Origin of the sequence: Paraclostridium sp. AKS73 (genome assembly GCF_025671395.1) — a bacterium.
In the GTDB taxonomy this organism is placed as follows: Bacteria; Bacillota; Clostridia; order Peptostreptococcales; family Peptostreptococcaceae; genus Paraclostridium; species Paraclostridium benzoelyticum.
On the sequence record NZ_JAIXHU010000002.1, the window covers coordinates 1 to 57,199 of the forward strand.

Below are 57,199 nucleotides of genomic sequence, written 5' to 3' on the forward strand. Positions count from 1 at the left end.
ATATATTTGCTGATATTATTATTTTAAGTATTATAGGCTTATTGACTATTGGATGTATCAGCCTATATGATACGATACATAACTATAAGCTTTATAGTATAATACAGTTCTTTTCTTTATTTAATACAGTGGTGAGTTTTACTATTGCTGCATTAGATATTTTTTCTATGTTTTAAACTTAGGATTTATATAGATTAAACATTTGATTATTCTATATAAATCCTATTTTTATTGTATTTATTTTTAACGAGGTTTTTTATCTAACTTATGTTTTCTTTAGCTTCTTCTAATTTGTTAATTAAACTTGTCAACTCCTCTGGTTTTAATGAATCTCTTAATATCCTAGCTAGAGTTGAATACATTCTATCTTGAAATTCCTCTATGTTTTCTTGTTGAGGTAAATGCAATACAACTTTCATACTAAGCTCCCCCTAAACAAATACTTATACTTAAATGTATGAGTATCTTGTTTTGTCCTATTCACTAGGTTATTAGCTCAGTATGTAATCTTCTTCTATAACTTTTAAAAAGTGTAGCTGTCCTTTCCCTGTTATAAGAGGTGTTACACTTAGCTTATTTCCACTTTCTGTTTGAACTACTCTTTCTATAACTTTAAATAATCCTCTATCTATGTATTTTTGTTTAGGTGTATTTTTTCTTTTCCCTTTTTTATTAAATATCCATTTTCTCTAAACCAAAAGTAAAGTCTATTTCTTCCTATAGGTATGTTGTTGTTATTTAATAATTTTGCAAAAGATCCTATGCTAATTGCTCCATCTACTTCGCTTATTGTTTTAGAAAATTCAACATAAGGCTTATTAACTACTATACTTTCTTTTAATAATCCAACTTTTCTTTCAGCTTCACATCTTTTAGATTTTTCATCTATCAATTTTTCCATCAATCTATTTAAAAAGTTTGGATTGTCTAAAACTTCTTCTAATACATTATCAGTCATATAAGCTCCATGACTTCTTATACTTGGTAAGACTGTTTCAAATACCCACTTTTCAAATTTTCTAGCACTTTTAAGTTTCGACCTAATAATTAATCTATATAAATTAGCTTCATCTATGAATTTCTTATTTACAAACTGTATTGCATCTTCCCCATTTCTCTTTTTACCTGTAATTACCCCTACGTCATGAAACACGACACCCTCTTTATTACAATGTCTTATCACTGCATCTCTAGGATTTGCATACCCTAAGATTTTAGCACTTTCAATTGCATCGAAATATTCTTTATTATCAACTACTATTACCCCTACTTCTCCAAACTCTTCATTTCTAAAAATCTCCATTTCTACTCCCCCTTTTACTACTTATTACCCTTTTGGTAACCCTCATTTAAAAAAATATATTCTACCCCTAATCCTAATACTTCTGCTATTTTTTTAGCTTCTTTTATGTTAAAGAAAGTTTCCTCATTTTCTTTTTTAATGTAAGTTGATTTTGGCATGTTTATGAGTCTAGCTAAACTTTCTTGTGTTAAACCTTTACTAACTCTAATTCCCTTTAAGTTATTTTTATAAATCAAATATTCTCCCCCTCCTTATTATTACCTAAATGGTAACTTTCTATGATTAAATTGTATTACCATTAGGTAACTAGTCAATACTATTTAATATTATTTTTATTATATTTGGTTACTTTTGTTTACTTTTAGGTAACTTTTATTATAATTATAAATAAACGAGGTGAACAAATGGAAACTTTAGCTTTTAGATTGAGAGAATTGAGAAAAGAAAAAGGTCTTACTTTAGAGCAAATGGCAAACGATTTGAATACCACTAAGGTAACATTATCTAGATATGAAAATGGAACTCGAGAGCCAAAGAGTGAAATGCTTAGTCAGTTATCGGATTACTTTAATGTTTCAATTGATTACTTATTTGGGAAAACAGATGAAAAGAACCCTTTATCTAAAAAGGGTCAATCTGATGTAAAGAAAGCTTTAGAAGATATTAAAGCCCAACTTGAAAATAGTGACGCCTTAATGTTTGATGGGGAATATTTAAATACAGATGCAGTAGAAAGTTTACTTTCAGCCATGGAAATTGGTATAGCTATGGCAAAGAAAAAGCAAGAAGAAAAACTAAGGGAAAAAAAATAAATTAATAAAGTTAATAGTTCTTTATATTTAGGGGAGATTTTAATGAACATAAAATATGAGGCAAGAAATCTAATTAATAAATATAAGACTAATAATCCATTTGATTTAATAGATTATTTAGCCATAATATTAGTTGAGAAACCATTAAGGGGTGGTTTAAACGGATGTTATCAAGAAATATTTGGAGAAAAAATTATTTATATAAATAGTGATCTCCCTTACGAGCATAGACTTATAGTAGCAGCTCATGAATTGGGTCATGCAGTTTTACATGAGGGAGAAAATATTTTGTTTTTAAGTAATAATACTTTAGCAGTTAAGGAAAGATATGAACATCAGGCAAATTTATTCGCTGCTGAACTTTTGCTTGATGACTATATATTTAAAAAGTACCAAGGATGCACTTTAGAACATATATCTAAGTGCTCGTGTATTCCATATAATCTTGTACGTTACAAGGCAAAGAATCTAGATGATGATACTCTTTAACAAAGTTGGAGGTGTTTTAATTGAAAATAGCAATTTACTCAAGAAAGTCGGTTTTTACTGGTAAAGGTGAATCTATAGAAAACCAAATACAACTTTGTAGCGATTATGCTAAAAGTCATTTTGGTGCTAGTCAAAGTGATATTTTTGTTTATGAGGATGAAGGTTTTAGTGGTAAGAACTTAGATAGACCTGAGTTTCAAAAACTCTTACATGACGCAAAAAATAAGAAATTTGATATTTTAATTTGTTATAGACTTGATAGAGTTTCAAGAAATATAGCAGACTTCTCTTCTCTTATAGAAGATTTACAAAAGTATAATATATCTTTTGTATCCATTAGAGAACAATTTGATACTTCTACTCCAATGGGTAGAGCTATGATGTTTATCGCTTCAGTGTTTGCTCAATTAGAAAGAGAAACTATTGCAGAACGTGTTCGAGATAACATGCTTGAACTTGCTAAAAGTGGTCGATGGCTTGGTGGTACTGCTCCACTTGGATTTAACTCAGAAAATATATCCTATATTGATGATGAACTTAAAGAAAGAAAAATGAGCAAACTAATTCCAAATAAAGAAGAACTTGAGATTATACGATTAATTTATAGAAAGTATCTTGAATTAGGTTCTATTACTCAAGTTGTAGCGTTTATGTATACTACAAATTTTACTGGTAAAAGAAATAAAGAATTTTCAGCTTCAACTATAAGTAAAATTCTTAGAAATCCTATCTATGTTAAAAGTGATGAGTCAGTTTTAAATTATCTAAAAAATAAAGGTATCAATGTGTCTGGAGATCCCAATGGATGTGGGATACTTACTTATAATAAAAAATCCAAAGGTGTTAAACAAGATAAAAGTGAATGGATAGCAGCGGTTTGTAACTCAAAAGGAATTATAAATGGTAATGATTGGTTACTCGTGCAACAGCTTCTTGATAAGAATAAGGATAATACCAAGAGTTTAAGGCTTGGAACATCTAAGAAGGGTCTTTTAACAGGTATTATTAGGTGTAGTAAGTGTGGTTCTCCTATGAGAGTTACTTATGGTCGTAACTACCACTATTATACTTGTACTAAAAAGGTCAATTCAAAAGGAGTTGCATGTGATAATAAAAATGTAAAAGGTCCTGATATTGAAAAAGTTATTATTGAAAGTATTATGGATATCGATACTGATATGCTTTTATCCAATTTAAATGATGGTGAAAGTTCTACATCTTCTAGAGAGAAAGATATTACAGATATACAAGCTAAGATTAAATCTAAAAAATTCAGTTAAATAGTTTATTTGAAAGAATGGTTGATTTTGATGATGAGCTTTCTGATTTATTCAAAGAAAAGATTAATGAGCTCGGTAAAGAAATTAAAGAACTAAATAAGAAGTATAGTGATTTAGTTAATGAAGTTGATAGTAATAAAAGAGATTTTAGAAATGTTGAGTTAGTTATAAATGCGGTTAATGAATTTAAAAGTTATTTCGATTGTATCGAGGATTTTAATAAGAAGAAATTTATGCTCGGTGTGATTGTTGATAAGATAAATTGGGATGGGGAAAAACAAGAGGTTGATATTGAATTTTGGGGGAGTAAAAAAATAGAAGACTCCCTTCCTTTTATTGGTAAAGTGTCGCAATACATACAATCATGCATGACCTGTATCTATTAGAATTAAATTCTTAGCAAACTCAGGTAGTGAGTACTGTTGACAAACTTTTATATCAAGTTTTTCTGTATTTATAAGTTCTTCTGGTAAAGGTATTACAGCACAACCTTTTTCATTTAAATCTTTTTGAATTTCTTCACTTAAACTTTCTTTTAATAACTTCATAGAACCACTAAAAGCCCCTAACTCCCCTGTGTTTCTTCTTCCATACATATCTTCTATTCCACACTTGCTAGTTATACTAACTCTTCCTCCAAATGAAGGACATCTTAAAACACACATAGCACACCCATTACCATACTTAGTGCAATTTCCCATAGGTCCTGAAGATCCTGTTGTTTCTACAAATGAGTCTCCACTTATAATCTCCCCATCTTCTAAAACAACAGCTTTTATTTTCTTACCATCTAATTTTACATCTATAACTCTAGAGAAAAATCTTACTTCTATGCCCATACTTAATATTTTTTCTCTTACAGGTTTTTCAATTTCTGTTACATTGTATATAGTTGAATGTTTATGACCTGGAAAATCCATGTCTTTGTGTGTACTATACTTATCAGTTAATTCAAATAACTCACTTGCTCCTAGGGCTATAGCTTCTTCTGTTGCAGTATATCTTCCATTGTTTCTCATTATTCCTCCAACATTCCCAAGCCCTAGTAAAAGATCTGTTCTTTCTAAGATAGTAACCTCTGCTCCTGCTTTTCTTGCAGATATTGCAGCTGCACAACCAGCCCATCCGCCGCCTATAACTACTACTTTTGCCACTTTAAATTCCCCCTTAAACCTAAAACGAATTTATTTTAAACTTTTTAAATACTCTCTTCCATTAATTTGAGCTTTACAAGATTTCGTTCTTTTCCCATTAATTACAACCGTACATCCTCCACATATTCCTTCCCCACATACAATTAAATTATTATTTGCTATTGAGAATCTAATATTTTCGTCAACACTATCAACCAGTTTCATGATTTCCTTATTAAAAGAATTAAATCCGCCACTATACACAAGCTCTACATTATTTCTTCTTATATAGTCTTTAATTAACTCTTCATCTTCTTTTATATTTATGAAGTGGATATTAACATTTAACTCTTTTATTTTATCTATAACTTCATCTAAAATAGTTCTTCTAGTGTCTACAAATACTTCTACATGATTATTGTTTTTTAAGATATACTTAATTATTTTAGGTGCATTTACTTGAGATAACCCACTTAATATTACCGCTACATTACTATTTGTTGTAAGTTTAAACTCCTTAAGTCCTAATACCCCATTTAAGTATGGACCTCTTACCCATACTTTATCAAAACTTAATAACGATTTAGTCTTATGTCCAACCTCTTTAATTATTACTTTTAAAATTTCATTTTCAACATCTATATCCATAACAGATATAGGTACATTGTATCTTGAGTCAATTTGGTCTTTGCATCTTAATAATATATAAGAACCGGGATTTAATAGTTCTTCTAATAGAATTTTAGGCGTTCTTATCTCTAGTAAATATATATCCTCTTTTAATTCTTTTTTTGTTACAACATCACATAAAACATCTTTTTTTTCGTTGCAAGCTGCATTTCGATTATGCTGCAATTCATTGTATACGCAAACCCCCTGCCAAATACAATCACAAGTTTTACTGCCTTGTATTAAACTACATTGAATACAATCTCCTGAATATGCTAAATGACACGGACAGTATTTGCTTCCACAATCAGCACATGGTTGTATGCTTATTCTTTTCAAAAGACCACTTCCTTTAGATGATTTTTAAATGTCTAATTTTTAACTGCTATAGTATTAATTTATTATCTAATTTTTATTTTGTTACAATTAAATATTTATATAAATTTTAAAAAACTATATATCATAACTACTACTTTGGAATATAATGTATAAAAGGACATGATTACATATTTAAACTTGCTTATAAATAGTTAGGGGGGAGTTTATGAATTCTAATTTTGTTTTTTCTAATGAACATCTAATAATTCTACTTTGTGTAGCTATCTTCTTATTCTTATTGCCTAAGCTAACTAAAAATTTACTTCCATACAGCTATTTAGTAGAAAAAATTATATGCCTATCATTTGTATTCATAATTATACTAGAACAAATATGTTTAATTTCTTTAGGAAGTTATAATGTTTTTTACACACTTCCGATAAACATAACAAGCATAACAATATATTTGTGTATCGCTATTTTTCTTTTTAAAAAATATCATTTATTTAATGTATTTTTCTCATGGAGTATAGTTTGTTCTATAGGCGACTTAATATTTTTTAAAGATTTATATTTTGAGTTTCCACATATTCTTTATTTCTTTTATATAGCATCCAGATTATTACTTTTATATTCTTTAGTTTATTTAGTTGGAGTCAGAAAGTTTTATGTAAATTCTAGATGTATAGTAGATAATATAAAAGCATGTTCTTTATTTTTCTTATTTACTTTTTTATTAAATCAATTCACTAATGCTAATTATGATTATAGTTTTTCAAATGCTAATTTTTATAGCATATTATTATTCACATTTATTACATCTTTAATTTATTTACCTACATTAATTAAAGATAATAATAGTATTGATTTTAAATTTAAACGAAAAAATAAGTTATAAGAGTATTAAATAGTACTCTTATAACTTATTTTTTTATCTATATTATTTTTACTTTTTTTAACTATATAAGAACTTATAAAACATACCTATGAAATTAATCCTATGAAACCATACTAATTTTTCCATTTTCTAATATTTTATTTTTCCATATAAAAATTGGAATTATTAAAATCAATGCACTAGTGTTATATAAAATTTTATATTAAGTGGTTCTTCTTCTAAACCATACTTTTCTGATCTATAAAGCTTCAGGTATGTTAATAATATTGAAATAAAAAAGCACCAACCAATATATATACAAAATATTTGCTAACTAATGGTTTGTCTAAAACCAAGTCACAAAATAACGCCATTATTGCTATTACTAGTGAAAGTTTTTGATAGTCTCTAAATACACAGCATAAATAGGTGTATTCATTATATAATCTTTGCATATAGTATCACAAAACTCCTTAGGGTTAACTATATATTTCTCTAAGCTAGTATTTTTATTGCTTAAATTTATATACAAGTTATAAACCTTTTGACTTATGTCTCTTTTATGACTTTCAAGCATCTTTAAATTTCTTATATACTTTACCATACCAGTGTAAATAATAAAATTTTCATCTTTAAAACTTTTCTTACTATCCCCCATAAATTCACCCCACTGAATTTAAAATATTTATATATATTAATTATATCACATATAAACTATCTTTTTTCTTAATTTTCAGATTAATAAGCAAAAAACTTGATTTCTACATTTGTCAAAAAAAAACTCGCCACTAGGCGAGTAAACATATACTTTAGTATGTAAGAAGAAAATTTAAAATCTTAGGTTAATTTAATTATACCACAATTTACCTAGATTGTATCAACTTAAGAAAAATTAAGAAATCTTTTAAACTAGTTTTGCTAAATTATATAAAGTTCTTGCTCCTTCTCCAGTAGCCCCTTTAGATTTGTATCCACTGTCCTTAGAACTAACACTAGTTCCTGCTATATCCATATGAATCCAAGGAGTATCTCCTACAAATTCTCCTATAAATAATCCAGCAGTTATACAACCACCATCTCTACCAGGACTATTGTTTAAATCAGCTTGCTTACCTTTTAAAACTTTTTTATATTCATCAAATACTGGCATTCTCCATATTTTTTCACCTGATGTTTTTGCTGCTTCATATAATAAAGTATAGAATTCTTCATTATTAGTTAATACAGGTGTTGCAACATCTCCAAGGGCTACTACAGCGGCTCCTGTTAATGTAGCTATGTCTACAACTTTATTAACCTTTTCTTTGTTTATAGCGTAATAAACAGCATCTATCAAAGTTAATCTACCTTCTGCATCTGTATTTAAAATTTCTATTGTCTTTTTGCCCATTGAATTTATTATATCTCCTGGCTTATATGCATTTCCAGAAATTAAATTCTCACAAGCAGCTACTACAGCTATAACATTTTTATTAAGTTTAGCTTTTGCAATACCACACATAGCTCCAATTACAGCGCCTGCTCCACCCATGTCTGTTTTCATATCAACCATAGAGTTTGTAGGTTTTATAGAGTATCCCCCTGAATCATATGTTAATCCTTTTCCAACTAAGCCTAATACATCTTCACTATTTTTATCTCCAAAGTATCTCATAACTATAAGTTTAGGCTCTTTATCAGAACCTTTAGCTACTGATAAGAATGCATCCATTCCTAAATTTTCAATGTCTTGCTTACCATATATTTCGGTTTCAAAGCCAAACGTTTTACCTAATTCTATAACTTCATAAGCTAGAGTTGCTGGGTATATAACATTTGCTGGTTCATTCACTAAGCTTCTTGATACTAATGTCATTTGTGCAAGTAATTCACCTTCATTTATACTCTCTATGAAGTTTTCATTTAAGCCTAAATTTATTATTATTTCTTTATCAGTTTCATTACTTGTAATATACTTATTAAAATCATATGCCCCTAATTCAAGACCTTCTACTAAAGCTTTTACATGATCTTTATTTAAGTACTCTTCTATATTTAAAAAACTTACCTTTTTAGATTTCATTTTTTTCAATTTTCTTGATATGTCTCCACCAATATTTCTTATTTCATCCATAGATAAGTTTTCATCATTTCCTAATCCAACAAACATTACGTTTAAAAATTTATCTTCTGTATATACTTTATTTAATTCTATATTACAACAAGTAGGTTCAAATTCTTCTTTTAAAGCTTCTAAAGCCTTTTCTTTAAATTCAACTTTTTTATTACTGTCTATAAAAAATATACTTAAATCATTTTCTTGTATCAATTTTTTTTCATTTGCAATCTTTATACTCATAATATACCTCCAAATAAATTTATAATAGATACTTACCCACTTTGTAAATATCTACACTATAAATTTATTCTACATAAGCTATATTATTTCTTTCATTATATTAATAGTTTTTTGTAAACTTCCTTCAAGTTCTTTTTTCTTTTCTAAATCTAACTTATCTATTTTATCATTTACTATCTGCATAAACTTTTCTATTTCTGTATTAACTACAACTTCACCTTCTTCTGTTATACCATAGAAAGTGTTTCTTCTATCTTTAGAATCTTCTTCTCTATAAACATATCCTAACTCTACTAGCTTGTTTAAAAGTATACATAAGCTAGATGTTGAGACATATAACTCTTTACTTAAATTCTTTAACTCTATTTTTTCACGCTTTTGAATTTCAACCAAAGTAAAAAATTGTTTCTTTGTTAATACTTTACCTTTTTTATATCTATCAGTATTTGTTGCTTTAATCAAATTTTGATAATTATTCATACTTTGTATCAATAATTTTGATATTTCTTTATTTTCCATATGCTCACCTCTCCTATAATTTAAAACCCTGACAGTTTAATTTAACCCTAAAAATTAACTTGTCTTATATGTATTATACTATTGTTTTTCTAATTTTTTAAGTAACAAATGATTAAATTATAAAATATTTTTAAAACAATAAAAGCTATAGAAATTAATTAACCTTTTTCTATAGCTTTTATCCTTTATTTTAACATTCTTTTTATCCTTGTTTTCACAATCATTATTTTTAGTTTTTGAATTTTTTCTAGTATTTTAGGTGTAACACTTAATATATTATCAACCATATTTATATTATGATCTAAACTCATAAGTCTTGTTTCTCCATTTTCAACTACTACAAATGCTACTGGTTGAAGTGATATCGCACCTGCACTTCCTCCTGCAAAGTTTGAATCATCTGTGTTTTGTACTTCTTTTTTTCACCTTGTCTTTCACATTGTCCTCTTGAATACTCGCCTCCACCTATACCAAATCCTATTGTAACCTTAGATATAGGAACTACTACTGTTGTTTCTGTTCTAATTGGATCTCCAATAATAGTATTTGCATCAATAGTTGTCCTAATTGAATCAAGAGTTGTATCCATTATACTCTTTATTGAACTTGCCGATCTCATCCACTTCACACTCCTCATTATATTTTACTTTTTTATATACTTTTATATCAATATATATTTTATAAACTCCCTTAATTAAAACTACTATATCCTTCATGGTAGGTCTTATATGTAAAACACCTTTATACTTTATGAAGTTTTGAGTATAGCAGGGTGTTACTTTTAAATACATTTTTTCTGAATCAAAATAATTACTTACATTTCCATATAAAATATTTATTAAGACGTATATAAAAGAAGTAAAATTTATATTTTCACTTCCATATGATAAATTAGAATATACTTCGCTTATTTGAACTTTCTTAACAGTTCGGTATAAAGCTCGCAAATTTTCTAATTGGATCATTTGTAATTTTATTTTTTAGATTTACTTTTACTCTCCTTATTTTTTATTTTTCTTTTCTTCTTTTGGCTTACTTATAGGATAAACAGTTTTTGTTATATGGATTAAATTAAAAAAGTATCTAAGTGATACCCTTATCTCTGTATTTTTATTATCTATATCAGCTGTTACGATTACATGAATCCTACTATTTAAAATAAAAAATAGAATTGGTATTCCTACTACAATAGAAATAAATAAAATACTCATTAAATCTTTATAGTTCATATTTATATTATTTTCCATTTTTTCAAAAGTATGCAAAAATAGTAGATGATAAATAAATATTTTATATCATCTACTATTTTAAAATTTATTCGTTTTCATATTTTTCTATAGATGGCAAATCCTCTAGTTTTTCTATATTTAATAATTTTAAAAACTCATTAGTAGTTTTATAAATTATAGGTTTACCAATTCTATCTAATCTTCCCGCTTCATATATAAGGTCATTTTCAAGAAGTGTTTGTACAACCTTATCACTTTTGACCCCTCTTATTTCTTCTATTTCAACCTTTGTTATAGGTTGCTTATATGCGATAATTGTTAAAGTTTCTAAAGTTGCTTGACTTAAAGTTTTCTTTCTTTTTGGTTCTAATATATTTTTTACAAACTCTGCGTAATCTTTATTTGTACACATTTGATATTTATCTTGTAATTTAATAATTTGAATACCCCTGTTGTTTTCTTTATAATCTTCAATTAAGCTGTTTAACATTATCTCAATTTCTTTAGAAGAAAGTTCTTCGTTTATAGCATTATTCAAATCTTTTATACTTATAGGTTCGCTATATGCAAACATTATAGCTTCTATAATATTTTTTATTTCATCACGTCTCATATTAACTCTCCATATTCCTCTTTATTAAGATATCTTCAAAGAATAAGTCTTGAACAACCATTATTTCATTTGTTTTTATAAGTTCTAAAACCGATAAAAAAGTTGCTATTATTTCATCTTTTTCATATGTATCTATAAGGTTTGTAAATCTTATATTTTCTTTTCTTTCATGATATCTCTAACATAGTGCATCTTTTCTTCTACAGATATAATACGAGTTCTAACAATCTTGTTTAACTTTTCATCTTTTACTTCTTCTAATTCATCTTTTTTTACTTTTAATATATGAGGAAGTATTTTTACTATAGAATCTAGAGATATTGTTTCTAAGTCTAAATTTTCTTCAACTACTACCTCTTCTTTCTTTCTATAAAATACATCTTCTATGTAAGTAACATTACTTTTTAAATCTTCTGTAGCATTTTTAAACTTTTTATACTCCACAAGCTTTTCCATAAGTTCAAGTCTAGGATCTTCCTCTTCTTCATCATTTCTTTGCTTGTATAGTAAGTATTTAGATTTTATTTGTAAAAGCTTCGATGCCATTATTATAAATTCACTTGCTATTTCTAAATCAAATTCTTCAAGCATATCTAAGTATGCTAAATATTGTTTAGTTATCTCTATTATAGATATATCCTTTATATCTATTTTATGCTTTGCTATAAGATCATATAAAAGATCTAGAGGTCCTTCATATACCTTAAGTTGTACACTATATTTCATAAATTACCTCGGTTTTTAGTATAAATTTACCATTTAAATTATAAATGTAGCCACTATACTATATAATACATTTACTATAGGATTTAATATTATTAAATGGAAATTAGTTAATATTAAAAGTATAAATATAAATGTACTCATACTTTCATACTTATAAGCAACATCATAATATTTAAGTGGTATAAATGTAGATATTATTCCCCATCCATCAAGTGGTGGCAATGGTAATAGGTTAAATGCTGCAAATCCTATACAATACGAAACTATAGCATTAAATATAATTAATATTGCTTCAATATTAGCAAATCTCATAAGGTTTGCAAATATTATAGCAGTCAACAGGTTAAATGCTGGCCCTGCTAAAGAAACTATTAAATTCCCAACCTTATAATTTTTAAAATTATTTGGATTTACAGGAACTGGCTTTGCCCACCCGAATCTTGCAATTATAAGCATTATAAGTCCTAATGGATCCAGATGTTTTAATGGATCTAACGTCATTCTTCCGCTCATTTTTGCAGTATCATCTCCTAGAAGATGAGCTACATATGCATGTCCAAATTCATGAACAGATATAGCAACTGCTATTCCTACTGCAGTTACCAAAAACTGACTTAACATATTCATTCAATTTTCTCCTATTTTTTAAGTTTTAATATTATTATAACAATATCTATGTTTATAATCAAATTATCATTGATAAAAATCTTATACTTAAAGATTTTACTTAGATTATTTTAGTAAGCGAAAAAAAGACCTAGTTTATCTAGGCCTTTTAAAACATGTTATCTATTACTCTTTCAAACATTCTAAAGTAACTTGCTTTATTTATATCTTTTTCATTTACAAGATCAACTTTACCTACTTGATTGTTTCCTTTATAAATGTTTATAGTTCCTAATTTAGTACCTTTTTTAACTGGCATTTTTATATTTTCACAAACTTGTATCTTTTTAGTAAAATCTTTGCTTTCACCTTTTTTGATAAGAGCTGTTAAATCTTCTTTTGCAACTAAGTTAACTTTATTTTCTTCAGCTTTATCTAATTTTAGTGTAGCTATAGCATCTCCTCTAGAGCATAGTTTAACACTTTCATAGTTCGCAAATCCATAACTTAAAAGAGATGATGCATCTTTAAATCTTTCTTGCGTTGTAGGTGCACCTAAAGTTGCTGCTACTAAATGTGTCTCTCCTCTTTTAGCTGATGCAGATAAACAATATTTTGCTTCTTGAGTAAACCCTGTTTTTACACCAGTTGCTCCTTGATAGTGTTTAATCATTTTATTAGTATTAGCAAGACCTATAGATACTTGTTTTTTACCAACTACTATTTTGTCCATCCAAGTTGTCAAATATTTAGTTATTTTTCATGCTTTAATAATTCTTTAGACATTAAAGCTATATCATGTGCTGATGTATAGTGATTGTCTACTGGTAATCCGTTAGTGTTAGCAAAATGAGTATCTTTCATTCCCAATTCTTTTGCTTTATCATTCATCATACCAATAAACTCTTCTTCACTTCCTCCTATGAACTCAGCCATAGCTACACATGCATCGTTTGCAGAAGCAACTGCTATACCTTTTAGTAAATCATCAACCTTTTGAGTTTCTCCTGGTTCTAAGAAAATCTGACTTCCACCCATTTCCGATGCTCTTTCACTTATTTGAACCTGGTCATCTAACTTTATCTTTCCACTATCTAAAGCTTCAACTACAAGTAACATTGTCATTACTTTTGTAACACTTGCTGGAGGAAGTTTCTCATGTGAATTTTTTTCAAATAATATTTGTCCACTTCCTACATCCATTAGTATAGCTGATTTAGATGATAATTCCATAGATGTATTAGCTTTTTTATCATCTGCAAAAGCTGTAAAGCTAAAAGACATAAAAACCATCATAATAGCTAAAACTACACTAGTAAATCGTCTCATTAATTTCACCTCTTGATGTTTTATTTGATACTATTTTTTCACATTTTGCCTAAATTTATGCGAGTATTTTAATAAACATCAATTATAAGGTTTTTATATGGTTTTGTTTACCAAATAATTCTTTACAATTATATAGTATATGCAAGCTTCATTAAAGTTTTTTATATCCATTCCCAATATATCTTTAATTTTTTCTAGTCTATATATTAACGTATTTCTATGCAAATATATATTGTTAGATGTCTTGGATATGTTAAATCCATTTTCTATAAAAGCTATTCCAGTTTCTAAAACTAAATTATCTATCTTATCAATTAAATTATAATCAAATAAATTTTTATATATAATATCAGTTCCACATAGCTCAATCATATTATATAAAGCTAAATCAAATATATCAAAATATTTCCTATCACTATTTTCAATTGCTATGTATTTTTTAATTTTTTAGTCAAATCTAGCTTAATATCAAACTCATCTTTACTTTTAATTTCTCCTAAATTTATTATGTATGTCTTTTCATAAGATTCAGTCTCTATGATTTGAGGGGTATACTTATTTATTAAGTCTATATTATTTGTATTTAATATAAAATTTCCTTTATAGTTTACTATATTCACATCTTCATATAGAGTAGTTAAAATCTCATTTAATAAAGTCTTATTTACATTCTTTTGATATATCAAATAAAAATTTCCTTTTAAATTATTGATATTATTCTCTTCTATAAGTTCAATAACATACTTTTGATTGTCCCAAACTACAACTTGATGATTTTCTTTTAAAATGTCATTTTTATTATATTTGTATAAATTAATCTTTTTCCCCAATTGACTTTCAAAAAACTCTATTAAATCCTTCACCATCCCACCTCTTATTTTTAGTTTACTTATATATATTATAAAACAAAAGCTGAGAAACCAAAATATACTCTTAGTTTCTCAGCTTTTAAATAGTTTACTATCTTATTGCATTAGTAGTTTCTTTATCAAATAGATGAACTTTATTTTTATCTAGAGCTAATTTTAAATTCTGACCGTATTTAACATTGTATCTTGAATCAAATCTTGAAGTTATACTCTTACCTCCAACAGTTAAGTATGCATATACTTCTGCCCCCATAAGCTCACTTATTTCTACTGTAGCATTAAATATTGTATCTTGGCTGTTATCTATAAATATATCTTCTATATGAATGTCTTCTGGTCTTATTCCTAATACAACTTCTTTACCTATATAACCATTTTTCTTTAATATATCCGCTTTTGTTTTGTCTAACGCTACTTTAAGATCTTTAGCATTTGCGAAAACAACATCATTTTCTTCAGATATATTACAATCTATTAAGTTCATTTGAGGAGCTCCTATAAATCCTGCAACGAACATATTATCTGGATTATCATATACGTGTTGTGGAGTATCTATTTGTTGAATAACTCCATCTTTCATTATAACTATTCTATCCGCCATAGTCATAGCTTCTACTTGGTCATGTGTTACATATATAAATGTTGTTCCAAGTTTTTTGTGTAATTTTGTAATTTCAGTTCTCATTGCAGTTCTAAGCTTAGCATCTAAGTTTGATAATGGTTCATCCATTAAGAACACCTTAGGATTTCTTACTATCGCTCTTCCTAGCGCAACCCTTTGTCTTTGTCCACCTGATAATGCCTTTGGTTTCCTATCTAAAACTTTTTCTAAGTCTAGTATTCTTGCAGCTTCTCTAACTTTAGCATCTATTTCAGATTTTGGCATCTTTCTTAGTTTAAGCGCAAATGCCATATTCTCATATACGCTTAGATGCGGATATAGTGCATAGTTTTGGAAAACCATAGCTATATCTCTATCTTTTGGTGCCACATCGTTTACTATTTTATTTCCTATATATAACTCCCCTGATGATATTTCTTCAAGACCTGCTATCATTCTAAGTGTTGTAGACTTTCCACAGCCAGATGGCCCTACTAAAACAACAAATTCTTTGTCTTCTATATCTATATTTACATCTTTTACTGCTTCATAACCATTATCATATGACTTACCTATATTTTTTAAAATTACCTCTGCCATTTTTAATCTCCCCCAAACCATATTTAATATAGTTTAAGTATATATTAAAAACGTTTCATATATATGGTCAGATTGCCTGAATAATTTCGTTCAATTTGTACAAGAAGACCTATTTATTCGTAATCTTCATATACTGCAGATGCTAAAATTTTATTTATTTTATCCATCATGGTTGTAAATTTTTGTTCACATTCTAAATAACTTTTTAAATCTTTATTAGCAGATATTTGTTTCCTTAAATCTTGTGATATCTTTAATGTTTTACTATCTAATTTTACTCCTCTTAATTTTTTAGATCTTATATCCATTTCAATTTTTTTATGATTATTAAAGTTAATTCATAGTTTGGATTAGATCTTATAACTTTCATATACTTTCTAAATTCCTTATACTCTTTACTGTCCTTTATATCACTCGCAAGTTTTGTAGTACTTTCATATACCCCCATACTTTTCCTCCTAAAAAAAAGATTGAATATAATATATTATATTCAATCTTTCTGTTTTATACCTCCATTATAATAGGAAGTATCATAGGATTTCTCTTAGTTCTTTGATATAAGTACTCTTTTAAGTTATCCTTTATATTATTTTTTAAGTAAGCCCATTCTTTTATATGACTTTGTTCACAAGCTATTAAAACATTCTTTATAACAGTTTTAGCTCCATCCATTAAGTCCTCAGATTCTCTTACATATACAAATCCTCTAGATATTATGTCTGGCCCTGCTAAAACTTTTCCATCTTCTTTAGATATTGTAACTACAACTATCATTAATCCATCTTCTGATAAATGCTTTCTATCTCTTAAAACTATGTTTCCTACATCTCCAACTCCAAGTCCATCAACTAATACATTTCCAGTTGGTACATGTGAAGCAACTTTTGCTGAAGTTTTATCTAATTCTAAAACTTCACCTGTTTTCATTACAAATATATTTTGACTTGGCATCCCTAAATCTTCTGCTACCTCTGCATGTTTCTTTAACATTCTGAACTCACCATGAGCAGGCATGAAGAACTTAGGAGCTACTAATCTATGCATTAATTTTAATTCTTCTTGTCTAGCATGACCTGAAACGTGTATATCAGCTGCATCATCATAAACAACTTCTGCACCTTTTTCAAATAAACAGTTTACAACTTTAGAAATAAGTTTTTCATTCCCTGGTATTGGATGTGCTGATATTATTACTAAATCACCTTGTCTTATTTCTACTTTTTTATGTTCAGCTGATGCCATTCTAGCAAGTGCTGACATAGGTTCTCCTTGAGATCCAGTTGTTATTATAACTAATTCATTATCTTCATATCTATGAATATCATTTAAATCTATTATCATTTCATCATCTATGTCTATATAGCCTAATTCTCTTGCTACACCCATAACGTTAACCATAGATCTTCCTGATACAGCAACTTTTCTTCCAAATTTTTGAGCAGCATTAACAATTTGTTGTAATCTGTGTATATTAGAAGCAAATGTTGCAACTATTATTCTGCTGTTGTTAGCCTTTGCAAATAATCCATCAAGTCCTGTTCCTACAGTTCTTTCTGATGGGTTATATCCTGGTCTTTCAATGTTTGTACTATCAGCAAGCATTAATAATACGCCTTTTTTGCTTAATTCACATATTCTTTGAAAATCCATTACTTCTCCATCTATAGGAGTTAGGTCTATTTTGAAGTCCCCTGTATGGAATATTATTCCTTGATCAGTATGAACTGCTATTGCACAAGCATCTGGTATACTATGATTTACTTTTAAAAACTCTACTTCAAAGTTTTTAAGGTTTATAACTTGACCTGGAGTTATAACATTTAAATTTACATTATTTAATTTATGCTCTTTTAATTTTACTTGTATAAGCCCTACCGTTAATTTAGAAGCATATACTGGAACATTTATCTTTTTTAATACATATGGTAATGCTCCGATATGGTCCTCATGACCATGAGTTATAAATATTCCCTTAACTCTGTCCTTATTCTTCACTAAGTAAGTTACATCTGGTATAACTATATCTACCCCTAGCATCTCTTCTTCTGGAAAACTTAACCCTGAATCTATAACGATAATCTCATCTTTATATTCAATAACAGTCATGTTTTTTCCGATTTCGTTTAGCCCTCCCAGAGCCATAACTTTAATTTTATTCAAACTCTTTTTGAACAATTGCATCATCTCCTTTTGTCCTAACTTTTCGCACTTTTTAAATCTCACTTTTTAAACGTTCCTTAACGAACATACAAATAATATCAAATCACGCACTCTTTACCAGTTATTATAATTGTATCACAAGTTGAACTATATTTTAAGATATATTTAAAATACATTTACCGTATTGTTTTGACAAACTATAATTATTTTGCTATTCTCAAAATATAATATTTTCGGGAGGTTATAATGCGTGGCAAAACTCATTTCACTATAGGTATATTGGCGTCTTTACAAGCTTCTATCATATTTAACAAACCAATTTCTCTAATGAATATTGGAATCTGTTCATTATTTTCAATCTTACCTGATTTAGACACGTCAAACTCCGTTATATCTAATACAATTTTAAATCATAATACATCTAAAAAGATTTATAAGATTATTGTTTATACATTAGATATATTAATTTTTTTTAATATCTTTAAAAATAAATGGAAATTTTTTCATAAGTTCAGTTATAACATTTATATCAATAATAGTATTAGAATCTAAAATTAATCATGGCTTTTTAAGAAAGTTATTTTTATCTCTAATATTTATACTTTTGTCAATTTGTATATATTTAGCTAATGGTAAATTTTATTTTATTCTATTTAATATAGTTTTAGCTTCTTTTCCTTGGTTAAAACATAGAAAATTATCACATAGTATTTTAGCAATATTAATCATAAGTTTTTTACTTAAACAAATTGAGTTATTAACTAATATATCCAATTTGTGCTTTTTTGGAACTATTGGATATGCATCTCATTTATTTTTAGGAGATTTGTTTACAAAATCAGGAATACCACTTTTTTATCCTATTAGTGAAAAGAAATTTTCTCTTGGATTTTTAAGAGTTGGAGGGCGTTTAAGCAATATATTAGAAATTCTATTTATATTAATACTAATATTATGTATTTTGTTAACTCTATCAAAATTTTAAGCCCCAATAAGGGGCTTATCTTTACTTACAGGATTCGCATAAACCATAAAATTTAAGATCGTGGTCTATTATGCTAAAATTATATAATTTTGTATTTCCAGTTCTATAGAATCTAGTAAATCTTCTTTTACCTCTATTATCTTCCCACAGTTTTTACATATTAAATGATGATGATTGTGTGCATCAGAGTCATCTAAATCAATTTCATATCTTATGCATCCATCATCTAAGTTTAATTTAGAAATTGCACCAACTTCATCTAGTAATTGCATTGTTCTATAAACTGTAGCAAGTCCTATTTCTGGACAATCAACTCTTACTAGGTCATATATTTCTTCACTACTTAAATGTTCATCCTTATGCTTTAGTAACGTCTCTACAATAGCTCTTCTTTGAGGAGTTATTTTAAATCCCGTTTCCTTTAACTTTTCCTTTAATATATCCATTTGATTCATTTTACATTTACCGCCTTCATTTTCAAATGATAATCTTTATTAATTATTGTACTCCATTATTCTCCTTTTGTCAATATACCAACGAATTTACACTTAGATTAATTAAATAAAAGCAAAGGTTTTAAACCTTTACTTTTATAATAATACCCAAAGTTGAGAAGTTTTAAATAAATTTTATTTATTATAGATAAAATTATTTAAAACTTTTAAATTTTCTGTCTTATCCCATTTAACTACAAAACTATTATCTTTTTTAAGTCTCCCAGACTCTCTATATTCTGCAACAGGAAATTCCATTTGATTCAATTCATAATTATATAATTCTTTAGATGTCATAGCTATTGTAAGAAGTTTAGATATCGGTAAATTTACATCTACATAAGGCATCATTTCTTTTATAACCTTTGGATAACTACTTACAGGAAGCTCCACCAATTTATTAGCTATACTTTTTAATACATCCCTTTGTCTTTTATCTCTTTCATATATACTATCAATTTGTCTTATCCTAGCATAAGCTAATGCTTGATATCCATTTAATAACTGTTTACCTTCAAATCTTATAAATTGTGGCTCTTCTCCTTTATCTTTTGCTACTTTAAAAGAGTTTACTATTATATCATTTAAATGCTCTATTTCATTTTTATGAATATCTACTTCGACACCACCCAATGTATCAACTAAATCTATAAAAGAATTAAAGTTTACCGCTACATATCCATCTAGATTTATTTTTAAATTTTTCTCTATAGTCTCTAGTAACAACTTAGATTTTCCATATGCATATGCATGAGTTAATTTTTCATATCCATGTCCAGGAATATTTACTAGTGTATCTCTTGCCAATGATGTTAGCTTTAAATTTTTATTATCTTTATCTATGGTAAGAATTATCATTGAATCCGATCTTCCTACCTTGTCAAAACCACTTGAGTCACTTCCTATTAGCAATATATTAGATACATTGTTATTTTTTCTTGACTGTTTTTATCTAAGTTTTCTTGCTGTACATTACTTTTGCTATAATTAACCTTAGCTTTTTCTATAGATTTACTATAATTATTTAATGCATATATATTACTTAAAGTAGATGCAATTATAACAATAGCACTCAATACTACACAATATTTTTTAAATTTATTCATATTTCATTGCCCCTTATACTTTCATTAACTTTATTTTATCCATATAAATAAATTTAAATCTTAATTTATAAAATTTTATATTATCTTATAAATTAGGTAATACGTCAAATATCATAGTTTTTATAGTTGCAAAAAACTCTCTTGCATAATAAACCGGTACAAACTTACTTATAGATTTACTAGTGTAAAAATTAACATTTCCATACCCATTTACTTTGGCTAGTATAAAACTCCTAAAGCTGTGAAAATCAGTAGTGACCACCTTTACATTAAGATTTTTTATATCTTTATTGCTGTTTTTTTCTATTTTTTCTTTACTGTATTTAAAGTTTTCATATGTATTTGTAGACTTATCTTCTAGTATTATTTTATTTTTGTTTACACCATGTTCTACTAAATAATTTTCCATAGCTTTTGCCTCTGAAAGTTTTTCATCACTTCCTTGACCTCCAGATACAACAATATAACAATCATCTTTACTCTCATCTAAATATTGAATAGCTTTATCAAGTCGCCCTCTTAATGTTAAACTTGGCGTAGTATTTTTAACTGATGCACCTAGTACAATCAAATAATCACATTTGTCTTCTACATTGTTTTTCGGGAAAAATATTAATATAGCTTCTACTATTAAAAATATAGATAGAATTATAGTTAAAAATATTTTAATTACTTTTTTTAGCTTTTCATTAATATGTATTTTATTTTTTATAAAATGATATATTATAAGTAAAATACCTATAACTAAAAAGAAACCTTCAAAGGCCATTCCTCCATAAAACAATTCTAGGTAAATAAAATAACATATACCTAGCATACCTACTAATATATCTATGTATTTAATCATTCAGTTCCTCCTATGTAACATTCACTTCGCTTAAAGCGTAAAAAGGGAGCACCTTGAAGGATACTCCCATTTATAAACTATACAATTTTAATATTAACTATTCTTCGTCGAAGTTTAATCCTTCTTCTTCCATTAAAGTGTTGTATACAGCTACAACTGTTTCATACTCTTCATCATTTTCAAGTGGAGTTAATATATCTCCCTCTTCATCTGTATCAATTCTAAATATTAAAGCTTCTTCAGCCTCATTATCTTCTAAAGGCATAAGTATAGCATACTCTTTTCCTTCTGCTTCTAAAGTTAATATTATTTCAAATTGTATTTCATTTCCATCTTGGTCTATTAAGTTTACTATGTTTTCTTGCATTTATATCACCTCAAATTTTAATTATTTAAATATATTATAACTTATATCAATGTTATTTTACATAGATTTTACAAAATTCTTTTACTATCTAAATAACCTTGTAAAATTATTACTGCTGCAAGCATATCGATTACTTTTTTCTTTTTCTCTTCTAACGTCAGCTTCTATTAAAGATCTTTCTGCTGCAACTGTAGATAATCTCTCATCCCAGTATTCTATTTTTATACCCGTTTCTTGTTCTAATAACTCACAAAACTTTATAACTTTTTCACCTTGTGGTCCTAATGTTCCATTCATATTTTTAGGAAGTCCTGAAACTATTTTATTAACTTGTCTTTCTTTTATAATAGCTTTTAATTCCTCTATATCTTTTTTCTTTCCAACTCTTCTTACAGTCTTAACTCCTTGTGCCGTAATTCCCATAAGGTCACTAACTGCAACTCCTATAGTTTTATCTCCTACGTCAAGACCCATTATTCTTCCGTCTAATATCATTTAATTCTCCTCGGTCAACCAAATTTAATAATTATTCACTGTATGTATATACTATATTCTTATTGTACTCTAATTTCAACACATTATGTACAGAAAAAATTAACCTAGATATTATTTTTTAATATCTAGGTTAATATTATACTACTCTTTATCAAAAATCATCATATTTACGCTCATAACCAATATTGGTATTAATATATAAATAGATGCTGTTCCAGCCGCAACAATTCCTGAATCATTAAAAATTAAAGTAACTATACACCCTACTGTTGTTGCTACAAATCCCTTAAATATATAAGGATATTTTTCTGACAACTTTTTAAAATGATTAGCAGGTTTAAAAATAAACTTAGTCATATATCCAGCAACTACTAAAGCTACAACAATTAATATATTGCTAGTTGCAATATCTACATTCATTTGTATCTTTCTAGTAAATGTTTGAATTATAGCAATTGGCCCATTTACAGATATCTGATTTACAAATCCAGATAAATGAGACTGGCTTTTAGACACTACATCTAATGCAGCAAATATACAAACAATCATTACTGGCACAAGTGATAGCAATATGCTCTTTTTAAGATCCATCCTAACATCAAACGCAAGTAATAAAAATAATGTATATGCCACAGATTCTGATATTGCTCCTCCAACATTTGCTCCCATTGATGGATAAGCACTAGTTATAAGTATAATTAGAGATGCTACAACTATAACCCATTTAGGTATTTTTTTGTAGTTCACTAATACTGACATTGCAAATATAGCACATCCTATAGTTATACCTTCATATTCATTTCCAACCCCATAGTATCTAGCACCTATTATAGCATCATAACTCATTATGTTATTTTGCATTAAGTGTGTTCCAAATATAGAATCAACTACTATTACTATAATAGTAAGTATAGAGAAAAATGCCATATACTTAATATCATCCTTAAAGAAAATTTTACCTATTAAATATAACACTAATAAGGTCCCAAATATTCCTAAGGTTATACTAGCTGGAGTTGCAAAATTAAAAATAGGCGAAACTATAAACGCTAAAGGTATAACTACCCCTAGTTTTATAAATTCTTTTAATATTCTAAAAACTAATTCTTTTTTAGGTAGTTTTTTCCTAAAGAAAATTAATAGTACCGTGCATATAATCCATGCTACTGCAACTATTCCCACAGTAGTGTTTACAATAGGAGTTCTCACGCCTAGCATAGATACCATTTTATCAAATTCATGATTGATAAAACTTATATTATCTTCTTTATTAACTTCCTCAAATGCTCTTCCTACCATTTTTCATTTTTTAGATCAAACTTAGAAAGTATATCTACTCCTATATCTAAGTTTCCAACTACACCTTCTCTTCTTGTTGTAGCAGATTTTAAAACTCCCTTTTGAGATCCTTCAAATTTAATTACAGGAGATAGCCTTTTTTGATTTTTATAATCTTCTTTACTTGGAAAAGCTGACATTATATAAATCGTATCATTCTCATCAACCATTTTAAAAACTTCTTGTAAATAATCATCTATATTTTTATAAATATTTTTTTTCATATTATTGTAAGTTTTATCATTTAAATAGTTTTTGTAATCATCTAATCTATACGTATCTCCAAGTTCCACAAATAAAACATCACTATTATCATAAAACTTTTTAGTTTCACTTTTTAGTTTGTTGTAATCTGTTCTTATTCCATAGGGCATAGTGTTGTCTTTGATATTTATGTTGTCTACATTACCATCGTCAACTCTACCTATGTTATCCATAGCCATTAATGCTATGTTTCTATTTTTTATTAGTTCTCCATTATTAACTCTATCTGCGTTACCTATAACAGATGCCCTTAATTTATGATTTGATAAAGTCTGTCCTAACGATCCAAGTACAGAACCATAAGAACCATTCTCTAAGTTCTCACTTAGAGAATGGTTTATTGTCATATCATTTATTTTCTTGGGATTGTGTCCTGTTTCAGCTTTATACGCCTTTGCATTACCTTTATTAACTTCTTCAAAGTTAATTAGGCTCTGGTTTGGCAAGGTAACTTTTCCTCCAGCACCTACAGCTGCATATGACCTTCTGTCATCTGTTCCTCTGTCACCTCTAATATTCATAAGCCCTATATAGCCTTCTTTTTCCATCTTTTTAGATAGAGAATCTATACTTAGCATGTCTTCAAGGCCAGTTCTATTTAAATCAATTACTATTGCCTTGCCTTTATCATCAGCAAAACAAATGCTAGGAACAGAACTTATAAGTATCATTAAAATTGTTAATAAGGATACAATCTTTTTTTTCATAAGATTGACCTACTTTCTATTGTTCAAATAATAAGTGATAACCTCTTCTAATATTTCATCTCTTTCAAATTTCTTCATTATCCCTCTAGCATTATTGTGACTTGTTATATAACTAGAATCTCCTGAAAGTATATATCCTATAATTTGATTTATTGGGTTATATCCTTTCTCTTGAAGTGAATCATAAACTAAGTCGATAGCCTCACTAACACTCATTTGTTCAGATGTTATACCTTCGAATTTCATTGTATAATCCATATTTTCATTCATACTACAACACCCCTATCTTTAATATTTATTTAAATTTATTATTTCACTTGAGTTTTTAAAACCTCTTTTGCATGATTTAACGCTTCGTCAACCTTAGCTACATCTGGAGCTCCAGCTTGTGCCATATTAGGTCTTCCTCCACCTTTTCCTCCTGCTACTTGAGCTACTTCTCTAACTATATTTCCAGCGTGAACACCTTTTTCAAGTACATCTTTAGTAGCTGTAGCAACAAAGTTTATTTTTCCTCCTGCTACATTTCCTAATACTACTACTCCAGAAGCTAACTTGTCTCTTAAAGTATCTGCAGTGTTTCTAAGTGTATCCATATCCATGTCTTCAAACTTAGCTGTTACTATATTTACTCCATTTATATCTGTCTTAGAGTCTAATATAGAATCTGCAGATTGTAAGCTCATTTTTGCTTTTACTTCATTTAATTCTTTAGCTAATGACTTGTTTTCGTCTAATAAGTTAGTTACTCTTGCTACTAAATTATCTTCTTTAGCTTTAACAGATGTACACACTTCATTTATTAAATCTTGCTTGTTATTTAAGAAGTAATATACTTCTTTACCAGTTATAGCTTCTATTCTTCTTACTCCTGCTGCAACTCCACCTTCAGAAAGTATCTTAAACATACCTATTTGAGAAGTATTTGTTAAGTGAGTACCTCCACATAATTCCATAGAGAATTCTCCCATTGAAACAACTCTTACTTCATCACCATATTTTTCTCCGAATAATGCTGTTGCACCTTTTTGACCAGCTTCTGTCATACTCATAGTTTCACAAGTTATATCTAATGCTTCAAATATAATATTGTTTACTTTTTCTTCAATAAGCTTTAACTCATCTTTTGATATAGATTCAAAGTGAGTTACGTCAAATCTTAATCTTTCTGGAGTAACAAGTGATCCAGCTTGGTTTACGTGATCTCCTAAAACTTCTTTTAATACTTTATGAAGAACATGTGTAGCACTGTGGTTTCTTGCTGAAGCTAATCTAACTTCTTTATTAACCTTAGTATATACTACATCTTCAAGTTTTATAATTCCTGATTTAACAATACATATATGCTTTATAGTGTTATTTGGACCTTTTTTAGTATCTAAAACTTCTACTACTAAATCTTCATTTTTATTAACTAAAAGACCTTTGTCTCCAACTTGTCCTCCACCTTCTGCATAAAATGCAGTTTTATCAAGAACTATTACAACTTCATCACCAACACTAGCTGAGTCTACTAATTCATTATTTTTAGCTATTCCCTTAACAGTTGATTCTATAGATAGAATATCATATCCTTCAAAGTTTGTAACTATATCTTTATCTAATTTAGCTATAGCATCTTCTTTCCATGCTTCTGCATCCATATTTCCTCTTGCATCTCTAGCTGTTTGTCTTTGTTTTTCCATTTCAGCTTTGAAGCCTTCTTCATCTATTTCTAAATGTTCTTCTTCTAATATTTCTTTTGTTAAGTCAACTGGGAATCCATAAGTATCATATAATCTAAATGCGTTCTCTCCACTTAAAGTTTTCTCATTTTTAGCTTTTAACTCTTCTATATACGAAGATAATATTTCATTACCTTTGTCTATAGTTTCATTAAACTTTTCTTCTTCTATTCTTATAACTTTTTTAATGTAGTCAGCTTTTTCAACTAACTCTGGATAAGCTTCTCCACTTACAGATATAACTTCATCAACTAAGTTGTATAAGAATGGGTCTTTCATTCCAAGTAATTTACCATTACGAGCAGCTCTTCTTAATAATCTTCTTAAAACATAACCTCTACCTTCATTTGATGGTAGTACTCCATCCGCAACTAAGAAACTTACACTTCTTATATGGTCAGTTATTATTCTTATAGATTTATCAGTTTTATATTCTTTTCCATAAGTTGAATTTGTCATTTTCTCAACGGCATTTAATATTTGCTTTATAGTATCTACATCAAATATAGTATCTACGCCTTGCATTATACATGCAATTCTTTCAAGACCCATACCTGTATCTATGTTTTTGTTCTCTAATGGGTTATAGTTTCCTTCTTCATCTTTGTTAAATTGAGAGAAAACATGGTTCCAGAATTCTAAATATCTATCACAATCACATCCTGGTTTACAATCTGGATTATCACATCCATACTCTTCACCTCTATCAAAGTGAATTTCTGAACAAGGTCCACAAGCACCAGTTCCTATTTCCCAGAAGTTATCTTCTTTCCCAAGTCTTACTATTCTTTCTTTTGGTATACCTATTTCTTTTTCCCATATTTCGAAAGCTTCGTCATCTTCAAAGTATACACTTACCCATACTTTATCTTGAGGTATGTTTAAATGTTCTGTAACAAACTCCCATCCCCATTTTAAAGTTTCTTCTTTAAAGTAATCTCCAAAAGAGAAGTTTCCAAGCATTTCAAATAATGTAGCATGTCTAGCTGTAACCCCTACATTTTCTATATCACCTGTTCTTACACACTTTTGACAAGTAGTCATTCTCTTACTTGGTGGAATCTCTGTTCCTGAAAAATAATTTTTAAGAGGTGCCATACCTGCATTTATTAATAATAAACTTTTATCATTATGTGGCACTAATGAATAACTTGGTTGAACTAAGTGTCCTTTTGATTCAAAGAATTTTAAAAATTTACTTCTTATTTCGTTTAATCCCATTTTTGCATTTTAAATTTCCTCCTTAAATTTGCTACTTTTCTATGAATTAAAAAATCCCCGCCTCTATAATACTATAGGGGCGAGGATATATCTCGCGGTACCACCCTAATTACTGTAAAAAATCTACAGTATCTTCGGAAAACCTTAAGTTATAACGGAACTACCGTCAACTCCTACTTAGTTTCAAAGTTGATACTCCAAGACTGCTTCAATTAATCTATCATAAGGGCTTTCACCTATTCCCTCTCTCTGTAATGCATCAATTAATTTACTATTTCTTTTCACTGTATTTAAAATTATTTTATTTCTATATGATTAATAGTTATATTACTAAATTTTATAAAAATAATCAATAGTTTTTTATTATAGGCTTTTTTCTATTATTCCTCCACCTACAACTTTTTCTCCATCATACATAACAACTGATTGACCTTTAGTTATGGCTCTTTGGGGTTGATCAAATACTATTTTAACTGTATTTTCTCCGATTTTACTTACTGTCGCATCTGATGGTCTCGCTGAATATCTAACTTTAGCTTGTACTCTTAGAGGTTCTTTTATATCATCTATTGAGATTAAATTTACATCCTTAGCTATTAATGCATTTGAGAATATATCTTCATTATCACCTAATACAACTGTATTTTTAACTGGATCTATATCTACAACAAACATAGGCTTTCCAAATGCAATTCCTAGACCTTTTCTTTGACCTATAGTGTAGTTTATTATTCCCTTATGCTTTCCTAATACGTTACCATTAGTATCTACGAAAAATCCTGGATCAATTCTTTTTTTAGAATGTTTTTGAACATATCCCGCATAGTCATTATCTTTTACAAAACATATTTCTTGACTATCTGGTTTATTATGAACCTCTATTCCTATTTCTTTTGCAATTTCTCTTACTTTATCTTTTTCATACTCACCTATAGGAAGTAAAGTATGTTCTAATTGCTCTTGAGTTAAATTGTATAATGCATAGGTTTGGTCTTTTTTATCCGTAACAGACTTTTTAAGTAAGTATCTACCTGTCTCTTCATCTTTTTCTATTTTAGCATAGTGACCTGTAGCTACATAATCACACCCTATTTGACGAGCTTTATTAAAGAAATCATCAAATTTTATATGCTTATTACAAGCTATACAAGGATTTGGAGTTCTTCCGTTTAAATATTCATCTATAAATGGATCTATTACCTTTTCTTTAAATACATCGCTAAAGTTTAATACGTAAAAAGGTATACCTATTCTATCAGCAACTTTTCTTGCATCTTCAACTGCTGATAATGAACAACATCCACCTTCATTTTCTATAAGTTCATCATCTTCGTCTTGCCATAATTTCATAGTAACACCTATTACATCATATCCTTGTTCTTTTAAAAGATATGCTGCAACAGAACTATCTACTCCACCACTCATACCGATCATTACTCTTTTTTCATTTTATCACCTCGTTCTTTATATTATATATACTTTGATATATTTTTTAAAGTATTAACTTATAGGTTGTCCATTAAATCATTTGCTTTTTTATATAAATTATGATTTTTTATAAATTCTCTATAAGTTTTTATAAACCAAATTCCAAATACTAAAACTACTATATATATAGGCCAAACCACTATACTTATTACTGCAAATATAATGCTAATTATAACCCCAATCATTCCTATTATTATTTTTGTATCCATTATTTGAATAAAGTCAGGAAAATAGCTTATACTAAACCAACTCATCGAGCTTAAGATTAACATTCCAAATATCATTATACCCGTAAAAACAACTGGAGGAACTATAAGTACTTTTGAAATTATTTCCAAAGGTTTCTCTAGTACTTTTCTTAATGCCCAGTTTTTACTTGTATTAACATATTTTTTAAGTTTTTTATTTATATAATTTAAAAATTGCGTTTTATCCATTTCATTGCTCCTTTTAAAATACACACTACTATGTTTTACATAATAGTATACCATAAAACAATTAAGATGTCTTTAAATGATATATCCATATTAATTCACTTATATAGTAGTCATATTGTTAAATAATCCTCTTATAAAGTTCGTGTTTATGTTTAAAATTTTCTAAATTTGGTATCAATAATAATAAACTTATTAAAAAGGAGGTGCTTCAATTACTATGGATTTTAAAAACATAAATACTTTGCCTACTTATAGTGACGATAGGATTTGCGTCTTACTTTATAACTTTAATTCAAAAGATTTAAGTATGTTGAAAAATATATGCAACCTAATAGGCCTAAAAGACCAAATAGTCCTTGTGCCTAAGAATGCTACAACTTTAGTAAAAGATATTTTAAATAATAATATAGATGAAAGTTGCGAAGATGGATTAAAGCATAACGCCGTTATATTTAATAATGTAGACCATGTTAAAATTCACTCTTTTATGGAAGCTCTTAAAAAATTTAGGATACAAAGACCTTTAATTGCTGTAGTTACTGAAACTTCCATTGACTGGGAATTAAATACTGTAATACAAAACTTAATTGAAGAAAGAGAAGCCTTAAAGTCAGGGAAAACTCTTAATCACTAAATTTAAAAAGCGCCCCGCAACAAATGCTACCGGGTGCTTTTTGTTTTATTTAAAATTGTCCTAAGTCATTTTTAACTTCATCGGTGCATAGAAAAATGCAAGTGCCGAAATTATCCAAAAGCTAATATTAAACTTTATAACTAATGAAGCTAAAAATGTCATTCCCATTATATTCAATGCCATTATAGACTTTGTTTTTTGATAAGTATAAAGTCTTAAATATGCATATGCATCTCTTATTAAAAAATAATAAACAATATACTTTATAGTTTCAGTTATAGTAAGTAAATATACAAATTTTATATCAACACCTAATATATTTTTCAACTGAATTACAAACAAATATGCTAATCCAAAATATACAGTAGATTTAGAACAATATATGTAATTTGCATACTGCCTAATATTTTTCAAAATGTGTAATTTTCGTTTACCCTCTTCATTCAAAGACTTAATTCTATCTCCAATAAATAAGCTTGCAAAATAAGTCATTATAATAGTTCCAAGAGGAAGTGTAGCTATAAACATATAAAATAACACTTCTTTAAACCCATCACTTACAGGCCAAGGTGCTAACATAGTTTTATAATCTTTTATAAAACTAAATCCAATTAATTTAGAAAACCACACATCTATCATAACCATTATAAAGCAAGATACTATACTCAAATAAAATAAATCATCAAAGATTTTAGTCTTTTTAGTTATAACATAACCACACATAATTCCAATGATCATACTTTGACTCATACAAATTGCCGATCCTATATTACCCATTACCAATCCCACAATTAACAAACAAGTTACCATTGCAAGTATTGTAAATTTAAAATCGCATCTTAAATATATAATTGCTATAAAAATCGGAACTATTATGTCTATGTAAAGTCCATATAAAAGTCCTGTAGATATTGCAAATATACTACAAACTATGAAAAGTGAAGACATTATAGCTGCCTCAGTCATCTTTTTTATTTCCATATACAGCCTTCTTTCTATACAAAATTCACTTATATGATTTTTCCAAGGATATAAAAAATATATTAGTTAACCAAGTTTATAAGTGATTTAAAATATACACATTGATACATTATAACATAGACCTTAATAAAATTGTTTATACATTAAAATAACTACAATCTAGTTTTTACCAAGATTGTAGCTACTTTTAAATTTAATATTGCTCTTTTTTAATAAATAAAAAAGGATTAACTCTAATAGCATTGCTATATAAAACGGATAAAACTTTTTTAGATATTCTAAATAAAAAACCCACTGTATGACAATATTTTCGTATACTCTTAATATGTCATTTTCTAAGTGTTTTTTACTAACTTCTTCTAAAGTATTACTTTCAAAGAATAAAATTTCATCTCTTAAATGTATTATGGACATTATTAAATCTGTAAAAGTTTGATTTTGCAATAAATTCTCATTGCTTATTAAATTAATAAGTAAATTATTATTTTCTACTAATAAGTTCTTTATAGAATTTAAATCTATTTCATCTATTTCTATATTATAATCATGATTAGTTAGTGTAGTTCTAACATATTTAAGATCCTCAAAGTTAAAATTAAAGTCACTTGTATTTTTATCTGATACGATTATATAATGCATTAATTTTCCGCCAATCTCAGTGAAAAATATTCCTATTAGCATATTCAGCTTTTCTATTCTCTCTTTTTTAGATCTATGATCAATTAACTTCTCAAGAATTATAGTAACAACTAAACTATTTATAGGTATAAAACATAAATTCATTATAGAATAGTATGCAGTGTTTAAAGCTTGTCCAAACACCATAAAGTGGATAGTAAACATAATTACAGATAAAGATATTAATATAAAAGATATAAATAAATAGTATTTAATTTTTTTCATAAGCACTCCCCTTAATATTTTTACACATTTACTAATTATAGCATACGTTAATTACATTAAATTTCCTTAATTTTATATTTATATAATTAATTATTTCCTTTTAATATAAGGTACTTTAAAAAACTTACTTTATATTCATTCAAAAAATATACTTTTTAAGTGATTTCACCTTTTTCACACGTGTTTAATAAAATAGTTATGTACTTTTAAATTATATAAGTTGCATGATTCGATAAATATTTCTTATTTATTAAGGAGTTTTTATAATGATATTTAAAATTAAAGTAAATTAGTCTATAATCTTTAATATAAAAAGAATTAAGGGGGATTTTTCAGTTATGCTTAAAAAAATTAATAAGATTTTAGTAGCCAATCGTGGCGAAATTGCAATTAGAATATTTAGAGCTTGCTCTGAATTAGGTATAAAAAGCGTTGGGATATATAGCAAAGAAGATAAATATTCTTTATTTAGAACTAAAGCTGATGAATCATATTTAATAGGAGAAGATAAAGGTCCTATTGATGCTTATTTAGATATAGATGGCATAATTGAATTGGCTAAAAGTAAAAATGTAGATGCAATTCATCCTGGATATGGTTTTTTATCTGAGAATCCAGAGTTCGTAAAAAAATGTGAAGAAAACGGAATAATATTTATAGGTCCATCTGCTGAAATAATGAATATGATGGGAGATAAAATTAACTCAAAACAAATAGCTAAACAAGCTGATGTTCCCACTATTCCAGGTGTAGATGAGTCAATTAAAAGCATAGAAAAAGCTAAAGAAATAGCTAATAAAATTGGTTATCCTATAATGCTTAAAGCTTCTAATGGCGGTGGCGGAAGAGGTATGCGAATTGTATACAGTGAAGATAGCTTAAATATAGAATACGAAACTGCATGTAGTGAATCAAGAAAAGCCTTTGGGGAGGATATTATATTTATAGAAAAATATATACCTAACCCAAAACATATAGAAGTTCAAATACTTGGAGATAAGTTTGGAAATATAGTTCATTTATATGAAAGAGATTGTTCAGTTCAAAGAAGACATCAAAAAATAATAGAATATGCTCCAGCCTTTTCTCTATCTGATAAACTTAGAGAACAAATATGTACTAATGCTGTAAAAATAGCTAAACATGTAGGCTATGTAAATGCAGGTACATTAGAGTTTTTAGTTGATGAAAATGAAAACTTCTACTTTATTGAAATGAATCCAAGAGTTCAAGTTGAACATACTGTAACAGAAATGATAACAGGTATAGACATAGTTCAAAGTCAAATATTAATAGCTCAAGGATTTAAACTAGAAGATGAACCTATAAACATAAAGTCACAAGAAGATATCCAAGTAAGAGGCTACTCTATCCAATGCAGAATAACTACAGAAGATCCTAAAAATAACTTCATGCCTGATACTGGAAAAATACAAGTTTATAGAACTGGTTCAGGTTTTGGTATAAGATTAGATGGAGGAAATGGGTTCACAGGCTCTACAATAAGCCCTTACTACGATAGTTTATTAGTTAAGACAATATCTTGGGATAGAACTTTTAAAGGCGCTATAAACAAAACAGTTCGTTCAATTAAAGAACTTAGAATTAGAGGTGTTAAAACAAATATAGGTTTCTTAGTTAATGTTTTAAATAACCCAATTTTTTCACAAGGAAACTGTAGTACAAAATTCATTGATGAAAATCCCGATTTATTTGAAATAAAAGAAAGTAAAGATAGAGGAACTAAACTACTTCAATTTATAGGAAATACTATAGTAAATGAAAATAAGTGTTCTGAAAAACCTGAGTTTCAAACTATATATAACCCTAAATCAAGTAATACATTTTCTCCAAACGAAGGAAGTAAAATTCTATTTGATAAACTAGGTAAAAAAGACTATTTAGAATCTATAAAAAAAGAGAAAAAATTACTTCTAACGGATACAACTATGAGAGATGCTCATCAGTCTCTTTTAGCAACAAGACTTAGAAGTTATGACTTACTAAAAGTTTCACAGCAAACAAGTGAGCATATGAAAGATTTATTCTCTCTTGAAATGTGGGGAGGAGCAACTTACGACGTAGCATATAGATTCTTAAAAGAATCTCCGTGGGTAAGACTTGAAAAACTAAGAGAAGAAATTCCTAATATAATGTTTCAAATGCTATTTAGAGCATCTAACGGAGTTGGTTATAAAAACTATCCCGATAACGTTATAAAGGAATTCTTAAAAGAATCTGCAAATAAAGGAATTGATGTTTTTAGAATATTTGACTCTCTTAACTGGGTTGAAAATATGAAACCATCTATATATACAGCTCTTGAGACTGGTAAAATTGTTGAATCTACTATATGTTATACAGGAGATATTTTAGATCCAAATAAGACTAAGTATAATTTAGAGTATTACATTAATATGGCTAGACAATTAGAAGAATTAGGTTCTGATATTATATGTATAAAAGATATGGCAGGTCTTTTAAAACCATATGCTGTCTATACTCTTATAAAAGCATTAAAAGAAAATGTTAATACTCCTATTCACCTACACACTCATGACACAAGTGGTAATGGAGTTGCTACATGCTTAATGGCTTCTGAAGCTGGAGTTGATATTGTTGATGGAGCACTTGAAACAATGGCAGGACTTACTAGTCAGCCTTCATTAAATTCAATTGTAGAAGCTCTTAAAAACACAGAACGAGATACTAAAATAGATTTATATGGATTTGAAGAATTGGGTAATTACTATAAAGATTTACGTAATGTATACTCAAAATTTGAAAGTGATTTAAAGAACCCATCTGCTGAAATTTATAAATATGAAATTCCAGGTGGTCAATATACAAACTTAAAGCCTCAAGCTGACAGTTTAGGTTTATCTGATAAGTTTGATCAAGTAAAAGAAAAGTATAAAGAATCTAATGAAATATTAGGTGATATAATTAAAGTTACTCCATCATCTAAAGTTGTAGGTGATTTAGCAATATTTATGGTAAAAAATAAATTAGATAAAGATAATATAGTTTCAGAAGGGAAAAATCTTTCATTCCCAGACTCAGTTGTTGACTATTGTAGAGGTATGATAGGTCAACCTGAAGGAGGAATTCCTAAGGACATTCAAAAAGTCGTACTAAAAGGAGAAGCTCCTATAACAGTAAGACCTGGAGAGTTAATTCCAAGTGAAGATTTTGAATCTGTAAAAACATATCTAGATGAAAAATTTAATATGGATTCTAATGTAAGAAATGTATTAAGTTACACACTTTATCCTAATGTTTATGAAGATTATTTAAAGCATCTACAGTTATATAACGATATCTCAAAACTTGAAAGTCATGTATATTTTTATGGTTTATCAATAGGGGAAGAATGTGAAGTAGAGATTGAAGAAGGAAAAGTATTAACTATAAAGTTAATAGAAATAGGGGATATAAAAGATGACGGAAATAGAACTTTATCATTTGAACTAAATGGAATGATGAGAGATGTAGAAGTTAATGATACTCACTATAGTTCAAATATAAAAGATATCTTAAAAGCTGATATGAACAATCCTTTACAAATAGGTGCTAGCATTCCTGGAAAAGTTGTAAATATATTAGTTAAAGAAAACGAAGAAGTTAAAGAAAATCAGCCACTTATCGTTATTGAAGCTATGAAAATGGAAACTGTTATAGTAGCTAAAACAAGTGGATGTGTTAAATCTATTTATGTAAGTCAAGATGAAATGGTAAAAGATAAACAATTACTAATAGATATGAAATAAAAATAAAAAGCTGTGTAAAAGTTACTTAAGCTTTGGATAAATACACAAGTTTTGCTTCCCAAATGGTCGCTAAAACTTATATATTTATCCTTTGCTATCTAGCTTTACACAGCTTTTTTTATGTTTAAGAAAATCAACTTTACTAAAATTGATGAATTACATATGAATTTTATTTATATCAATATACTATGCTCTGAACATGAAAAAGCTTTTGAGCAACGGACGAAGTCGTTTGAGTAACGGGACACGAGTTTATCGAGTGGACGTTGACGACATGAAATTTGAGCGACATGAGCAAAGCGAATTTTTTATTTTATATTGTGTTGAAGGAGAGTTCTACCTTAAATAAGTCTCCATCTATTTGAACACCTAATTTACCACCTTGAAGTTGTACTAAGTCTCTAGCAATAGCTAGTCCAAGTCCGCTTCCCTCTGTATTTCTAGCTAAGTCTCCCCTTTTGAATCTTTCAAGTATTTCACTTGCTTCAAAGTTTAATTCGTATGCTGATATATTTTTCATAGACACAAATACTTGATTTTCATTTACTATCATATCTACATACACCCTTGTATTTTCATGAGAGTATTTAGATATGTTTACCAGTAAATTTTCAAATACTCTATACATTCGTCTTCCATCACAATTTATATAAACAGGTTCTTTTGGGATATTTAATTTTAAACTCAAATTAGATTCTATTAATTTTTCTTCATTTTCACCTATACTTTGTCTTAATAGTTGATTTAAATCCAACCTTTCAATATTAAGATCAATATTTCCACTACTTGCTTTACTAGCCTCAAACAAATCTTCTATAAGATTTTTTAAACGTTTTGACTTATTGTCTAATATATTTATATAATCATTTAAGTACTCAGGCTGTACATTTTCTTCTTTTTTGATTAAATCAACATAATTGATTATTGATGTCAAAGGCGTTTTTAAATCATGACTTACATTTGTTATAAGCTCCGTTTTCATTCTTTCACTTTTTAATGTTTCTTCTATTGCATTTTCTAGTCCGTCACTTAAATTATTTATATTTTCTGCAAGAATAGTTAAGCTATTATTATCTCTTAATCTTATTTTATGATTTATATCTCCATTTTTTATTTTTTCTGTACCTTCTATTATTTCATCTATATAAGCTAATCGATTTATTGTATATCCAGTTACAATAAATAAAACTGACGATAGTATAGTTAAAATAAACATAACTACTCTAAATGAAATTGAATAAAATTGCACATTAAAAAACATAAGTATAAATGCTGTACACATTAGTATTAATAAATCTAGTAAAATCAATCTTTTTATTAAAGGTACTTTTTTCCCATAATTAATTGTATTTGTTATTACATTTGTAAAAAGCTTCCAACCCTATAAGTTATACTATTTTTAAAAATCTCAGTCTTTTTTTCTAAATTTATAAAGCAACTTATCCAAATAAATATGAAACTTAAAAATATAAACTTTAAAATTACAGACCATCTAGAGCTTACTTCTAAAATTGAAAACATACCTAATACTAAAAATATAAAAGCATATATTTCTAAAGGTGTTTTTGTATATATTTTTAATATTAAACTATCTTTATTTATAAGTTTTTCTTTATTTTTTATAAACGCTATTAATGAAATAATCGATATGATAGCTGATATTATTAAAACTTTAATTAAATCTTTTGATAAATTTTTATAATGCTCAAACTGATTGTAATTCCATTTAAACCCCAGGCTATCATAGTAGTCTAAGTTGTAGTTAATTTGTTTCGGGAATGACATACTGATTTTAAGGTTCTCTTCCGTACCCCAATAATTATTTGCTCTATTTAGCTTATATACATTTCGTTTGTTATTCATAATTTTAGTGTATTTAACTAAATTATCTTGAAAATCAATATCTAGATTATAATAATCTTTTTGATATTTTCTAAACTCTTCGTTATTTATAAAGTTAGTATTACTATAAACTTCTCCCGTAGAATTATTTTCAATAAAAAATTTCATACCTTTAATTTCAGCTAATTTTCTTCTACCCTCTACTATATCTTCCTTTTGATATTTACTTGATGTTGATATCTCCATGTTTGTTAATATATTTGGAAGAATCCTACTTTCAAATGCATCGCTTTCAAAAAAATTACTTGCATGTGGTATATTTGAATTATTGATTAAATTACTTGGTTTTATCTTATTGTATGTATATCCAAAAAATAAGTCGCCAGCTATTGCTCCAAATATTGCTGTTGAAATTAATAATATGATTAAAGTTATAAACTTTAATATTTTTTTATTTGTCTTTTTCATTTATTCACCCATTTCTTTACTTACCTATAATAGATTAATAGCTCTCATAATTTTGTAAAAAACAAAATTTGAAATTGCTAAGACTAAAAATTGCATCCCTAACTGTCCTTCTAAATATGTAAATCCTATTAAAACAGCTCCAACTTGTGCCATAAAGAAAAATATAAGTAAAAGTGCAAAATGCATTACTAGCTGTATATTCCATCTTTTTATTTTAAAAATGTTATAACTTCTCGATTTTGTATCCAACGCCCCACACCACCTTTAAGTATCTTGGTTCTTTAGGATTAATTTCTATCTTTTCTCTGATTCTCCTAATATGAACACTGACTGTATTTTCTGAGTTAAAACTCTCTTCTTCCCAAACTCTTTCATAAATTTCATCTATTGAAAAAACTCTACCTTTATTAGATATTAAAAGATTTAAAATCTTAAATTCTATAGGTGTAAGTTTAACTAATTCTTCATCAACAAATACTTCTTTACTATTAATATGTAATTTAAGATCTCCACTTTGCAAAATATCTTTATTTTCTACAGATTCGTAATTTCCTAAATTTATGTATCTTCTGAGTTGCGATTTAGTCCTTGCTATAAGTTCTAATGGATTGAATGGTTTTGTTATATAATCATCTGCTCCAATATTTAATCCAATAATTTTATCACTATCTTCACTTTTTGCAGATACTAATATTATTGGTATATTTTTTTCTTCTCTAATTTTTATGGTAGCTTTTATTCCATCTAATTTAGGCATCATTATATCCATAATTATCAGATGAATATTTTCTGATACTAAAATTTCTAATGCTTCCATACCATCATAAGCTTTAAATATATTAAATCCTTCATTTTTTAAGTAAATCTCAATAGAATCTACTATTTCTTTATCATCATCAACAACTAAAATATTACTCATATACTTACCTCACTTAATTTAATCATCAGTTTTGATTATACAATATCCCGACCTTTCTATCTTTATTTTTTCTATATTTATATAATAAACTATAAATCTTAAGATTTTCTTAACATAAATCTTAAGATTTTCTTACAATTTCTTTCTAATTTCTTTCTTCCTAAAAGTATCTTCATATATTAGACGAAAAATTATTCAAAAAAGTTTCATTTTTAATAAAAATTTCCACAAAAAAAAGACATTTATAACTTATAGTTATAAATGTCCTCTTTTTCGTCTCTATCCAAAGTTTAAATATTAAGATTATCGAAGGTTTAGTTATGTATGTTGACAGAACACTTACGTACATAGTACGTCGTGTGAAGGAAACATACATAACTGAACCGAGTGGAACTTAATTTTAAACTAAATCTTCTTCTAAATCATGATGATGATCGTGGTCATCCTCTATAACAACACCATCTAAAGCAGCTATGTGTATATTGTTCTTTTTAGAATAATCTATTAAAGCAGCTTTTATAGCTTGTTCCGCTAATACTGAACAGTGCATTTTTACTGGTGGTAATCCATCTAATGCTTCTGCAACAGCTTTATTTGTTATATCTAAAGCTTCTTCTATAGTTTTACCTTTTATTAATTCTGTAGCCATAGAAGAACTTGCTATAGCTGATCCACATCCGAAAGTCATAAACTTAACATCGTTTATTATTTTAGTATCGTTGTCTATATCAAGATATATTCTCATTATATCTCCACATTTAACGTTTCCAACTTCTCCTATTCCACTAGCATCCTCTATTTCTCCAACATTTCTTGGGTTCATGAAATGATCCATAACTTTTTCACTGTATTGCATATTAATTACCTCCCTTTTCTAACTTGTTGTATAATGGTGACATACTTCTTAGTCTCTCTATTATTTTTGGTAAGTTATCTATTATATAATCTATATCTTCTTCTGTTGTAAAATCTCCTATACTAAGTCTTAATGATCCATGAGCTATCTCATGAGGTAGCCCCATAGCCATAAGAACGTGAGATGGATCTAATGATCCAGAAGTACAAGCTGATCCACTTGATGCTCCTATACCTAACATATCTAGCATTAATAGTATTCCTTCTCCTTCTATAAACTCAAATGAGAAGTTTACATTTCCTGGAAGTCTGTATTCTAAGCTTCCATTAACTTTTGTATGAGGTATTCTTTCTAGTATCCCATCTATAAGTTTAGCTCTTAATGCTGTTAGTCTTTCTATATGCTCTTCCATGTTAGCTTTTGCAAGTTCACATGCTTTTGCATATCCAACTATACCTGGTATATTTTCTGTACCTGCTCTTCTTCTTCTCTCTTGTGCTCCACCATGAACAAATGTGTGTAGTTTAACACCAGTTCTTATGTATAAAGCACCTATACCTTTTGGTCCATAAATCTTATGAGATGACATACTCATTAAATCTATATTTAACTCTTTAACATCTATTGGTACATTTCCAGCAGCTTGAACAGCATCTGTATGGAATATAACATTATGTTTTTTAGCTATTTCTCCTATTTCTTTTATAGGTTGTATAGTACCTACTTCGTTGTTAGCAAACATTATACTTATTAATATAGTTTTATCTGTTATTGCTTTTTCAACATCTTCAGCATTTACTCTACCATCAGCATCTACATCTAAATATGTTACTTCAAATCCATGATGCTTTTCTAAGTATTCACAAACATGTAATATACCATGATGCTCTATTTTAGAAGTTATTATATGATTTCCTTTAGCTTTGTTTGCAAAAGCAACTCCTTCTATTGCCCAGTTGTCACTTTCTGTTCCACCAGCTGTAAAGTATATTTCATTTGGTTTTGCATTTATAAGATTCGCCACAGTCTCTCTTGATTTATCTAAAACATTTTTTGCATCTCTCCCGAAAGAATGGAAACTTGATGCATTTCCGAAAGTTTCAGTGAAGTAAGGCATCATAGCATCTAGTACTTCTTGTTTTACAGGAGTTGTAGCCGAATAATCCATATATATTTTTCTTTTTTCCATTTCATTCATCTCCTAAATCTATTTTATAATTAAATCTGTTATATCATTTATGTTTTTATTTTTATTGTAATCATCTATCATGTTCTGAAGTGTTATTGAATTTATAACATCTTCAATACCTTTTTTAAGTCTTTCCCAAACAATTTTGGTAACACATATTCCAGAGTTTTCACATATATCTTCATCTACTACACAATCTGATATTGAAACAGGACCTTCAAGTACTATTAGTATATCTCCTACAGTTATATCTTTAGGTTCTTTAACTAATAAATATCCTCCTTGAGCACCCCTTACACTTTTTATCAATCCAGCTTTTTTAAGTGCCGAAAATATTTGCTCTAAATATTGCTCTGATATATTTTGCTTTTGAGCTATTTGTCTTAATGGAACTGGTCCATTTTTCTGTGTCAACGAAAGCTCAAACATTGCTTTTAGTCCGTATCTACCTTTAGTTGATAACTTCATTTTATACACCTTCTTTTCAAATAGGTATTCCCGACTAACTTACTAGGTTTTATCTTCAAGATTATTTTATTATATCCTAGTGATCTTGTCAACATTAAATTCATACTATTTTTGTAGGAATTAAAAAAGAGTTAAAACCTTGTGTTTTCAACTCTTTTTATTCTTTATACATAATAAATTACCCACTGACCGACTTCTTTAAACCCTAATTTTTTATAAATTTTTCCGGCATCTTCATTATCATAAAATAGGCATGGCTTCTTTTTTTCATTTATCAAATTATTACATAACTTAACTATACATTTTGTTGCATATCCCTTATTCCTGTACATAGGATGTGTACCTACTCCAACTATCATCGCATGTGTAGTACTTTCTGCTGTAGATTTTGCCATAGATACAATTTTTTTATCTTTTTCAATATAATATCCTCTTCCAGTCCTTAAGTTTTCTCTTATACTTTGTATTGTAGGTTTTTGAAATTCATTTATATTTTCATATAAACTTAGTATTTTACCTATCTTTCCAAATCTTATTTTTTTAACATCACTATCTAATTCGTATTCTTTTAAATAGCTTCTATTTTTCAATATACAAAAGTTAACAATTCTTTTTCTATCATAATTAATATATGGCTCTATATATTTTAAAGTTTCAATTTTCCCATTTATGTTACTAATGGTAGGCTACTTATATGATTAATAAAGCAAGTCATATCTCTATTATCATAAGAATACAACGTTAATAGATCAAAGTATTGTATAAGTAATCCATTTATCTCTCCAACTGTATTTAAATCTCCCCATATATTAAAGAATTGATTATCATATCCATATCTTTCAATATCTCCTATTGCAAATAAATTAAAATCTTCTTCTCTTCTTAAATATTCAATAATTTGATTATGGTAACATTCATCTAACTTTAGAATCATTTTATCCTCCGACATATAAGTTTAATGCTAAATAATATGTTATTAGTTATTTATTTATTCTTTTTATAAGGCTTTTTCCTTTATTAAATTAGTTATTATTTTATAATTATATCAAATTAAAACAAAATTTCATTTTTATAATCAAATTACTTGAAAATCTATTTTCATAGTGATATATTAGTTTTAATAATTTCAGAAAGAAGGGTTAATTATGACTATATTAGATATCTTTGTTAAAAATTTATGTGGAACCTTTAATAATGATGAGCAAATAGAATCTGAATTAAAAAAAGGTGAGGTAAAACACCCTTATGCAAAACATATAAATGGTATTTGCAATGATAAAATAAAAAACTTACCTAAGGATTTTAAAGGTTACTTTGTTATAGAGGAAAGTTATTATAAGCAAGGCAATTTCAGCAATATATTACCTCATTTATTTTTATTTACACTGAATGAAGATAATAAGGTTGTGTTAACATCATATGAATTGCCTGAAGGCGTTAAAAAAGAAGATTTTAGAAATGATAATGAATACTTAACAATGGATTATAATAATTTAATTGTTTCTGAAAAATTTACACCTATGGTCTATGATGAGTCCGATGGAGTATTTACTGGAGAAAGCATTAGTTATTTTTCACCTGTAACTAAATTTGAATTAAAAGAAAGAATAGAAGACTCTACATTATACGTAAGTGAAGTTTTTTATAAAAATGATAAAATAACTTTCGGATTTATCGATCCACTAATATATAAAAGAATATAATAAAAAGGTACAGTAGCAAAACTGTACCTTTCTTAATTTTAACTAACTATTTTTATTCTTTAAAGTTTTCCAATACTGCTCAAATGATTTTTCATTTTTATTTAATCCATGATTATAATACTTTCTATCCTTTATAGGCTCAGGTAAATACTGTTGATCTACATAATTATTTTCATAGTCATGAGGATATTTATATTCAAGTCCTCTACCTAGTTTAGCTGCCCCTGAGTAATGAGCATCTTTTAAATGCATAGGTATATCCCCAGTTTCTATGCTATCTAAATCAGCTAGCGCTAAATCTATAGCACTTATTACTGAATTTGATTTTGGACACTGAGCTAAGTATATTGTAGCTTGCGCAAGAGGAATTCTTGCTTCTGGAAACCCCAATTGAAGAGCTGAAGAAACACAAGCTTCAGTTATAGTTATAGCCTGAGGGACAGCAAGCCCTATATCCTCACTTGCAACGCACAATAATCTTCTTGTTATTCCTTGTATATCTCCTGCTTTTACAAGCCTTGCTAAATAATGTATAGCTGCATCTGCATCTGATCCTCTAAGAGATTTGTGAAATGCAGATAGTATAGAATATCCATCATCTCCACCTCTATCAAAATTCATCATTTTTACAGTTGAACAATCCATAACATTTTCTAGTGTTATATTTACACTATTAGTCGTTATATTTGTTCCTAAGTTAGCAACTAACTCTAACTTATTTAATGCACTTCTCATATCTCCATTACACGTTTGAGCAATATACTCTAATGCGTTTTCGTCAACGTTTATACTCTCATATGTATTAAGTTTTTTAATTTTTTCTACAGATTTTTTTAAGCCTACAAATATATCATTTTTATTTATTGGTTTAAATTCAAATATAGTGCTTCTACTTAATATGGCTTTGTATACTACAAAATATGGATTATCCGCTGTACTTGCTATTAATGTAACAGATCCATCCTCTATAACTTCAAGAAGTGATTGTTGTTGCTTTCTATTTAAAGCTTGTATCTCATCTAGCATTAAAATTATTCCATTATATGAAAATAAATCTCTCTTACTACTATCTATTGCCTCTTTAATTTCTTTAGTTCCACAGTTAACTGCATTCAACTTTATATATTTTTTTCCAGTTACATTAGCTATTATATTAGCTAATGTAGTCTTTCCTGTACCTGGTGGTCCATATAAAATCATATTTGGAATAGTTTTATTTTCTATAAGCTTATTTATAATTTTTCCTTTTCCTATTATATGAGTTTGCCCTATCATATCATCTATTTGTTGAGGTCTTAATCTATCAGCTAATGGTTGCATTTTTACCTCCTAACTTTATATGTAAAATTGTATATAAATAAAAATTTAGTTCTTTTTTACTTACATTATTATACTACCTTTCAAATTTTATTTCATCTATAGTACTTTTACTATGTATCATTATTTTTAATCAAGCCTTATCTTAGGAATAAATTTTATTTTAAATTAGTATATTTATAGTATATGTGATTGTTGAAAGGGGATATTTTATGCAATATATGAATATGAATGCAATTAGAGAGAAGGGGCAACTCTCTATGAATGGAGTTGGGACTGTTAGAGTTAAGGCTGACTTAGCTTTATTGACAGTAGGTGTAACCACATCTAATCCTGATGTTCAAGTAGCTCAAGTAGAAAATTCAAATACTGTAAATGCCATAATAATTAGCCTAACTGACTATGGTATTCCAAAAGAAAATATAAATGCTTATGATGTTTCTATAAATAAAAAATATGATAATATATCAAATGAACTTATCGCTTATGAAATCACTACTACTTTAAGAATTGAAATCACTAATATAAAAAATTTAGGCGATATTTATTCTTTAGCTATAGAAAACGGCGCTAATAGCAATATTAATATTTCATTTACTGTATCTGATACAGCTCCTCATTATAAAGATGCACTTTTAGCTGCAACTCAAGATGCATTGGATAAAGGTGCATTAATAGCTAAAAATCTTGGTATAAAATTAAGACCTTTACCTGAAAGTATTTTTGAAAATAGTACTTCAATTTATTCTGTAAGTAAAAGAGATGTTGGATACGCAAGCTCTCCTTATCTATCATCAGGTGATTTAATAGTTACAGCTCAAGTAACTGTTGTTTTTAATACTTATATATAAAAATAAAAAAGCTGCTATAAAAGCAGCTTTTTATACTATGCAATTTTCTATTTGAACTATATAATCTCCACAATGTTCACATATTATTATACTTACTATATAACTATCGTCTACTTTTCCAGCTCTACTTAACTTATTAAATGATAGTCCTTCATATTCTTTATCTATATCACTGATTACATATTTACCATCCTTTGAAAATACATAAAAATGATATTCTAAGAATCCAAAGAATTTTTGTTTTTCCTTAACTCCTGCTAAGCACTCTGGACAAGCTTCTTGATAGTATTCTAAATCAAAATCAATATTTTCATCTTGATTCAACAATCTTAAAACCTTATCTAAATCTATATTAGACACTGGCTTTTCTTCATCATTTATTAGACCACTACAGCTATTTTCATTTAGTTCATACTCTTTTTCTCTAAATTTAAATTTATAATTGTTCATAATACACCTCTTTTACTTTATATTCATTGGAGTTTCTTGCTTTTTAGTTGCCTCATATTCATCTTTAGTTATATATCCTAATTCTTGCATTTTATATAAAATTATATCTCGTCTTTTTTTAGCTGCTTCATAATCTGTAGAATATAACCCTGGATTATTTGTTATACCAGCTAATAATGCACATTCACCTAAATTGAGCTCACTTACATTTTTATCAAAATAGATTTTAGCTCCTTTTTCAACTCCATATGAACTTTTTCCTAAGTATATATTATTTAAATAAAGTTCTAATATTTCTCGCTTATTCATATGTTTATTCATTTGCTTAGCGTTGTACATATCTTTAAGTTTTCTTTTTATAGTTTGATCTGTAGTAGTTAAAAGATTCTTTGAAAGTTGCATTTCCAGTGTACTTCCACCTTGTGTAGATTTACTGAAAGCATTGTGTATAATCGACCTCGCTAAAGCCATATAATCTACACCTTTATTATCGTAAAATCGTTCATCTTCTATAGAAACTATGGCATTTTGTAAATTCACAGGAATTTTACTTATACTTACATATTCGCTACTTATTGACTTGTCTCTCATATATGAATATGTAAGTTCAGGAGTATTTCTAAACATTACATTCATTAATGCATTTCCAGCTATAGCTCCTAAAAATGATATTATAAGCAAAATATTAATGATTTTTTTAGCACGCCTAAAAACTTTTTATTTCTTAATTTCTTTTTAGCTCTTACTTTTTCAACTCTTTTCCCACTACTTGTATATTCTTTTCTATTATCATAATTCATACTATTCTCAGCTCTATTTATGTTATTTTTTTAATAACTTGAGTTTTGAGTTTACATTATGAGAGCTAATTTTTTACGCCTTATTTTATTATTTCCATCATCATAATAACTCATTTTTTCTCTCCTTTTTAAATATATGAGTAATTATACCTTTTATGCCAAATAAATCAAAGCTTTAATTGTATATTAGTTTATGTTTTTTTGTTCTTATTATTTAAAATTATTTTATATAAATTTTGAAATTTTTGTGTAAACTTGATTTTTTAGGGTATAATAAATCTGAACAAAATTTTAGGAGGTATTTATTATGGCTTACAAAATAAATGATGCTTGCATAAGCTGCGGAGCATGTGAACCAGAATGTCCAGTTAGCTGTATATCTGCAGGAGATGACAAATACGTTATAGATCCTGATATATGTATAGAGTGCGGAACTTGCAACAGCGTATGTCCTGTTGATGCTCCTCAACCAGAGTAATACATAAATAAAATAGACAAAAAAGAAAAGCTAATAGCTTTTCTTTTTTTGTCTATTTTTAAATTAAGAATTCAATTTGATTTATTTTATATTTTTTTGTCGAAAATTGTTGACATATTTGTCGAATCTTGATATTATTATTCAAGAAGGTTATTCCCCTGATAACCTTAAAATTTTTACTCCCCAAATAAAATATATTCCCTAATAAACCCCTTTTTATAATATATTTTACCCCTTTAAAAGCCTTACTTTGATCGGTATGAAAGTAAGGCTATTATTTTGTTTACTTCCTTAAAAGCATCTATTTTCCTATCTATATATTCATAACAATAACCTTTATATATATTGTATTTTCTACTTTCCTTATTAACTCTTATAGTTTTTATATTCCAATAACCTGAATCCTCACTAACTATAATTTGTATATTAGTATTGTCATTGTTTTTTCTTGTAAAATAATGATTTTCATCACTACATTCGTATTTCCAATCCAAGTTTTCATTTATACATTTGATATCTTTAATTATCTCTGATACATTTTCATATCTATTTTCTGGACTTACATTTATACATTTTTCAATTATGTTTATCATGTCTTTAGGTATATGAGGTAAATATTTATTTCTTTTAGGGAATTTACCACATGCTGATGCTACTTTAACCATGTTTATATCTTTATATTTTTTAATTGATTATTATATTCTAAGTTCCCATTACACATCCTATACAAAGTTGTACCTATTTGATATATATCAACTTTCCTATCTATAACAGTACTCTTACATTGTTCTGGAGCTATATGTTTATAGTAAACATTTCTTAATTTACCAACTCCATTTTTATTCAAATATACAGCTGAACCAAAATCAGTTAATACAGCTTTATTTTCATTACTTATAAGTATATTATTTGGTTTTATATCACAATGCGCAATTCCTATATTGTGTATATACTCAACAGCATATAAAAAATCTAAAGCATAGTTTTTTATTTCTCTTATGGTCAAATTTCTTGTTTCTAATAAATGATATAATGATCCATTTTTATAATAAGGCATTGTTATATATATATTTTCATCATCGTATGATACATGATTTATTTTTATTATATTTGGATGGTTTGCTTTACATATTTTTTTGGTTTCTTCGAAAACATTTTTCTGGATTTTTAAAAGATGATTTTTTATTTTCTTTAATATGAATTGTCTCCCCATTTGACTATCTTCAACTAAATATAACTTTGAATTAACCCCTTCTGATTTTAAAGGTTTTATTATTTTTAAGTCTATATTAGTAATTATATCCATAATATAGTATCACCACCTAAAAACACTCCTATCATAACCCCCATTACTGTCACTCCTAACTCTGCATTTTTATGACTTATATATACTATGATTTTTAAGTATAAATAAACACTAAAAAAGCAAATTCAATTTTGTATACTTAAAAACCTTATACTATTTTAGTTAAGCATAAGGGTTTTTTTGTTACTTATTTAGTTCAAGAAATAATTTTGCAGTAGCTAGTGTATCACTATCTGCTCTATGTGCATTTTTATTTTCTATATTATAGTACTCACACGCAGTTTCTAATTTTTTATTTTTCCCTTTATATTCTTTGTTCTGCTTTAAAAGTTCTAAAGTACATATATGATTATTAATAGGCTCTAGACCCATTTTGTCTAAATAAAAATTCAAGAACTTTAAATCAAATTTAGCGTTATGTGCAATTATTGTTTTTTCACCTACATAATCTCTGAACTTAGGTAAAACTTCTTCTAAGCTTTTTTCATTTTCTACCATTTCATTACTTATGTTCGTTATATCACTTATAAATGTAGGAATTATTCCCTTAGGTTTTATTAATCTCGAATAATTTCTACCTATTTTATTATCTACAATCTCAGTTACACCAATCTCTATAATCTCACAACCTTTGTATGGGTCTAAACCAGTAGTTTCTAAATCTACTACGATAAATTCTTTTTTCATATAAAACCTCTCACCTTCATAAAATTATATCTATAATTATATCAAATTTTAGTATATATTAAAAAAGAAAAGCAATAACAAAATTAGTTTTAATATTTATTTAAATCCTTTTTTAGGAATTTTAGGGCTTTCTAAAAATACTAATCCATTTCCTTGAACCTTTTTATCATAACTTAAGTCTAAAGTAAACTTAATAAGTTGTGCATATATTTCTGACTCGCTTAGATCTCTTTCAAACGCTACATCTGAATAATTCTTTATAAGAGCTAGTGCTCCACTAACATGAGGGGCTGCCATACTTGTTCCATCTAAAATTGCATACGTATTATTTTTATAAGTAGATAAAATACCCACTCCTGGAGCCATTACATCTAAAAAATTATTACTATTTGAAAAATATGCAGGTTTGGCATTCTCATCTACAGCTCCAACTGAAATAACCTCACCATATGCAGCTGGATAAGAATATTCATTTGTAGAAGATTTATTATCTCCATCATTTCCTGCTGCACAGACCACTAATATATTATTACTTGAAGCTTTCCTTATAGCTTTGTGAAGATTCTCATCGTCAGTATATCCACCTAATGACATACTTATAATATCTACCTTCTTGGTTATAGCATAATTAATAGCATTTATTATCCACTTATACTCTCCTTCTCCGTCTCCATTTAACGCCTTTAAAATCATAAGGCTACATTCAGGCGCAACACTAAGCACAATTCCGGCAACATGGGTTCCATGCCCTACATAATCATTGGCTATATCTTTATTTGAGTTATCATCTTTTGTAAAGTTTCGTGTGTGTACTATATTATTTTTTAATGCTTTGTGCTCAACATCACAACCTGTATCTATAATAGCTACCGTGATTCCTTTTCCACGGTTTGATTTAGCCCAAAATTTATCAGCTCTAATCATTTTTACACCATAGGAAACTATTTTGGTCTCTCTACTAACTTCATTTACTTTGTATGGAAGCAATCTCATTTTGCTCATCTAATACAACTCCTTTGATAACATTCATACTGAATTATATACAATTTAAAGTTATATTGTGATAATCGTAAAAAATGTCCTAAGGTTTAATCCTTAAGACATTTTTATTCTTTAAATTTACTTTTTATCAGCTATTAGTTCTTTTATAGCTCCTATGCTTCCAAGTAACCCTTGTGATTCATACGGAATAAAGACTTTATTTTCACCTTTAGCCATTTCGCTTAATGCTTCTACATATTTAACAGATAACATCGCCTCATCAACATTAGCATTTTTAAGAGCTTCATATACCATTCTAACTCTATTTGCTTCTGCTTCTGCAATTTTATTGATTGCTTCTGCTTCCCCTTCTGCAATTCTAACTTGAGATTCTCTCTTAGCTTCTGCATGAAGTATAGCAGTTTGCTTTTCTCCTTCTGCCTTTAATATTTGAGACTCTTTAAGCCCTTGTGCCTCAGTTATAGCAGCTTGTTTTGTACCTTCTGCTTGAAGTATAACTGCACGTTTTTCTCTCTCTGCTCTCATTTGTTTTTCCATTGCTTCTTTTATATCCGCTGGAAGATCTATGTTTTTAATTTCAACTCTTTCTACTCTTACGCCCCACTTATCAGTAGCTTCATCAAGTATGATTCTAAGTTTATTATTTACATCATCTCTTGAAGATAGCGTTCTGTCTAGTTCCATAGTTCCTATTACATCCCTTAATGTAGTTGTTGTCAAATATCTTATAGCTTGAACTAAATTAGCTATTTCGTAAGTTGCCTTAAAAGAATCTGTAATTTGATAGTACACAACCGTATCAATCGACATTGTAACGTTGTCTTTAGTTATAACCGGTTGTGGTGGTGAATCTATAACTTGAGTTCTAAGATCTATTTTCTTAACAACTCTATCTAATATAGGAATAACTATATTTAATCCTGATTCACCTGTTTTCCAATATTTTCCTAATCTTTCTACTATAATAACTTCTGATTGTTTTACTATTTTAATAGTAGCAAAAGCTAAAACTATAACTAATACTATTAAAACTGTAAAGAATATTGATGCAAACATTTAAAACCCTCCCTTATGCAATTTTTACAATTAATTTTACCCCATCTATTTTTTCAACAACTACATTGGCATTTTTAGGTATTTCTATTGAATTAACTGATGTTGCACTCCAAACTTCTCCATTTAATTTTACTAATCCAGGCTCTTCTGAGCTAATATCTTTTACTACTACACCAGTTTTTCCTATTAAAGCATCTATGGTAGATGGTTTTATTTCTTTATTTACCTCAAAGTATCTCTGAAGTACACTTCTACCAAATATAATTCCTATACCTGAAACAATACACATTATTACGATTTGTGCACCCCAAGAAGGTATTATAAATGATGCTAACCCTGCTATAAGGCAGCCTATGGCGAAAAATATAGATAGAAAGCTTACTGTAACAGCTTCAATTATAAGTAATACTATCCCTATTATAATCCATATTAAAAACATTAAATCTCCCTCCTTAAGTATACTATACCCTATTTTAATTACCTTTGTAATTATAGTATATGCTTTGTAGCCTTATTGTAACTACTTAAATGTTTTTATTACCTCTTTTTCATTTTTGCTTATATCTATATTTTTTATCTCTTTATTTTCTTTACTCTCTCTTATTAGCTCTCCTTTGATTATTATTTCATCTTTTATACAAACTTCAACCTTTGTTCCATTTAATAAATAATATGTTCCTATTCCACTTTTCTTATCATCTTCCCATTCTCCTATGTACCTATAAATTTCACATGTATAAGTTCCTACTCCAGATTTTTTTCCATTTGTATATTCGCCTTCATAAACTGAATTATCTTTATATATGTACAATCCTTTTTCATCAAATTGGTCATCTTTAAAATAACCTTTATAACTTTCTCCATTTCTATACTTTAATATTCCATATCCTTTTTTATATCCATATTTAAATTCGCCTTCATATATATCTCCAGATTCATTAGTATATACACCTTTCCCATGATATACATTATTTTTAAATTCACCTACATATTTACTTCCATCAGCATATGAGTAGGTTCCTTTTCCATTTAATTTGTCTTCTTTATATTCACCTTCAAATACTCCTCCATTATTACACACATACTTTCCTTTTCCCTCTCTTAATCCATCATTAAAAGTTCCTGAAAACTTATCTCCATTGTTATATATAATAAGCCCTTTTCCTTCTCTTTTCCCACTTCTAAACTCACCTTTGTAAATATCCTTATTTGCAAAGATGTACATTCCTATACCCTCTATAACTCCAAATTTAAAATCCCCACTATAAACAGAGCCATCGCTATAAATATACTTCCCTATACTATGCATCAAATCTTCTTTCCATAAGCCTTCATATCTATCTTTATTTGCAAAATGCAAATTCCAAATCCACTTCTTTTTCCGTCCACCAATTCACCTTTATATGTATCTCCATTATCATATTTTAAAATTTCATATTTATCATCTTTATTACTTATTTTGGTACTTTTAACTAAGTTATCACTATCCTCAATTTGATTTCTTTTAATACCTCTATACCCACCTCTTAAATTATTTGTTTTTCATTATATCCATTTTTGCTTTTTATGTGTTTATTCTTTCTAATTTCTAAAATAAATAGTAATAACTTAATTCCCATAAATGCCATTGATAAAGTAATAAATATAACAAATACCATTTCAAAATAACTTTTTATACCTTCCATATATAGTCCTCCTTATATTCTTATAATATAAGTTTATATATACAAGTCCAAAAAATGATTTTATTTATACGACAGGAGATAATGTTTTTTATTTAGTATAATTTTCTAAAACATAAAAAAGACTGTTTTGCAGTAAAATTGTAAGCAATATGTATTAAACTTACATAAATTTACTGCAAAACAGTCCATATATTCTTAATTTAGTTTATATAAAATTTATCCTCTAATTTCTGCAGCTGTAACTACCTTATGATTTCTAAAAATATAACTTGCTGCAAATCCTACAATAGAACTTATTACAGCACATATAGCCATACATATTAAAACTTCTTTCGCTGGGTTAAAAGCAAACATAACTGGAAGTCCTGCAGATGGCGCAGCTGTACCTGGTGCATTATTTATAAGCCCCATAGATGAAACTACGACTCCTCCAATTGCTCCACTTATAAAATTTGTTACATATATAGGTATTGGATTTGCTGATATTATATCTGCCTGTGTTAGTGGCTCAATTACAACAGATATAGTATCTCTTGTATCTCCAAATTTTAATTTTTTAAATAATATGTAATTTGCAAAAGATGTTGCTGATACAGGTAATGATGCTATAGCCATAGGTACTCCTGTTAAACCTAGCATAGCAGTAAGTGCCATAGAACTTAATGGAGATGTTGATATCAATGTGAAGAATCCTCCTATTATTAATCCCATTACTATTGGACTTGAATCTGTAGACCCTGCTATTACTTCTCCTATTGTCAATAATGTGCTATTTACTACAGGTTCTAAAGATACACCTATTAATCTAGTTATTGGTGCCATTACAATTACCATAACTAATAAATCAAGTCCTGGAGGAACTTTTTCTTCTAAATATTTAACTGCAAATGACATTAAATATCCAGCTATAAATCCTGGTAGTATTCCTAATCCTGAACAAGTTATTCCTAGTAACATTGAGTATACCGGAGAAACGCCTAGTGCTAACATAACTAATGAAGCTGCCACTAAACCTCCTAGCCCTCCATTTATTGATCCTAGTTCACTAAGAAACGGAATTCCAAGAGTATTTCCTAGTAATGAAAACTGTATAGCTTCCACCAAGAATGTAGCACAGGCTGCACTAGCCAATGCTCCCATAGCTTTCATACCATGTGGTGCCTTGTAACTAAATACTGAAAATGCGGTCAGTACCGCTAGTAATAATAGTGTTCCTTTTATAACTTCCATTTTTAAAGCCCCCTCTTTTGTCTAAAAAATACTAACCTTTTCTTATATTATAATTCAAAAACCAAGTATTTAGCAATAATTTTCAAAATATTCCCATTATATATAATATTTTTTATACACATAAAAACAAACCAACTACGGCTAGAATACGCTTAGTAGCTGGCTTGTAAAACTTCTCCTAAATTTAAATTTTCTTCTTCTAGATCTTGTTCAAATAATTCTAATATTTGAGTCAATTCTTGTTTATATTGCTCTTGACTTAACTTATAGTAGGATAAATCCTCCATTAGTTCCATCATGTCTAAATACACATTTTCTAAAAGATAAAAATATCCCCCTTTTATATCAATAAGACTATTAAATGTAAATAACTTTTTACTCACATCTTTTATATACTCTATATTATATATATCTAAATCAATTATAGACTTTATATATAGTTTTAAAGTTTTTAAAATCTCTATAGAGATGGCATCTAAATTTACATTTTCTTTATTAGTATGCACGCTATCTTTATAAGCTTCAAACACAAATTCTAAATTTGTATTAATTTCGATAAAAGGGTTTTTTATTAAATCTTTTATAATTAATAACTCTCTTATACATTTTTATTAGATAATGTCATATCTAATATAAGCAAATTGTATGCATCTGCTAAAGGATCATGTGCTTCTCCGTCAAATTCAACGTTTGAATATTCAAGTAAATTCTTTAAAGATATATAATTTATACATCTAATACCTTTATTTAAGTATTCTTTTTATGCATAAATAAATCTTTATATTATTAACAACCTTGGATGGTTATTTTTTTAGAACTTCTTCGATCTGTATTTGCAAAACATGTTAAATCTAGATTTCCAAAGTATAAATACCTTCTATTTTCGAAAACTCACCTAACCATCTTTTAAAATCTCTCATTACCTCTTCATAAGTAGGGGCATTAGCAATTTCTTCATTGGTTATTTTAGTAAGTTCTTCTATGTGAGGATATATATCAATCTCGCTTACCGGCTTTATTAACGATTTAAAATTTGAAATGTTCTTTGTAGATGTATCGTACTTTACAGCTCCAATAGCAATAATATCAGCATTATTTATATCTCTTCCATATTTAGAATTTGACATATTCATCTCAAAATCTATATATATTTTTTTCATCCCCTTCATCCTCTCTAAAGCATAAAACCTATATATTTTACCTCTTAATTAAATTTATCATAATATAATTTTATAATAGATTTTTACTAATATCAATCTAAAAGAAAAAGGATGTACTAAGTACATCCTACTCAAATCTCTCTAGGAAAGAATGTTTTTCTCCATCCTGTTGCCATCCTAAAACTGAATCAATATTTACATTTTCCGCAGCTTTAAAAATAGATTTTTCTACATCTTTGAAGTTATCTCCTAAGTTTTTAATAAGATCTTTTATTTCATACCTCTTATTACCTGTCTTTTTAGCCGCTACCATACAAGCACAGTTTAAAGGCCATATACCACTATTTTGTATAAATCTAACTATATGTTCTTCTCTTATATAGTATAAAGGTCTTATTATTTCAATTCCATCAAAGTTTGTAGATTTTAACTTTGGAAGCATTGTTTTAAAGTTACCTGCGCATAATAAATTAAGCATTGTCGTTTCTATTACATCATCATAATGATGTCCTAAGGCTAACTTATTACAACCTAGCTCTTCTGCTTTAGAGTATAATGCTCCTCTTCTCATTCTTGCACACATATAACAAGGATAATCTTTTGCTATTTCATCTGCAATTTCAAATATTTTTGAATCAAATAAATGGATAGGTATATCTAAGTATTCACAATTATCTACCAATAATTGTCTTATATCTTTATGATATCCAGGGTCCATAGCTATAAATTCGACTTCAAAGTTTACTTGACTATGTCTTTTTAACTCTTGGAACATCTTTGCCATAAGCAAACTATCTTTGCCTCCAGATATAGCTACTGCAATCTTGTCGCCTTCTTCAACTAAATTATATGCTCTTATAGCCTTTATAAACTTAGACCATAAGTTTTTTCTATATCTTTTTACAATACTTCTTTCAATATCTTTAAGTGGCTGTCTTTCATCAAAAGGAACTATAATTTCGCAGCCTTTTCCTGCTAATTCGCTCATTCAATCACCTCATTTTTTTGTGAACATGCAACTTATTTTATCATAAAGCTCAATATTAGTTCAAGATATTCATGTTTTATATCTAATTATTTCCCAGAAAATCATTTTCTTTTATTATTATCTTCAAATTTCTACTTATTATATGTATTTTAAATTTATAAATTTTGTGTAACTTTTTAGCTACATATGAATATTATGCTATTAGATACAGTTAATTTAACTGTTCTTTAGATATAACTTTTAAAATACATCATTTGAACTGGAGGAATTTTGGTGAATACTAGAAATGTTAATAAAAATTGTGGAGATGCATTAGCTAGACCATATGTAAATGACCAAGTTTTCGGCAAAATGTATAATTTGTCAAAAGCACTTCAATATGGAACTATATTCCCTGAATTAAATTTATGGGAATCTGCTATGTACAATAAAGATTTATATAGATATATGAAAAAAATCAATGGAGGTAAAAGATAATGGCTACACGTGCTGATATGTTAACAGATATAGAA

72 protein-coding genes, 3 pseudogenes and 1 other annotated feature (1 of these 76 cut by a window edge) are annotated in these 57,199 nt (G+C 27.7%); of the genes and pseudogenes, 13 read left to right on the top strand and 62 right to left on the bottom strand.

Annotation, left to right across the window (positions count from 1 at the left end; genetic code table 11):
- Positions 1-260: 260 nt before the first annotated feature.
- The 3 genes and pseudogenes from LEQ07_RS01405 to LEQ07_RS01415 all read right to left on the bottom strand — a co-directional run bounded on the left by LEQ07_RS01405 (position 261) and on the right by LEQ07_RS01415 (position 1,539).
- Positions 261-419 carry a hypothetical protein gene (locus LEQ07_RS01405; protein WP_168932135.1) on the bottom strand — a complete coding sequence of 53 codons (159 nt, stop codon included), beginning with the start codon at positions 417-419 and terminating at the stop codon, positions 261-263.
- Between the two features lie 72 nt (positions 420-491).
- A pseudogene (locus LEQ07_RS01410) lies at positions 492-1,303 on the bottom strand (phage antirepressor KilAC domain-containing protein).
- Between the two features lie 17 nt (positions 1,304-1,320).
- Positions 1,321-1,539: a helix-turn-helix transcriptional regulator gene (locus LEQ07_RS01415; RefSeq protein WP_142730421.1), complete on the bottom strand. Its 219-nt coding sequence runs from the start codon at positions 1,537-1,539 to the stop codon at positions 1,321-1,323.
- Between the two features lie 168 nt (positions 1,540-1,707).
- Between LEQ07_RS01415 and LEQ07_RS01420 the strand changes: the two genes are divergently transcribed.
- Genes LEQ07_RS01420 through LEQ07_RS19975 form a run of 4 tightly spaced genes read left to right on the top strand, consistent with a single transcriptional unit; the run spans position 1,708 to position 4,270 of the window.
- Positions 1,708-2,115, top strand: a complete 408-nt coding sequence (locus LEQ07_RS01420) for a helix-turn-helix domain-containing protein (RefSeq protein ID WP_263329256.1) — start codon at positions 1,708-1,710, stop codon at positions 2,113-2,115.
- Positions 2,116-2,157: 42 nt separating this feature from the next.
- Positions 2,158-2,604, top strand: coding sequence for an ImmA/IrrE family metallo-endopeptidase (locus LEQ07_RS01425; protein WP_263329258.1), 447 nt, complete (start codon positions 2,158-2,160; stop codon positions 2,602-2,604).
- 20 nt (positions 2,605-2,624) lie between these two features.
- Positions 2,625-3,884 (top strand): recombinase family protein, encoded by a 1,260-nt coding sequence (locus LEQ07_RS01430; RefSeq protein ID WP_317851979.1) that lies wholly within the window; start codon positions 2,625-2,627, stop codon positions 3,882-3,884.
- 17 nt (positions 3,885-3,901) lie between these two features.
- A complete protein-coding gene (locus LEQ07_RS19975; RefSeq protein WP_317851980.1) occupies positions 3,902-4,270 on the top strand; it encodes a hypothetical protein in 369 nt (122 codons plus the stop codon).
- Here LEQ07_RS19975 and LEQ07_RS01435 read toward each other — a convergent pair.
- Together LEQ07_RS01435 and LEQ07_RS01440 are read right to left on the bottom strand one after the other, a co-directional pair.
- A complete protein-coding gene (locus LEQ07_RS01435; RefSeq protein ID WP_332842830.1) occupies positions 4,247-5,038 on the bottom strand; it encodes an FAD-dependent oxidoreductase in 792 nt (263 codons plus the stop codon). The genes LEQ07_RS19975 and LEQ07_RS01435 overlap by 24 nt on opposite strands.
- A 30-nt stretch (positions 5,039-5,068) precedes the next feature.
- Positions 5,069-6,025: a 2Fe-2S iron-sulfur cluster-binding protein gene (locus LEQ07_RS01440; RefSeq protein WP_046822356.1), complete on the bottom strand. Its 957-nt coding sequence runs from the start codon at positions 6,023-6,025 to the stop codon at positions 5,069-5,071.
- A 205-nt stretch (positions 6,026-6,230) separates the two neighbouring features.
- On the opposite strand from LEQ07_RS01440, the gene LEQ07_RS01445 reads away from it, so the two are divergent.
- Positions 6,231-6,902: a TMEM164 family acyltransferase gene (locus tag LEQ07_RS01445; RefSeq protein WP_046822355.1), complete on the top strand. Its 672-nt coding sequence runs from the start codon at positions 6,231-6,233 to the stop codon at positions 6,900-6,902.
- A 364-nt stretch (positions 6,903-7,266) separates the two neighbouring features.
- On the opposite strand, the gene LEQ07_RS01450 is transcribed toward LEQ07_RS01445, so the two are convergent.
- From LEQ07_RS01450 to LEQ07_RS01530, 18 genes are all read right to left on the bottom strand, one after another.
- Positions 7,267-7,539 carry a hypothetical protein gene (locus LEQ07_RS01450; RefSeq protein ID WP_263329260.1) on the bottom strand — a complete coding sequence of 91 codons (273 nt, stop codon included), beginning with the start codon at positions 7,537-7,539 and terminating at the stop codon, positions 7,267-7,269.
- 246 nt (positions 7,540-7,785) lie between these two features.
- Entirely contained in the window at positions 7,786-9,219 is a 1,434-nt protein-coding gene (locus LEQ07_RS01455) for a leucyl aminopeptidase (protein ID WP_263329262.1), read from the bottom strand.
- A 78-nt stretch (positions 9,220-9,297) separates the two neighbouring features.
- A complete protein-coding gene (locus LEQ07_RS01460) occupies positions 9,298-9,738 on the bottom strand; it encodes a MarR family winged helix-turn-helix transcriptional regulator (protein WP_046822131.1) in 441 nt (146 codons plus the stop codon).
- A gap of 185 nt (positions 9,739-9,923) precedes the next feature.
- Positions 9,924-10,103: a GerW family sporulation protein gene (locus LEQ07_RS01465; protein ID WP_263329408.1), complete on the bottom strand. Its 180-nt coding sequence runs from the start codon at positions 10,101-10,103 to the stop codon at positions 9,924-9,926.
- The gene (locus LEQ07_RS01470; RefSeq protein WP_263329263.1) at positions 10,085-10,357 is read right to left on the bottom strand and encodes a spore germination protein GerW family protein; all 273 of its coding nucleotides are present in this window, start codon (positions 10,355-10,357) and stop codon (positions 10,085-10,087) included. Before LEQ07_RS01470 ends, LEQ07_RS01465 begins: the two co-directional genes overlap by 19 nt.
- Positions 10,358-10,739: 382 nt before the next feature.
- The gene (locus LEQ07_RS01475; RefSeq protein ID WP_263329264.1) at positions 10,740-10,985 is read right to left on the bottom strand and encodes a hypothetical protein; all 246 of its coding nucleotides are present in this window, start codon (positions 10,983-10,985) and stop codon (positions 10,740-10,742) included.
- 67 nt (positions 10,986-11,052) lie between these two features.
- Positions 11,053-11,580: an SMC-Scp complex subunit ScpB gene (gene scpB / locus LEQ07_RS01480; protein WP_021429922.1), complete on the bottom strand. Its 528-nt coding sequence runs from the start codon at positions 11,578-11,580 to the stop codon at positions 11,053-11,055.
- Position 11,581: 1 nt separating this feature from the next.
- Positions 11,582-11,734: a hypothetical protein gene (locus LEQ07_RS22330; protein ID WP_334307493.1), complete on the bottom strand. Its 153-nt coding sequence runs from the start codon at positions 11,732-11,734 to the stop codon at positions 11,582-11,584.
- On the bottom strand, positions 11,731-12,306 hold the full coding sequence (locus tag LEQ07_RS01485; protein WP_263329265.1) for a segregation and condensation protein A: 576 nt from the start codon (positions 12,304-12,306) through the stop codon (positions 11,731-11,733). Before LEQ07_RS01485 ends, LEQ07_RS22330 begins: the two co-directional genes overlap by 4 nt.
- 33 nt (positions 12,307-12,339) lie before the next feature.
- Entirely contained in the window at positions 12,340-12,933 is a 594-nt protein-coding gene (locus LEQ07_RS01490) for a site-2 protease family protein (RefSeq protein WP_021429892.1), read from the bottom strand.
- A gap of 148 nt (positions 12,934-13,081) precedes the next feature.
- Positions 13,082-13,657, bottom strand: a complete 576-nt coding sequence (locus LEQ07_RS01495) for a D-alanyl-D-alanine carboxypeptidase family protein (RefSeq protein WP_263329266.1) — start codon at positions 13,655-13,657, stop codon at positions 13,082-13,084.
- Between the two features lie 8 nt (positions 13,658-13,665).
- Positions 13,666-14,241, bottom strand: coding sequence for a D-alanyl-D-alanine carboxypeptidase family protein (locus LEQ07_RS01500; RefSeq protein WP_263329267.1), 576 nt, complete (start codon positions 14,239-14,241; stop codon positions 13,666-13,668).
- A gap of 93 nt (positions 14,242-14,334) precedes the next feature.
- The gene (locus LEQ07_RS01505) at positions 14,335-14,613 is read right to left on the bottom strand and encodes a helix-turn-helix domain-containing protein (RefSeq protein WP_021429916.1); all 279 of its coding nucleotides are present in this window, start codon (positions 14,611-14,613) and stop codon (positions 14,335-14,337) included.
- 56 nt (positions 14,614-14,669) lie between these two features.
- Positions 14,670-15,107, bottom strand: a complete 438-nt coding sequence (locus LEQ07_RS01510; protein ID WP_263329268.1) for a hypothetical protein — start codon at positions 15,105-15,107, stop codon at positions 14,670-14,672.
- Positions 15,108-15,201: 94 nt separating this feature from the next.
- A complete protein-coding gene (locus LEQ07_RS01515; protein ID WP_046822127.1) occupies positions 15,202-16,311 on the bottom strand; it encodes an ABC transporter ATP-binding protein in 1,110 nt (369 codons plus the stop codon).
- 113 nt (positions 16,312-16,424) lie between these two features.
- A complete protein-coding gene (locus LEQ07_RS01520) occupies positions 16,425-16,619 on the bottom strand; it encodes a YlbF family regulator (RefSeq protein WP_263329269.1) in 195 nt (64 codons plus the stop codon).
- The gene (locus tag LEQ07_RS01525; RefSeq protein WP_263329270.1) at positions 16,610-16,759 is read right to left on the bottom strand and encodes a hypothetical protein; all 150 of its coding nucleotides are present in this window, start codon (positions 16,757-16,759) and stop codon (positions 16,610-16,612) included. Before LEQ07_RS01525 ends, LEQ07_RS01520 begins: the two co-directional genes overlap by 10 nt.
- A gap of 56 nt (positions 16,760-16,815) precedes the next feature.
- Positions 16,816-18,492 carry a ribonuclease J gene (locus LEQ07_RS01530; protein WP_152650765.1) on the bottom strand — a complete coding sequence of 559 codons (1,677 nt, stop codon included), beginning with the start codon at positions 18,490-18,492 and terminating at the stop codon, positions 16,816-16,818.
- Positions 18,493-19,075: 583 nt separating this feature from the next.
- Here LEQ07_RS01530 and LEQ07_RS22335 point away from each other — a divergent pair.
- A complete protein-coding gene (locus LEQ07_RS22335; RefSeq protein ID WP_263329271.1) occupies positions 19,076-19,456 on the top strand; it encodes a metal-dependent hydrolase in 381 nt (126 codons plus the stop codon).
- Positions 19,457-19,477: 21 nt separating this feature from the next.
- Here the strand turns inward: LEQ07_RS22335 and LEQ07_RS01540 are convergent.
- The 12 genes and pseudogenes from LEQ07_RS01540 to LEQ07_RS01595 all read right to left on the bottom strand — a co-directional run bounded on the left by LEQ07_RS01540 (position 19,478) and on the right by LEQ07_RS01595 (position 29,944).
- Positions 19,478-19,911: pseudogene (locus LEQ07_RS01540) on the bottom strand (Fur family transcriptional regulator).
- Between the two features lie 174 nt (positions 19,912-20,085).
- Positions 20,086-20,862 (bottom strand): LCP family protein, encoded by a 777-nt coding sequence (locus LEQ07_RS01545; RefSeq protein ID WP_263329272.1) that lies wholly within the window; start codon positions 20,860-20,862, stop codon positions 20,086-20,088.
- Positions 20,856-21,056, bottom strand: coding sequence for a hypothetical protein (locus tag LEQ07_RS01550; protein WP_263329273.1), 201 nt, complete (start codon positions 21,054-21,056; stop codon positions 20,856-20,858). Before LEQ07_RS01550 ends, LEQ07_RS01545 begins: the two co-directional genes overlap by 7 nt.
- A gap of 85 nt (positions 21,057-21,141) precedes the next feature.
- Positions 21,142-21,903 (bottom strand): YdcF family protein, encoded by a 762-nt coding sequence (locus LEQ07_RS01555; protein WP_064503623.1) that lies wholly within the window; start codon positions 21,901-21,903, stop codon positions 21,142-21,144.
- A gap of 97 nt (positions 21,904-22,000) precedes the next feature.
- On the bottom strand, positions 22,001-22,270 hold the full coding sequence (locus LEQ07_RS01560; RefSeq protein ID WP_046824229.1) for a DUF1292 domain-containing protein: 270 nt from the start codon (positions 22,268-22,270) through the stop codon (positions 22,001-22,003).
- Positions 22,271-22,338: 68 nt separating this feature from the next.
- Positions 22,339-22,762: pseudogene (ruvX, locus tag LEQ07_RS01565) on the bottom strand (Holliday junction resolvase RuvX).
- A 144-nt stretch (positions 22,763-22,906) separates the two neighbouring features.
- The gene (locus LEQ07_RS01570) at positions 22,907-24,064 is read right to left on the bottom strand and encodes a hypothetical protein (protein ID WP_263329274.1); all 1,158 of its coding nucleotides are present in this window, start codon (positions 24,062-24,064) and stop codon (positions 22,907-22,909) included.
- On the bottom strand, positions 24,058-25,074 hold the full coding sequence (locus LEQ07_RS01575) for a hypothetical protein (protein ID WP_263329275.1): 1,017 nt from the start codon (positions 25,072-25,074) through the stop codon (positions 24,058-24,060). Before LEQ07_RS01575 ends, LEQ07_RS01570 begins: the two co-directional genes overlap by 7 nt.
- 9 nt (positions 25,075-25,083) lie before the next feature.
- Positions 25,084-25,344, bottom strand: coding sequence for an IreB family regulatory phosphoprotein (locus tag LEQ07_RS01580; protein ID WP_021429857.1), 261 nt, complete (start codon positions 25,342-25,344; stop codon positions 25,084-25,086).
- 38 nt (positions 25,345-25,382) lie between these two features.
- Positions 25,383-28,019: an alanine--tRNA ligase gene (gene alaS, locus LEQ07_RS01585; protein ID WP_263329276.1), complete on the bottom strand. Its 2,637-nt coding sequence runs from the start codon at positions 28,017-28,019 to the stop codon at positions 25,383-25,385.
- Between the two features lie 72 nt (positions 28,020-28,091).
- Positions 28,092-28,313: a binding site (T-box leader), on the bottom strand.
- 69 nt (positions 28,314-28,382) lie between these two features.
- A complete protein-coding gene (gene mnmA / locus LEQ07_RS01590; protein ID WP_263329277.1) occupies positions 28,383-29,453 on the bottom strand; it encodes a tRNA 2-thiouridine(34) synthase MnmA in 1,071 nt (356 codons plus the stop codon).
- 71 nt (positions 29,454-29,524) lie between these two features.
- Entirely contained in the window at positions 29,525-29,944 is a 420-nt protein-coding gene (locus LEQ07_RS01595) for a hypothetical protein (protein WP_263329278.1), read from the bottom strand.
- A gap of 217 nt (positions 29,945-30,161) precedes the next feature.
- Between LEQ07_RS01595 and LEQ07_RS01600 the strand changes: the two genes are divergently transcribed.
- Positions 30,162-30,578, top strand: a complete 417-nt coding sequence (locus LEQ07_RS01600) for a DUF3783 domain-containing protein (RefSeq protein WP_263329279.1) — start codon at positions 30,162-30,164, stop codon at positions 30,576-30,578.
- Positions 30,579-30,638: 60 nt separating this feature from the next.
- Here LEQ07_RS01600 and LEQ07_RS01605 read toward each other — a convergent pair whose 3' ends face one another.
- A complete protein-coding gene (locus LEQ07_RS01605) occupies positions 30,639-31,559 on the bottom strand; it encodes a DUF2232 domain-containing protein (protein ID WP_263329280.1) in 921 nt (306 codons plus the stop codon).
- A gap of 159 nt (positions 31,560-31,718) precedes the next feature.
- A complete protein-coding gene (locus tag LEQ07_RS01610; RefSeq protein WP_263329281.1) occupies positions 31,719-32,462 on the bottom strand; it encodes a hypothetical protein in 744 nt (247 codons plus the stop codon).
- Between the two features lie 338 nt (positions 32,463-32,800).
- On the opposite strand from LEQ07_RS01610, the gene LEQ07_RS01615 reads away from it, so the two are divergent.
- Entirely contained in the window at positions 32,801-36,232 is a 3,432-nt protein-coding gene (locus LEQ07_RS01615; RefSeq protein WP_263329282.1) for a pyruvate carboxylase, read from the top strand.
- Between the two features lie 313 nt (positions 36,233-36,545).
- Here the strand turns inward: LEQ07_RS01615 and LEQ07_RS01620 are convergent, their stop codons facing one another.
- The 9 genes from LEQ07_RS01620 to LEQ07_RS01660 all read right to left on the bottom strand — a co-directional run bounded on the left by LEQ07_RS01620 (position 36,546) and on the right by LEQ07_RS01660 (position 42,908).
- The gene (locus LEQ07_RS01620; protein ID WP_263329283.1) at positions 36,546-37,493 is read right to left on the bottom strand and encodes a sensor histidine kinase; all 948 of its coding nucleotides are present in this window, start codon (positions 37,491-37,493) and stop codon (positions 36,546-36,548) included.
- A gap of 95 nt (positions 37,494-37,588) precedes the next feature.
- Positions 37,589-38,542, bottom strand: coding sequence for a hypothetical protein (locus LEQ07_RS01625; RefSeq protein WP_263329284.1), 954 nt, complete (start codon positions 38,540-38,542; stop codon positions 37,589-37,591).
- Positions 38,543-38,566: 24 nt separating this feature from the next.
- Positions 38,567-38,791, bottom strand: a complete 225-nt coding sequence (locus LEQ07_RS01630; protein ID WP_046822099.1) for a hypothetical protein — start codon at positions 38,789-38,791, stop codon at positions 38,567-38,569.
- Positions 38,766-39,461, bottom strand: coding sequence for a response regulator transcription factor (locus LEQ07_RS01635; protein ID WP_046822098.1), 696 nt, complete (start codon positions 39,459-39,461; stop codon positions 38,766-38,768). The genes LEQ07_RS01630 and LEQ07_RS01635 overlap by 26 nt, the downstream gene beginning before the upstream one ends.
- Before the next feature lie 400 nt (positions 39,462-39,861).
- On the bottom strand, positions 39,862-40,317 hold the full coding sequence (nifU, locus tag LEQ07_RS01640; protein ID WP_046822097.1) for a Fe-S cluster assembly scaffold protein NifU: 456 nt from the start codon (positions 40,315-40,317) through the stop codon (positions 39,862-39,864).
- A 1-nt stretch (position 40,318) separates the two neighbouring features.
- Positions 40,319-41,506 (bottom strand): cysteine desulfurase NifS, encoded by a 1,188-nt coding sequence (gene nifS / locus LEQ07_RS01645; protein WP_046822096.1) that lies wholly within the window; start codon positions 41,504-41,506, stop codon positions 40,319-40,321.
- An 18-nt stretch (positions 41,507-41,524) separates the two neighbouring features.
- Positions 41,525-41,974: an RrF2 family transcriptional regulator gene (locus LEQ07_RS01650; RefSeq protein ID WP_021429944.1), complete on the bottom strand. Its 450-nt coding sequence runs from the start codon at positions 41,972-41,974 to the stop codon at positions 41,525-41,527.
- 164 nt (positions 41,975-42,138) lie between these two features.
- The gene (locus LEQ07_RS01655; RefSeq protein ID WP_317851985.1) at positions 42,139-42,654 is read right to left on the bottom strand and encodes a GNAT family N-acetyltransferase; all 516 of its coding nucleotides are present in this window, start codon (positions 42,652-42,654) and stop codon (positions 42,139-42,141) included.
- Positions 42,642-42,908: a hypothetical protein gene (locus tag LEQ07_RS01660; protein ID WP_263329289.1), complete on the bottom strand. Its 267-nt coding sequence runs from the start codon at positions 42,906-42,908 to the stop codon at positions 42,642-42,644. The genes LEQ07_RS01655 and LEQ07_RS01660 overlap by 13 nt, the downstream gene beginning before the upstream one ends.
- A gap of 211 nt (positions 42,909-43,119) precedes the next feature.
- Here LEQ07_RS01660 and LEQ07_RS01665 point away from each other — a divergent pair, with 211 nt between their 5' ends.
- Positions 43,120-43,677, top strand: coding sequence for a hypothetical protein (locus LEQ07_RS01665; RefSeq protein ID WP_263329290.1), 558 nt, complete (start codon positions 43,120-43,122; stop codon positions 43,675-43,677).
- A gap of 42 nt (positions 43,678-43,719) precedes the next feature.
- Here LEQ07_RS01665 and LEQ07_RS01670 read toward each other — a convergent pair whose 3' ends face one another.
- Positions 43,720-44,997 (bottom strand): replication-associated recombination protein A, encoded by a 1,278-nt coding sequence (locus tag LEQ07_RS01670; protein ID WP_263329292.1) that lies wholly within the window; start codon positions 44,995-44,997, stop codon positions 43,720-43,722.
- Positions 44,998-45,206: 209 nt separating this feature from the next.
- On the opposite strand from LEQ07_RS01670, the gene LEQ07_RS01675 reads away from it, so the two are divergent.
- Positions 45,207-45,845 carry an SIMPL domain-containing protein gene (locus LEQ07_RS01675; protein ID WP_263329293.1) on the top strand — a complete coding sequence of 213 codons (639 nt, stop codon included), beginning with the start codon at positions 45,207-45,209 and terminating at the stop codon, positions 45,843-45,845.
- Between the two features lie 30 nt (positions 45,846-45,875).
- On the opposite strand, the gene LEQ07_RS01680 is transcribed toward LEQ07_RS01675, so the two are convergent.
- From LEQ07_RS01680 to LEQ07_RS01690, 3 genes are read right to left on the bottom strand one after another with little or no spacing between them, the layout of a single operon-like run.
- Positions 45,876-46,295 carry a DUF3785 family protein gene (locus tag LEQ07_RS01680; protein ID WP_046822091.1) on the bottom strand — a complete coding sequence of 140 codons (420 nt, stop codon included), beginning with the start codon at positions 46,293-46,295 and terminating at the stop codon, positions 45,876-45,878.
- Between the two features lie 12 nt (positions 46,296-46,307).
- Entirely contained in the window at positions 46,308-46,976 is a 669-nt protein-coding gene (locus LEQ07_RS01685) for a biosynthetic peptidoglycan transglycosylase (RefSeq protein ID WP_263329294.1), read from the bottom strand.
- Entirely contained in the window at positions 46,967-47,095 is a 129-nt protein-coding gene (locus LEQ07_RS01690) for a hypothetical protein (protein ID WP_263329295.1), read from the bottom strand. Before LEQ07_RS01690 ends, LEQ07_RS01685 begins: the two co-directional genes overlap by 10 nt.
- A 307-nt stretch (positions 47,096-47,402) precedes the next feature.
- On the opposite strand from LEQ07_RS01690, the gene LEQ07_RS01695 reads away from it, so the two are divergent.
- Complete coding sequence (locus LEQ07_RS01695) at positions 47,403-47,573, top strand: 4Fe-4S binding protein (RefSeq protein WP_035114423.1); 171 nt, start codon at positions 47,403-47,405, stop codon at positions 47,571-47,573.
- Positions 47,574-47,818: 245 nt separating this feature from the next.
- Here the strand turns inward: LEQ07_RS01695 and LEQ07_RS01700 are convergent, their stop codons facing one another.
- From LEQ07_RS01700 to LEQ07_RS01755, 12 genes are all read right to left on the bottom strand, one after another.
- Positions 47,819-48,238: a hypothetical protein gene (locus tag LEQ07_RS01700; protein ID WP_263329299.1), complete on the bottom strand. Its 420-nt coding sequence runs from the start codon at positions 48,236-48,238 to the stop codon at positions 47,819-47,821.
- Between the two features lie 2 nt (positions 48,239-48,240).
- A complete protein-coding gene (locus LEQ07_RS01705) occupies positions 48,241-48,879 on the bottom strand; it encodes a serine/threonine-protein kinase (RefSeq protein ID WP_263329300.1) in 639 nt (212 codons plus the stop codon).
- A gap of 183 nt (positions 48,880-49,062) precedes the next feature.
- Entirely contained in the window at positions 49,063-49,566 is a 504-nt protein-coding gene (locus tag LEQ07_RS01710) for a 3'-5' exonuclease (protein ID WP_046822089.1), read from the bottom strand.
- Positions 49,567-49,662: 96 nt separating this feature from the next.
- Positions 49,663-50,568 (bottom strand): S8 family peptidase, encoded by a 906-nt coding sequence (locus tag LEQ07_RS01715; protein ID WP_046822088.1) that lies wholly within the window; start codon positions 50,566-50,568, stop codon positions 49,663-49,665.
- A gap of 117 nt (positions 50,569-50,685) precedes the next feature.
- Positions 50,686-51,624, bottom strand: a complete 939-nt coding sequence (locus LEQ07_RS01720; RefSeq protein WP_046822087.1) for an SPFH domain-containing protein — start codon at positions 51,622-51,624, stop codon at positions 50,686-50,688.
- A gap of 13 nt (positions 51,625-51,637) precedes the next feature.
- A complete protein-coding gene (locus LEQ07_RS01725) occupies positions 51,638-52,063 on the bottom strand; it encodes an NfeD family protein (protein ID WP_046822086.1) in 426 nt (141 codons plus the stop codon).
- A gap of 81 nt (positions 52,064-52,144) precedes the next feature.
- Positions 52,145-52,984 carry an MORN repeat-containing protein gene (locus LEQ07_RS01730; RefSeq protein ID WP_263329303.1) on the bottom strand — a complete coding sequence of 280 codons (840 nt, stop codon included), beginning with the start codon at positions 52,982-52,984 and terminating at the stop codon, positions 52,145-52,147.
- Positions 52,985-53,150: 166 nt separating this feature from the next.
- Complete coding sequence (locus LEQ07_RS01735) at positions 53,151-53,309, bottom strand: hypothetical protein (protein WP_263329304.1); 159 nt, start codon at positions 53,307-53,309, stop codon at positions 53,151-53,153.
- Between the two features lie 216 nt (positions 53,310-53,525).
- Positions 53,526-54,539, bottom strand: a complete 1,014-nt coding sequence (locus tag LEQ07_RS01740) for a PTS sugar transporter subunit IIC (protein ID WP_046822084.1) — start codon at positions 54,537-54,539, stop codon at positions 53,526-53,528.
- 152 nt (positions 54,540-54,691) lie between these two features.
- Positions 54,692-55,069 (bottom strand): hypothetical protein, encoded by a 378-nt coding sequence (locus LEQ07_RS01745; protein WP_263329305.1) that lies wholly within the window; start codon positions 55,067-55,069, stop codon positions 54,692-54,694.
- A 321-nt stretch (positions 55,070-55,390) separates the two neighbouring features.
- A complete protein-coding gene (locus tag LEQ07_RS01750) occupies positions 55,391-55,699 on the bottom strand; it encodes a 3'-5' exonuclease (protein ID WP_263329306.1) in 309 nt (102 codons plus the stop codon).
- A 127-nt stretch (positions 55,700-55,826) separates the two neighbouring features.
- Complete coding sequence (locus LEQ07_RS01755) at positions 55,827-56,687, bottom strand: tRNA 2-thiocytidine biosynthesis TtcA family protein (RefSeq protein WP_046822082.1); 861 nt, start codon at positions 56,685-56,687, stop codon at positions 55,827-55,829.
- Positions 56,688-56,960: 273 nt separating this feature from the next.
- Between LEQ07_RS01755 and LEQ07_RS01760 the strand changes: the two genes are divergently transcribed.
- Positions 56,961-57,164 (top strand): spore coat associated protein CotJA, encoded by a 204-nt coding sequence (locus LEQ07_RS01760; protein ID WP_021429821.1) that lies wholly within the window; start codon positions 56,961-56,963, stop codon positions 57,162-57,164.
- Positions 57,164-57,199, top strand: the 5' end (the start) of a protein-coding gene (locus LEQ07_RS01765) for a spore coat protein CotJB (RefSeq protein ID WP_021429956.1). It continues 228 nt past the right edge of the window; 36 of the gene's 264 nt are visible here — the first part of the coding sequence; the start codon lies at positions 57,164-57,166; the stop codon falls past the right edge of the window. The genes LEQ07_RS01760 and LEQ07_RS01765 overlap by 1 nt, the downstream gene beginning before the upstream one ends.

Bases quoted from the DNA above. Each gene is read 5' to 3' on its own strand.
- LEQ07_RS01405 (WP_168932135.1), bottom strand. From the start codon at position 419: ATGAAAGTTGTATTGCATTTACCTCAACAAGAAAACATAGAGGAATTT.
- LEQ07_RS01420 (WP_263329256.1), top strand. From the start codon at position 1,708: ATGGAAACTTTAGCTTTTAGATTGAGAGAATTGAGAAAAGAAAAAGGT.
- LEQ07_RS01425 (WP_263329258.1), top strand. From the start codon at position 2,158: ATGAACATAAAATATGAGGCAAGAAATCTAATTAATAAATATAAGACT.
- LEQ07_RS19975 (WP_317851980.1), top strand. From the start codon at position 3,902: ATGGTTGATTTTGATGATGAGCTTTCTGATTTATTCAAAGAAAAGATT.
- LEQ07_RS01445 (WP_046822355.1), top strand. From the start codon at position 6,231: ATGAATTCTAATTTTGTTTTTTCTAATGAACATCTAATAATTCTACTT.
- LEQ07_RS01450 (WP_263329260.1), bottom strand. From the start codon at position 7,539: ATGGGGGATAGTAAGAAAAGTTTTAAAGATGAAAATTTTATTATTTAC.
- LEQ07_RS01455 (WP_263329262.1), bottom strand. From the start codon at position 9,219: ATGAGTATAAAGATTGCAAATGAAAAAAAATTGATACAAGAAAATGAT.
- LEQ07_RS01460 (WP_046822131.1), bottom strand. From the start codon at position 9,738: ATGGAAAATAAAGAAATATCAAAATTATTGATACAAAGTATGAATAAT.
- LEQ07_RS01470 (WP_263329263.1), bottom strand. From the start codon at position 10,357: ATGAGATCGGCAAGTTCAATAAAGAGTATAATGGATACAACTCTTGAT.
- LEQ07_RS01475 (WP_263329264.1), bottom strand. From the start codon at position 10,985: ATGGAAAATAATATAAATATGAACTATAAAGATTTAATGAGTATTTTA.
- scpB (WP_021429922.1), bottom strand. From the start codon at position 11,580: ATGAGACGTGATGAAATAAAAAATATTATAGAAGCTATAATGTTTGCA.
- LEQ07_RS01485 (WP_263329265.1), bottom strand. From the start codon at position 12,306: ATGAAATATAGTGTACAACTTAAGGTATATGAAGGACCTCTAGATCTT.
- LEQ07_RS01490 (WP_021429892.1), bottom strand. From the start codon at position 12,933: ATGAATATGTTAAGTCAGTTTTTGGTAACTGCAGTAGGAATAGCAGTT.
- LEQ07_RS01500 (WP_263329267.1), bottom strand. From the start codon at position 14,241: ATGAGACGATTTACTAGTGTAGTTTTAGCTATTATGATGGTTTTTATG.
- LEQ07_RS01505 (WP_021429916.1), bottom strand. From the start codon at position 14,613: ATGATTGAGCTATGTGGAACTGATATTATATATAAAAATTTATTTGAT.
- LEQ07_RS01510 (WP_263329268.1), bottom strand. From the start codon at position 15,107: ATGGTGAAGGATTTAATAGAGTTTTTTGAAAGTCAATTGGGGAAAAAG.
- LEQ07_RS01515 (WP_046822127.1), bottom strand. From the start codon at position 16,311: ATGGCAGAGGTAATTTTAAAAAATATAGGTAAGTCATATGATAATGGT.
- LEQ07_RS01520 (WP_263329269.1), bottom strand. From the start codon at position 16,619: ATGGATATAAGATCTAAAAAATTAAGAGGAGTAAAATTAGATAGTAAA.
- LEQ07_RS01525 (WP_263329270.1), bottom strand. From the start codon at position 16,759: ATGGGGGTATATGAAAGTACTACAAAACTTGCGAGTGATATAAAGGAC.
- LEQ07_RS01530 (WP_152650765.1), bottom strand. From the start codon at position 18,492: ATGCAATTGTTCAAAAAGAGTTTGAATAAAATTAAAGTTATGGCTCTG.
- LEQ07_RS01550 (WP_263329273.1), bottom strand. From the start codon at position 21,056: ATGAATAAATTTAAAAAATATTGTGTAGTATTGAGTGCTATTGTTATA.
- LEQ07_RS01555 (WP_064503623.1), bottom strand. From the start codon at position 21,903: ATGATTAAATACATAGATATATTAGTAGGTATGCTAGGTATATGTTAT.
- LEQ07_RS01560 (WP_046824229.1), bottom strand. From the start codon at position 22,270: ATGCAAGAAAACATAGTAAACTTAATAGACCAAGATGGAAATGAAATA.
- LEQ07_RS01570 (WP_263329274.1), bottom strand. From the start codon at position 24,064: ATGGTAGGAAGAGCATTTGAGGAAGTTAATAAAGAAGATAATATAAGT.
- LEQ07_RS01575 (WP_263329275.1), bottom strand. From the start codon at position 25,074: ATGAAAAAAAAGATTGTATCCTTATTAACAATTTTAATGATACTTATA.
- LEQ07_RS01580 (WP_021429857.1), bottom strand. From the start codon at position 25,344: ATGAATGAAAATATGGATTATACAATGAAATTCGAAGGTATAACATCT.
- alaS (WP_263329276.1), bottom strand. From the start codon at position 28,019: ATGGGATTAAACGAAATAAGAAGTAAATTTTTAAAATTCTTTGAATCA.
- mnmA (WP_263329277.1), bottom strand. From the start codon at position 29,453: ATGATCGGTATGAGTGGTGGAGTAGATAGTTCTGTTGCAGCATATCTT.
- LEQ07_RS01595 (WP_263329278.1), bottom strand. From the start codon at position 29,944: ATGGATAAAACGCAATTTTTAAATTATATAAATAAAAAACTTAAAAAA.
- LEQ07_RS01600 (WP_263329279.1), top strand. From the start codon at position 30,162: ATGGATTTTAAAAACATAAATACTTTGCCTACTTATAGTGACGATAGG.
- LEQ07_RS01605 (WP_263329280.1), bottom strand. From the start codon at position 31,559: ATGGAAATAAAAAAGATGACTGAGGCAGCTATAATGTCTTCACTTTTC.
- LEQ07_RS01610 (WP_263329281.1), bottom strand. From the start codon at position 32,462: ATGAAAAAAATTAAATACTATTTATTTATATCTTTTATATTAATATCT.
- LEQ07_RS01615 (WP_263329282.1), top strand. From the start codon at position 32,801: ATGCTTAAAAAAATTAATAAGATTTTAGTAGCCAATCGTGGCGAAATT.
- LEQ07_RS01620 (WP_263329283.1), bottom strand. From the start codon at position 37,493: ATGTTTTTTAATGTGCAATTTTATTCAATTTCATTTAGAGTAGTTATG.
- LEQ07_RS01625 (WP_263329284.1), bottom strand. From the start codon at position 38,542: ATGAAAAAGACAAATAAAAAAATATTAAAGTTTATAACTTTAATCATA.
- LEQ07_RS01635 (WP_046822098.1), bottom strand. From the start codon at position 39,461: ATGAGTAATATTTTAGTTGTTGATGATGATAAAGAAATAGTAGATTCT.
- nifU (WP_046822097.1), bottom strand. From the start codon at position 40,317: ATGCAATACAGTGAAAAAGTTATGGATCATTTCATGAACCCAAGAAAT.
- nifS (WP_046822096.1), bottom strand. From the start codon at position 41,506: ATGGAAAAAAGAAAAATATATATGGATTATTCGGCTACAACTCCTGTA.
- LEQ07_RS01650 (WP_021429944.1), bottom strand. From the start codon at position 41,974: ATGAAGTTATCAACTAAAGGTAGATACGGACTAAAAGCAATGTTTGAG.
- LEQ07_RS01660 (WP_263329289.1), bottom strand. From the start codon at position 42,908: ATGATTCTAAAGTTAGATGAATGTTACCATAATCAAATTATTGAATAT.
- LEQ07_RS01665 (WP_263329290.1), top strand. From the start codon at position 43,120: ATGACTATATTAGATATCTTTGTTAAAAATTTATGTGGAACCTTTAAT.
- LEQ07_RS01670 (WP_263329292.1), bottom strand. From the start codon at position 44,997: ATGCAACCATTAGCTGATAGATTAAGACCTCAACAAATAGATGATATG.
- LEQ07_RS01675 (WP_263329293.1), top strand. From the start codon at position 45,207: ATGCAATATATGAATATGAATGCAATTAGAGAGAAGGGGCAACTCTCT.
- LEQ07_RS01680 (WP_046822091.1), bottom strand. From the start codon at position 46,295: ATGAACAATTATAAATTTAAATTTAGAGAAAAAGAGTATGAACTAAAT.
- LEQ07_RS01690 (WP_263329295.1), bottom strand. From the start codon at position 47,095: ATGAATTATGATAATAGAAAAGAATATACAAGTAGTGGGAAAAGAGTT.
- LEQ07_RS01695 (WP_035114423.1), top strand. From the start codon at position 47,403: ATGGCTTACAAAATAAATGATGCTTGCATAAGCTGCGGAGCATGTGAA.
- LEQ07_RS01700 (WP_263329299.1), bottom strand. From the start codon at position 48,238: ATGGTTAAAGTAGCATCAGCATGTGGTAAATTCCCTAAAAGAAATAAA.
- LEQ07_RS01705 (WP_263329300.1), bottom strand. From the start codon at position 48,879: ATGGATATAATTACTAATATAGACTTAAAAATAATAAAACCTTTAAAA.
- LEQ07_RS01710 (WP_046822089.1), bottom strand. From the start codon at position 49,566: ATGAAAAAAGAATTTATCGTAGTAGATTTAGAAACTACTGGTTTAGAC.
- LEQ07_RS01715 (WP_046822088.1), bottom strand. From the start codon at position 50,568: ATGAGCAAAATGAGATTGCTTCCATACAAAGTAAATGAAGTTAGTAGA.
- LEQ07_RS01720 (WP_046822087.1), bottom strand. From the start codon at position 51,624: ATGTTTGCATCAATATTCTTTACAGTTTTAATAGTATTAGTTATAGTT.
- LEQ07_RS01725 (WP_046822086.1), bottom strand. From the start codon at position 52,063: ATGTTTTTAATATGGATTATAATAGGGATAGTATTACTTATAATTGAA.
- LEQ07_RS01735 (WP_263329304.1), bottom strand. From the start codon at position 53,309: ATGGAAGGTATAAAAAGTTATTTTGAAATGGTATTTGTTATATTTATT.
- LEQ07_RS01740 (WP_046822084.1), bottom strand. From the start codon at position 54,539: ATGGAAGTTATAAAAGGAACACTATTATTACTAGCGGTACTGACCGCA.
- LEQ07_RS01750 (WP_263329306.1), bottom strand. From the start codon at position 55,699: ATGAAAAAAATATATATAGATTTTGAGATGAATATGTCAAATTCTAAA.
- LEQ07_RS01755 (WP_046822082.1), bottom strand. From the start codon at position 56,687: ATGAGCGAATTAGCAGGAAAAGGCTGCGAAATTATAGTTCCTTTTGAT.